The organism is Paeniglutamicibacter sulfureus, from assembly GCF_039535115.1.
In the GTDB taxonomy this organism is placed as follows: Bacteria; Actinomycetota; Actinomycetes; order Actinomycetales; family Micrococcaceae; genus Paeniglutamicibacter; species Paeniglutamicibacter sulfureus.
The window spans coordinates 288,358-344,753 of record NZ_BAAAWO010000001.1 but is presented as its reverse complement, the minus strand read 5'-3'; the positions used below and the strand labels follow the sequence as shown (position 1 = coordinate 344,753).

The following is a 56,396-nucleotide window of genomic DNA, read 5'->3' as shown; positions in this document are numbered from 1 at the left end:
CGCCTGGGCGGGGACGCCGGCGCCGCCGAGGTCATCGTGCTGCACACCTTCGGGCCCGACGCGCACGTGGACGAGTCCCTGGTCTCCGGGCTGCTGCTGCCCGACGCCCCGATCGTGGCCTGGTGGCCGCACGGGGTGCCGAAGGACGCCGCCGGCAGCCCGCTGGGAAAGATCGCGCACCGCCGCATCACCGATTCCGGCGCCGAGACGGATCCACGGGCCGCGCTCTTCTCGCTCGCCGAATCCTACCGAGCAGGCGACACCGACCTGGCCTGGACCCGGCTGACGCTCTGGCGCGCCCAGCTGGCCTCGGTCTTCGACCAGCTGGACCCGGCGCAGGTGACCGCGGCGACCGTCACCGGTGCCGTGGATTCCCCCTCCACCGTGCTGCTCGCGGCCTGGCTGCGGCTGTGCCTGAAGATCCCGGTGACCCTCGCTTCCTCCCCCGAGGGCACCGGTGTCCGCTCCGTGCGCTTTTCCCTGCCCTCCGGGGACGTCGAGTTGACCCGTCCTCCGGGGGACGTGGCCGAGTTGTACCAGCCGGGCCAGAAGGCCCAGCTGATTTCCTTGCCGCAGCGCCCCGTGGCAGACTGCCTGGCCGAGGAAATGCGTCGCCTGGACCCGGACGAGGTATTCGGCGAGGTCGTGCGCGAGGGCCTGAAGCGCACCAACCTGAGGAGCATCCGTGCCAGTGAACGCTAGGCGACACGTCGTCATCCATCCCGACCTGCCAGCCACCGCGGCGGCCGTCGCGGCCCGGCTCGTCACCGCGATCCTCGACGCGCAGGCCGCACGCGGCGAGGCGAGCATCGTGCTCACCGGCGGCACCCTGGGCATCAAGTCCCTGGAACAGGTGGCCGCCTCCCCTGCCCTCGGCGCGGTGGACTGGTCGCGGGTGAACATCTACTGGGGCGACGAGCGCTTCGTCGAATCCGGTTCCCCCGACCGCAACGCGGTGCAGGCCGAGGTGCTCCTGGGCGTGCTCGACGGCCACGGGCTGGACCGCGGCCGGGTGCACCCGATGGGCTCCCCCGACGACTTCGCCACCCCCGAACTCGCCGCCGGGGCCTACGCGCAGCTGCTGGCCGAGGAAGCCGCCACCGAGGGCACCGCGGGCGCGCTTCCCGTCTTCGACGTGCTGATGCTGGGCATGGGCCCGGATTCGCACGTCGCGTCGCTCTTCCCCGACCACGAGGGCGCCACCCGCACCGGGCTCTCCGTCATCGGTGTCCACGATTCGCCCAAGCCGCCGCCGCTGCGCGTCTCGCTGACCTTTGATGCCATCAACACCGCCCGCGCCGTGTGGCTCGTGGTGGCGGGCGCCGACAAGGCGCCGGCCGCAGGGGTCGCCCTCGGCGAGGCTCCCGTGACACGTGAACGCGTCCCTGCCTCGGGGGTCGCCGGCACGCAGGGCACCTGGTGGCTCATGGATGCCGCCGCCGCGGCACTGGTCTAGCAACAGCCGGCAAACGCAAAAGCGCGGCCCGCCCTCGTCGATTCGACGAGGGCGGGCCGCGCTTTGTGCTGCTTGGGGTGCCGGGGGCTAGGACTCCACGCTGAAGCGCATGACCAGGCCCAGCCCGATGATGACGACGGCCCAGATGATGCCCAGGACGATGGTCACCCGGTTGAGGTTGCGCTCGGCGACGCCGGAAGAACCCAGCGAGGTGGTCATGCCACCGCCGAACATGTCTGACATGCCTCCGCCGCGACCCTTGTGCAGCAGGATCAGCAGCGTAAGCAGCAGGCTCGTGATGAGCAGCAAAATCTGCAAAACCAACTTGATGACGTCCATAATTGCCCTTCAATCAGCTCGGTGGCGATTAGTCGGTCACCAGGTGGTGCTCGAACCTAACAATATTAGCAAACTCGGCGGCGTCCAAGGATGCCCCTCCGACCAACACGCCGTCGACATCGCGTTCGGCCAGGATCTGCGCCACGTTCGACGCCTTCACCGAACCGCCGTAAAGGACCCTGACCTTGGAGGCCGTCTCGTCGCCGAACAGCTGCGCGAGCTCGGTGCGGATGGCCGCGCAGAGTTCCTGCGCGTCGGCCGGTCCCGCCACCTCGCCGGTGCCAATCGCCCACACCGGTTCGTAGGCCACCACCAGGGTCTCGGCCTGCTCCGCAGTGATGCCTGCCAGCGAACCGCGCAGCTGTTCCAGCGTGTATTCAACGTGGGTGCCGGCCTGGCGGATCTGAAGTCCCTCGCCCACGCACAATACCGGGACCAGCCCGTGGCGGTACGCTGCGGCGACCTTGGTGGCCAGCAGCTCGTTGGACTCCCCGTGCAGCGCACGGCGCTCACTGTGGCCCACCAGCACGTAGGCGCAACCGAGCCGTGAGAGGAACTGCCCGGAGATTTCCCCGGTGTAGGCACCGGAGTCCTGCGCCGAGAGGTCCTGGGCGCCGTAGCGCACCGGCAGGTTGTCACCCATGGTCAGAGTCTGCACGCCGCGCAGGTCGGTGAACGGCGGGAAGACCGCCACCTCGACCCGCTCGAAGTCGTGCTCGGCGTCGGCAAGGGTCCAAGCCAGCTTCTGCAAAAGCGTGATGCCTTGGACGTGGTCCATGTTCATCTTCCAGTTGCCGGCAATCAGCGGCTTCCGGTCGAATTTTCCATTCGTGGATGTGGTCACTTACGCGCCTCCAAGGCAGTCAGGCCGGGCAGTTCCTTGCCCTCGAGGTACTCGAGGGAGGCACCGCCGCCGGTGGAAATGTGTCCGAAGTCGTCGTCGTGGAAACCCAGCGTGCGCACGGCCGCGGCGGAGTCGCCGCCGCCGACGACGCTGAATGCCTCCGAGTCGGACAGCGCACCGGCAACGGCACGGGTGCCGTTGGCGAACGCCGGGATCTCGAAGACCCCCATCGGGCCGTTCCAGAACACCGTGTTGGCACTGCGGATGTAGCTGGCGAACTTCTCCCCGGAATCCGGACCGATGTCCAGGCCCAGGCCGGTGGCGCCGAAGGCACCGCCGGTGATGTTGTCCGCGGCCAGCACCTCGTGCTCGGCATCTGCCCCGAACTTGGAGGCCACGACCACGTCGGTGGGCAGCACGATGTCGCAGCCCAGTTCCTTGGCGCGCTTGAGGTAGCCGCGGCAGGTCTCGAGCTGGTCTTCCTCCAACAGGGACCCGCCGACCTCGTGGCCCTGGGCCTTGAGGAAGGTGAAGGCCATGCCGCCGCCGATCAGAAGGTGGTCGGCGCGGCCCAGCAGGTTGTCGATGACGGCAAGCTTGTCCGAGACCTTGGACCCGCCCAGCACGACCACGTAGGGGCGCTTGGGAGCCTCGGTGAGGGTCTTGAGCACCTTCACCTCGGTGGCCACCAGGTCGCCCTGGTAGGCCGGCAGCAGTGCGGCGATGTCGAAGACCGAGGCGTGCTTGCGGTGCACAGCACCGAAGGCGTCGTTGATGTACGCGCCGTCTTCGCCGGTCAGCGCGGCGAGCTCCGCCGCGAATTCGGCGCGTGCCGAGGCTTCTTTAGAGGTCTCGCGCGCATCGAAGCGCACATTTTCCAGGACCAGGACGGCGCCGTCGGTCAGTTCCCCGGCCAGTTGGCGGGCCGAGGGGCCCACGACGTCGGTGGCCGTGCGCACGTCGAGCCCGGAGAGCTCGGCGAGCCGGGTGGACGCCGGGGCAATGGAGTACTGGGGGTCGGGTTCGCCCTTGGGGCGACCCAGGTGAGCCATGACAATGACGCGTGCGCCGGCCTCGGCCAGCTTCTGCACCACGGGTATGGAGGCGCGAATACGCCCATCGTCGGTGACGGTGAGGCCATCGAGCGGCACGTTCAGGTCACTGCGGACCAGAACGCGCCGCCCAAGGACACCATCGGCGATCAATTCGTCGAGAGTGTGGGAAGTCATTTGACTAGGCTATCGGAAGAGTCCGGGACTAACCGAGACGCGCGCCGACATAAACGGTGAGGTCAACAAGTCGGGTCGAGTAGGCCCACTCGTTGTCGTACCAGGCGACGACCTTCGCGGTGGTGCCGATGACGGAAGTCAGGCCGGCATCGAAGACCGCGGAGTGCGGGTCGTGGACGATGTCGGTGGAGACCAGCGGATCCTCGGAGTACTTCAGGAAGCCCTTGAGCGGACCCTCTTCGGCGGCCTTCTTGAAAGCCTCGTTGATCTCCTCGACGGAGGCCTCGCGGGCCAGGTTCACGGTGAGGTCGGTGGCCGAGCCGGTCGGAACCGGGACGCGCATGGCGTAGCCGTTGAGCTTGCCCTTGAGCTCCGGGAGGACCAGGCCGATGGCCTTCGCTGCACCGGTGGAGGTCGGGATCATGTTCAAGGCGGCGGCGCGGGCGCGGCGCGGATCCTTCTTGTGCGGGGAATCCTGCAGGTGCTGGTCTGCGGTGTAGGCGTGGATGGTGGTCATCAGGCCGTCGACGATGCCGAACTGGTCGTTAAGGACCTTGGCCACGGGGCCCAGGCAGTTGGTGGTGCAGGAGGCGTTCGAGATGATGTGGTGCTTGTCGGCCTCGTACTTCTCGTGGTTGACACCCATGACGATGGTGATGTCTTCCTTGGAAGCCGGCGCGGAAATGATGACCTTCTTGGCGCCTGCCTGCAGGTGCTTCTCGGCATCCGCGGCCTTCGTGAAGAAGCCGGTGGACTCGATGACGACGTCCACTCCCAGTTCGCCCCAGCCCAGGTGGGCGGGATCCTTCTGCGAGAGGACCTTGATGCGCTTCTTTCCCACAACGATGAAGGCGCCGTCGACGGTCACGTCTTCTTCCAGGCGGCCCATGATCGAGTCGTACTTGACCAGCATGGCCAGGTCGTTGATGGACCCCAGGTCGTTTACTGCAACAACTTCGATGTCTGCGCCATGAGCCAGGCTGGCTCGCAGGAAGTTGCGACCAATGCGTCCGAAACCGTTAATGCCAACACGGGTAGTCACGTGTATTTCTCCTAAACAGAGTGGTGTTGCCACTGCCGCGAAAAGAGGGCCCCGGTGTTGGGACACAGGAAACGGAGTGGCTTGGAAAAAATTGGACACTCCGTTGTGTCGTCAGCTGGGATGCTGACCGGGTTATTGCGTGTCTTGCGGAATTAACCGCAAGACACGCAAAACTCGATGTTTACATCTTACGCCATAGAGGCGATAAATGTGAGGAGGCTTACGTCTCCAAGTCCTCGGATTACTTGCCGGGGACGACAAGCTTCGGGGCACCGGCACGCGCCGCCTCGAAGCGGGCCGAAACATCGGCCCAGTTCACGATGTTCCAGAAAGCCTTCACATAATCGGCCTTCACATTCACGTAATCCAGGTAGAACGCGTGCTCCCACATGTCCAACATCAACAACGGAGTCGTCGCCACCGGCACGTTGCCCTGCTGGTCATACAACTGCTCGATGACCAACTGGCCACCCAGGCCCTCAAAGCCCAGCAACGCCCAACCCGAACCCTGCAGGCTCATCGCCGCGGCCGTGAAGTGCGCACGGAAAGCGTCAAAGGAACCAAACGCGTCGTCAATCGCCGCAGCCAACTCGCCCTCGGGCTTGTCCCCGCCCTCCGGGGAAAGGTTGTTCCAGAAGATCGAGTGGTTCGTGTGACCACCCAAGTGGAACGCCAGGTCCTTGGACAACTTCGGAACGTTCCCGAACTCGCCCTTCTCCCGCGCCTCGGCCAGCTGCTCCAACGCCGTGTTCGCACCGGCCACATAGGCAGCATGGTGCTTCGAGTGGTGCAGCTCCATGATCCGCGCCGAAATGTTCGGCTCCAAGGCCGCGTAATCGTACTGCAGCTCAGGCAAGGTATAAATAGCCAAAATGACTCCTCATTCTCTTCGGCACCCAGCGGGACGCGGGCGCACTCTTCTTCGTTACTGCATCTCCGCGCAGCTGGCGGAAAACTCGTGGTTTCAGTGCTCCAGCATATCCAAGGGAACGCTCGCCTCGGTGCCGGGTATTCCCAACTCGGAAGCTCTTTTGTCGGCCATGGCCAAGAGCCGGCGAATCCGCCCGGCGATCGCGTCCTTGGTCATGGGCGGCTCCGCCATGCGGCCAAGCTCGTCGAGGCTGGCCTGCTTGTGCGCCACGCGCAGGGCTCCGGCGTACTTGAGGTGCTCGGGGACTTCCTCGCCGAGGATTTCCAGCGCGCGGTCGACCCTGGCACCGGCGGCAACGGCCGCCTGGGCCGAGCGGCGCAGGTTGGCGTCGTCGAAGTTGGCCAGCCGGTTGGCCGTGGCACGGACTTCCTTGCGCATGCGGCGCTCCTCCCAGACCATCAACGCATCGTGGGCGCCCATGCGGGTGAGCAGCTGCGCAATGGCCTCGCCGTCGCGGATGACCACGCGGTCAACGCCGCGGACCTCGCGCGCCTTGGCCACCAGGCCCAGGCGCCGCGCGGCACCGACCAGAGCGAGCGCCGATTCGGGGCCGGGGCAGGTGATTTCCAGTGCGGAGGACCGCCCGGGTTCGGTCAGCGAGCCGTGGGAGAGGAACGCTCCGCGCCACACGGCCTCGGCGTCGGCGGTGGAACCGTTGACGATGACCGAGGGCAATCCGCGCACGGGGCGGCCGCGCCCGTCGAGCAGGCCGGTCTGGCGCGCCAGGGACTCGCCGTCGCGGACGACCCTGACCACGTAGCGGTTGCCGCGGCGCAGGCCGCCGCCGGAGACGACGATGATTTCAGAGGTGTGTCCGTAGACTTCGGCGATGGCGGCACGAAGCCGCCGGGCGGTGGAGGCGAGGTCGACCTCGGCCTCGATGACGATGCGTCCGGAGATGATGTGGAGTCCACCGCAGAATCGCAGCATGGTGGATACCTCAGCCTTGCGTTCGGAGGATCTCCGAATCTCAAGCCGGGACAGCTCGTCCTTGACGGAAGCCGTCAGTGCCATGGATTGTTTCCTAACTGCTGGGCTCGTCTGTGCTGAACGTGGTGAACACGTCGTGGTAGGCGGCGGCAAGTCTCAAGGGGTCGTGGACTGCTCGTCCGGCACCAACCCCTACTTTACCGAAAAACGTGCGGGCACCTAGCCGGGCGGCGGCCTGGGTGAAGGCCTCGTGGTCGGAAATCGTCGTCGGGTCGGCCAATACGGCGTCCAGGCGCAGCTGTGGAGCGTACCTGGAGATGACCTCGAGGTGCGCCGCCGCATCCATCCCGCCGGTCTCGGCTGTGGTCGTGGAGAGGTTCATGGTCAGCAGCCGGCGGGCAGGGGTTTGTTGCAGCGCTTCGCGCATTTCCGGCAGCAGCAGGTGGGGCAGCACCGAGGTGTACCAGGAGCCGGGGCCCAACACGACCCAGTCAGCCAGCTCGATGGCGTCAAGCGCCTCGGTGCAGGCGGCGGCGTCGGCGGGTTCCAGGCGCACATTGGAAACCAGCGCGCTCTCCCCTGCCTCGGCCAGGTTCGCCTGGCCGGAGATGCGCCTGCGCACCAGACCGGTGCCGGCATCCTCCTGCAGCACGTCCCCGGTGATGGTCAGCGGGGTGGTGCTCATGGGCAGCACCTGGCCGCGGGCGCCCAGCAGTGCACCTGCCCAGCGCAGCCCCGCCACCGGGTCCTTGAGCAATTCCCACAGGGCCACGATCAGCAGGTTGCCGACAGCGTGCTGGTCCAGCGTGGCGTTGGTGCCCGGCTTGGAGGTGAAGCGGTGCTGCATGACATCGCGCCAGGTCCTCCCCCAGTCGGTGTCGTCGCACAAGGCGGCAAGGGCCATGCGCAGGTCCCCGGGTGGCAGCACGTCGAGTTCCTCGCGCAGGCGCCCGGAGGAGCCCCCGTCGTCGGCGACCGTGACAACGGCGGTCAAGTCGGTGGTGAGCCGGCGCAACGCCGACAGCGAGGCGGAGAGACCGTGGCCGCCGCCGAGGGCGACGACGCGCACCACCTGGTTGTCCTCGGCGGAACGTGCGGGGGGCTGGATGGGGATGGGGCCGGTGAAAAACGCCATGGTGGACTACTCGCGCCCCAGGTCCCGGTGCGTGATGTTGACCCGCACGCTTGGCAGCTGGGCCAGCCGGCGCCCGATCTCCTCGGCCGTGGCCACGGAACGGTGCTTGCCGCCGGTGCAACCCACCGCGATGGTGGCGTAGTGCTTGTTTTCCCGGCGGTAGCCCTCGAAGACCGGTTCCAGGGCGCCGATGTAGCGCTCGATGAATTCCGCCGCCCCCTTGGCCGACAGCACGTAGTCGGAGACCTGCTTTTCCTTGCCGGTGTGCGGGCGAAGTTCCGGGACCCAGTGCGGGTTGGGGATGAAGCGGACATCCGCCACGTAGTTGGCATCGGTGGGCAGCCCGTACTTGAAGCCGAAGCTCATCACGTTCAGCCGCAGCACGATGGGGCCCGACTCGGAGAAGAGCTCGGTGATCGAGCGCGCCAGGTCGTGCACCGACATCTCGGTGGTGTCCACGACGATCTCCGCGGCTTCCTTCAGCTCGCGCAGCACCTCGCGTTCGCGGTTGATCCCGTCGACGATCCGTTCGTCCTCCTGCAAGGGGTGCGGGCGCCGGCCCTGTTCGAAGCGGCGCACCAGAAGGTCGTCGGCCGCGTCAAGGAAGAGCACCCGGTAGGCGATGCCGGCGCTGGTCAGCGCGTTCAGGTTCTCGCGCAGCTGCGGGAAGAGCGACTTGGAGCGCACGTCCATCACCACCGCGAGCTTGGGGATCGATCCCCCGGAGTGGGCCACGATCTCGGTGAGCATGCCCAGCAGCGTCGGGGGGAGGTTTTCCACCACGTACCATCCGTGGTCTTCCAGCGCGTGGGCGGCGGTGGTGCGGCCGGCACCCGACATGCCGGTTATCACCAGAAGTTCGGACTCGGGAGGTTTCACGGGGGCAAGCTCGGAGGTCATGACCCCTAGCCTAGTCGCCTTTGCGCGCCCAACCTGCTAGTCAAGTACCTCTCCGGTCGTCATGTTCACTGCCGGCGCACCGGTGCCGGCGGCGGCCAGCGCCTCATGCACCGTGGCGGCAAGCACCGGGCCGATGCCGGGAACGGCCGTGAGTTCCTCGACGGAGGCGGCGCGCATCTTTTTCATCGAGCCGAAGTGCTTGCGCAGGGCCTCGCGCTTGGCCGGGCCCAGGCCGTTGATGGTGTCAAGTAGTGAGGTGGTCATCGAGGCCGAGCGCTTCTGGCGGTGGAAGGTGATGGCGAAACGGTGCGCCTCGTCGCGGATCCGCTGGACCATGTACAGCGCGTGGGAGGCCCGCGGCAGGATCACCGGGAACTCGTCATCGGGCAGCCACAGTTCCTCCAGCCGCTTGGCCAGGCCGACGACGTAGATGTCGTCGATGCCCAGGTCCGCAAGCGCCCGGGAGGCGGCGGCGACCTGCGGCGGACCGCCGTCCACGATGACCAGCGAGGGCGGGTAGGCGAACTTGCGCGCCGGCAGTCGTTCGGAGGCGTCGGCGATGTCGATTTCGCCGCTGACCATCGGCACGGTGTCGGCCATTTCCGCGAGGTAGTTCCTGAAGCGGCGGGAGATCACGTCGTACATCGAGGCGGTGTCATCCCGCGCAGCGTCCCCGGTGATCGCGAACTTGCGGTAGTCGCTCTTTTTCGGCAGCCCGTCCTCGAACACCACCATGGAGGCGACCACGTTGGTGCCCTGGGTGTGGGAAGCGTCATAGCATTCGATGCGCAGCAGCGGGGTGGGAAGCCCGAGCGAGTCCTGCAGTTCCTGCAGCGAGGCCGAGCGCGTGGTCAGGTCCCCGGCGCGCCGGGACTTGTGCAGGCGCAGCGACTGCTCGGCGTTTTCCCGCACGGTTTCGGCCAACGTCGCCTTGTCCCCGCGTTGGGGAACGCGCAGCGAGACGGCCGAGCCGCGGCGCTCGTGCAGCCACGCGGCCACCTGCTCGGTGTTCTCCGGCAGCACCGGAACCAGCACCTCGCGCGGAATCCTGTCGTCCCCGGCGGCCTCGCCGTAGACCTGGGTGAGCAGGTGCTCGATGAATTCGGCAGGGGTCGAGTCCTCGACCTTTTCCACGACCCAGCCGCGCTGGCCCCGGATCCGCCCGTTGCGCACATGGAAGACCTGCACGGCTGCCTCGAGCTCGTCCTCGTGCACGGCGAAGATGTCGGCCTCGGTGTTTTCGGCCAGCACCACCGCGTTGCGTTCGAAGACCCGACGCAGCGCGGCGATGTCGTCGCGGTGGCGGGCGGCCTGCTCGTACTCGAGCTTGGAGACCGCATCGGCCATCTTGGCTTCGATCTCCTTGATGAAGCGGGTGCCTTCACCGCCCATGAACTGGCACAGGTCCGCGGCGAGCTGCTTGTGGTCCTCGGGGCTGATGCGCCCCACGCAGGGGGCCGCGCATTTGTCGATGTAGCCCAGCAGGCAGGGCCGCCCGGAGGATTCGGCGCGCTTGAACACCCCTGCCGAACAGCTGCGGACCGGGAAGACACGCAGCAGCGTGTCGAGGGTTTCGCGGATGGCCTTGGCCGGGTAGAACGGCCCGAAGTACTTGGTGTCCTTGCGCTTGTCCCCGCGCATCACCTGGGCGCGCGGGTACTTCTCCCCCATGGTCACCGCGAGGTACGGGTATGACTTGTCGTCGCGGAAGACGATGTTGAACCGCGGGTTGTACTCCTTGATCCAGGTGTATTCCAGCTGGAGGGCCTCGAGCTCGGAGCCCACGACGGTCCACTCCACGGAGACGGCGGTGTGCACCATGGCGTGCGTCTTGGGGGTGAGCCCGGCCGGGTTGGCGAAGTAGGAGTTCAGCCGGGAGCGCAGCACCTTGGCCTTGCCGACGTAGATGACCCGTCCCACTTCGTCGCGGAAGCGGTACACCCCGGGGTTGACCGGGATGTCCCCCGTCGCGGGGCGGTAGCTTCTTGGGTCTGCCACGTCTGCGCCCTTCGTTGCTAGTCGGTGATGGGTGTCTGGTTGTAGGCGTCCACGCGTTCCTGGCCCGTGAGCTCCGCGATGGCATCGACGATCGTGTCGGTGGCTGCGCGGCGCTGCGGCAGCGGGTGCTTGCGTCCCAGGTGCTCGAATTGCAGCGGCTTGCCGAAGGCCAGGGTGAAGTGGTGCGGGGTAATCCGGTTGGTTCCGGCCGGCTGCAGCTTCTCGGTGCCGATGAGTCCGACTGGCACCACCGGCGCCCCGGTGCTCAGCGCCAGCCAGCCCACGCCGGTGCGTCCGCGGTAGAGCATGCCGTCACGGGAGCGGGTGCCCTCGGGGTAGATGCCGATGCCGCCGCCGGTTTCCAGGATGTCGACCAGGGATTCCAGTGCCGCCACGGAGGCAGCCTGCTCGCCGCGCTGCACCGGGATGGAGCCCACGGACTCGAAGAAGGTCTTCATGGCCTTGCCTTTGAGGCCGGGGGTGGTGAAGTACTCGGCCTTGGCGAAGAACGCCACGTCGCGCGGGGTCAGCGCCTGGATGATGATGGAGTCCAGGAAGGAGAGGTGGTTTGAGGCGATGATGACGGGCCCGGTGCGCGGCACGTTTTCCAGGCCGGTGACGGTGGGACGGCACAGCCCCGAAAGCAGCCCGCGGATCGAGGAGCGGGTCATGGTGTACAGGCTCATTTAGGCGCTGGCTCCCTTGGTGGTGGCTGCCATGACCGATGCGCGCACGGCTTCCCCGGCGGCGTTGCCCAGCAAGAGGTCGGCAAGTTCGGCAAGGTCCGCCGCGTGGGCGCCTGCCCCGGCGGCTGCCAGTTCGCCGTCGTCGGCGAACCCCCAGCCCGCGCCGATGGACGCGATGTTGTTCTCGTGGGCAGCCTCGATGTCGTAGCGGCGGTCCCCCACCATGACGCAGCTTGCCGGGTCCAGGTCGTGTTCGCTCATCGCCGCGGCGATGATGTGGGTCTTGGAGGACGATGTGCCGTCGCCCTCGTCGTCGTTGCCGAAGATCCCGTCAAGCAGCGGGGTGATTTTCTGCACAGCAAGCAGTTGGCGGGCAATGTACGTGGGCTTGGCCGTGGCCACCAGCACCGTGGTCCCGGCGGTGCGAAGTGCTGCCAGAAGCTCCTTCACGCCCGGGTAGGGACGCGAGGCTGCCATGCCGGTTTCGGCATATTGCGCGCGGTAGGTGGCGATCAGGAAGCCGATGTCGGCGGCGGTGACGCCGTCGATGGAGGCCAGCCCGATGCTCAGCGGCGGCCCGATGAGGGAACGGAGTTTTTCTTCACCCGGGTCGGGGATCTGCGCCTGCGTCAACGCATGGCGGATACCCGAGGTGATGGCCCCGGCCGGATCCACGAGGGTTCCATCGAGGTCAAGGAGCACGGCGGAGGGAGCAATCATCACTGTTGTATTCTCGCATGGACTGGGCGCCATCGCCGTTCGTGCATGCCCGAAGCGGCATACACGAACGGCCGTGGGGCCTAGCCAAGTAGCGGCGCGAGGAACCTTCCGGTGTAGCTGTCTTCGGCCTTGGCGACCTCTTCCGGGGTGCCGACGGCAATGATCTCGCCGCCGCCGGATCCACCCTCGGGGCCCAGGTCGATGACCCAGTCGGCGGACTTGATGACATCGAGGTTGTGCTCGATCGTGATCACGGTGTTGCCCTTATCGACGAGACCCTGCAGGACCAGCAGGAGCTTGCGGATATCCTCGAAATGCAGGCCCGTGGTGGGTTCGTCGAGCACGTAGATGGAGCGGCCGTTGGAACGTTTCTGCAATTCCGCGGCGAGCTTCACGCGCTGAGCCTCGCCGCCGGAAAGCGTGGTGGAGGCCTGTCCGAGGCGGACGTAGCCGAGCCCCACGTCCACCAGCGTGCGCAGGTGGCGGGCGATCGGGGTGAAGGCGGCGAAGAATTCCGCGCCCTCCTCGATCGGCATGTTCAGCACGTCGGCAATGGATTTGCCCTTGTAGTGCACTTCCAGGGTCTCGCGATTGTAGCGCGCACCATGGCAAACCTCACACGGGACATACACGTCGGGCAGGAAGTTCATCTCGATCTTCAGCGTGCCGTCGCCCGAGCAGGATTCGCAGCGTCCTCCCTTCACGTTGAAGGAGAATCGGCCCGGCAGGTAGCCGCGGACCTTGGCCTCGTTGGTCTCTGCAAAGAGCTTGCGGATGTGGTCGAAGACCCCGGTGTAGGTCGCCGGGTTCGATCGCGGGGTGCGGCCGATGGGCGACTGGTCGACGTGGATGACCTTGTCCAGGTGCTCGAGGCCCTCGACGCGGGTGTGCCGCCCCGGGACCTGCTTGGCGCCGTTGAGCTTGTTGGCCAGCACCTTGTAGAGGACGTCGTTGACCAGGGTGGACTTCCCCGAGCCGGAGACGCCGGTGATGGCCGTCAGGACACCGAGCGGGAAGCGCGCGGTGAGATCCTCGAGGTTGTTTTCGCGGGCGCCCACGACGGTGACCTGGCGCTTCTTGTCGATCTTGCGGCGCTTGGCGGGCACCTCGATCTTCCTACGCCCGGACAGGTAATCGCCGGTGATGGAGCGGGTGTTCGCCTTCAGGTCCGCCAGTGATCCGGAGTGCACGACCTCGCCGCCGTGTTCCCCGGCGCCCGGACCGATGTCGACGATCCAGTCGGCCTCGGCAATGGTGTCCTCGTCGTGCTCGACGACGATCAGGGTGTTGCCCAGCGAACGCAGCCGGGTCAGGGTTTCGATGAGCCTGCGGTTGTCGCGCTGGTGCAGGCCGATGGAGGGCTCGTCAAGCACGTAGAGCACGCCCACCAGGCCGGAGCCGATCTGCGTGGCCAGGCGGATGCGCTGGGCCTCGCCGCCGGAGAGCGTGCCGGCGGCGCGTTCCAGGTTCAGGTACTCGAGTCCGACGTCCAGCAGGAAGCGCAGGCGGGCCTGGATCTCTTTGAGCACCTGGGTGGCAATCTGTGCCTCGCGCCCGCTCAGGACGAGGTTCTCAAGGAACTCGGAACAAGTGCGCATCGGCATGGCGGAGACCTCGGCAATGGACTTGCCGTTGATCAACACCGAGAGGGAGGCGGAGTTCAGGCGTGCGCCGTTGCATTCCGGGCACGGGATCTGCCGCATGTACTCTTCGTACTTGTCGCGGGCATTGTCCGACTCGGTTTCCAGGTGCTTGCGGTGGATGTACTGCACCACTCCCTCGAAGCCGGTGGAGTACTTCCGTTCCCGACCGAAGCGGTTCTTGTACTGCACGACGACCTTGTGGTCCTTGCCGTGCAGAATGGCCTGCCGGGCCACCGCGGGCAGCTTGTTCCAAGGGGTCTCGAGTGTGAAGTCGAGTTCGGCGCCAAGGCCCTCGAGCAGGCGGTTCCAGTATTCGCTGGTTGCTGCTCCCAACGACCATGGCGCGATGGCGCCTTGTCCCAGCGGCATCTCGACGTCGGGAATGATCAGGTCTTCGTCGACCTCAAGGCGCGTGCCGATGCCGCTGCAGGCCGGGCATGCGCCAAATGGGTTGTTGAAGGAGAACGAGCGGGGCTCGATCTCATCGATGGCCAACGGGTGTTCGTTGGGGCAGGCAAGGTTTTCGGAGAAGGCGCGTATACGACCCTCGTCTTCCGGATCGAGGTCCACGAAATCAATCAGGACCCGGCCCTCGGCGAGGTTGAGCGCGGTTTCGATGGAGTCGGTCAGGCGCTGGCGAACGGTGTCGTTGATGGCCAGACGGTCGATGACAACCTCGATGGTGTGCTTGAACTGCTTGCCGAGCTTCGGCGGATCGCTGAGCTGGATCGTTTCACCGTCGACCCGTGCGCGGGAATAGCCCTTGGAACCCAGTTCCTTGAACAGGTCGACGAATTCCCCCTTGCGGCCGCGGACTACGGGTGCCAGGACCTGGAAACGGGTTTTGGGTTCCAGCTCAAGCAGTTGGTCAACGATCTGTTGCGGGGTCTGCTTCGTGACGGCCTCGCCGCAGACAGGGCAATAGGGGCGACCCACACGGGCCCAGAGAAGGCGCATGTAGTCGTAGATTTCCGTGATGGTTCCCACGGTGGAGCGGGGGTTCTTGGAGGTCGACTTTTGGTCGATCGACACCGCCGGCGAGAGTCCCTCGATGAAGTCGACGTCGGGCTTGTCGACCTGGCCGAGGAATTGTCGGGCGTACGCAGACAGCGATTCGACATAGCGCCGCTGCCCCTCAGCAAAGATGGTGTCGAATGCGAGGGAGGACTTGCCCGAGCCGGAGAGGCCGGTAAACACGATCATCGCGTCGCGCGGCAAATCCAGGTCGACATTGCGCAGGTTGTGCTCGCGCGCGCCCTTGACCACCAAGCGGGTCAGGTCGTGCGGACGGAGGGTTTCAAGGGAGCGGGAAGTAGCCACCAGAACATGCTAATCGAAAACTGGTTCGAATTGCGCGTCCTTGTGAGGAACAAGACTTGGGTCTAGCCGACCTGGGAACTGAACGCTGCGCGAACGTAGCCGACGGCCGCTTTTTCGGAGATCCCCCAGCGTGTCGCAACGGCAGCAAATTCCGACGCGGCGTCGGCCACCGCAACCGATCCTTCATCACCGGTGGCCTGGACAATGGTGCCGTGTCGCCCGCGGGTCACGACCGCACCGCTGGCTTCCAGCTCCTTGTAGACCTTTGCCGCGGTGTTGACCGCGAGGCCCAACTGCTCGGCGAGCGCCCGAACCGAAGGCAACTTGGTTCCTGCCTTGAGGCGCCCCTTGGAGATGGCGGCCAGGATCTGCTGCCTGACTTGTTGGTAGGGAGGGGTTTTGTCGGTGCTGTCGACAGTGACAAATGCCAGTGGATTGCTGTCCATGCGAGCCTTCCTTCGTTGATGCTGGGGGCAGGGCCTTCGTTTCAGACTATCGCCTGGCCATGGCTGCGCCACGTAAGGTGAAGTCATGACAGAAATCTTCCTTGACCTCACCGACGTGAGCATACGATCCGTGAGCGTCTCCGAAATGTCCAACAACATTTACCTGGTGACTTCGAAGAGCGACGGCTCGCAACTCCTGATTGATGCCGCCGACGACGTGCCGGCCATCGACGGCCTGATCGCATCCGCTTCGTCCGACTCGGAGGTTGCCCCGAGGCTTGAGGGCATCGCGACCACTCACCAGCACTGGGACCACATCAGGGCGCTGCACGAGTACGCGAAGCGCACCGGCGCGAAAACCTATGCGGGTACTGAGGACGTACAGGGAATTGCGGAGGGTGCCGATGTGGCCATTGACGTTGCATTGAACCACGGCGACACGGTGTCGGTGGGGACAACGGTCCTGGAGTGCGTGCACCTGCGTGGCCATACCCCAGGATCCATCGCCTATGTACTTCGTGACAGCGGAGGCACCACGGTGATCTTCAGTGGCGACTCGCTGTTCCCGGGTGGCGTGGGGAACACGCAGAACGATCCGCAGCGCTTCACGACGTTGCTTGATGACGTAACCACACGACTCTTCGAGCAGTATCCCGATGAAACCCTGGTGCTTCCGGGTCACGGGGCCACGACGACGTTGGGCGCGGAGCGGCCGAGCCTGGCGGAGTGGCGCGCTAGAGGCTGGTAATCACGACACTGTCGGTCGAGCCAGGTGGAGGCGATTCGGGCGTCCCCGGCAACGGCGGCGCCATGGCTCGGTACATCTGCCCGCTGGGCGTTTTTATCAGGATCGTGTGCCGGGGACCCAGAATCACGAATTCTTCCCAACCGGACGTTTCCTTGGTCTGGTTGCAGCGAACGCATCGTCCATCGCCATTGACTTCCGTCGTCTTTCCGCCCCTGGCCACTTGGTAAACGTGGTCGTAGTGGCGAATCGGGGCGTCGCAATAGGGTGTGCGACAGAACTGATCTCGTATCGAGATCAATTCCTTCAGCTTTTGAGGAAGAATCCGAGCTTCCGAGTCCATGGCCACGAGCTGACCGCTAACCGGAGCCGTATATAGGCGTCGGACCCATGCTTCTGCTTCATTTTCACCGTCGGGACCGGTGCGGTCACCAGTGATCATCCAGCGTGCATACTCTGCGGATACGGTTCCGTAGCCTTTGATGAATGCCGGCTCGCTGTCACCTACCATTAAGCATCGGTCCGTCATCACGACCTCAACCGACAGTGGCGGTCGCGAGGCCAGTTGCTGGCCGGTGACACACTCCACCACGAAGTCGGCCATGACCTGCGCATCGGTGCGCTTGTCTTCCGCTGAGCGGCGTTTGGCAGCAGCCTTGGCCAGCGCCTCCTTAAGGGCCACGCCTTGCACAACTGGCAGCAGCCCGCTCACTCGCATCATCCCGTCCGGAGTGGGCGTCACGGATATGCGTCGCTTATTCATCGCGTCGGCATGGTTGTTCATATCCGCTTTGTTGCTGAACGCCAGAACTTCCTTCTTGGCTCGAGCCAGGAGTTGTTTGTCGCCTACGCCTTCCAACGCGCCACGCTCGCCAGCGATTTCCCGGTCAATGAGTTCACGGACGCCGGGATCCAACTTGTTGGTTTCGCGCACCAGGAGCATGGCCCGATCTTCGTTGAGTTCTCCGCGCTCCAAGGCGTTATAGGTATAGGGCATGTGCTCGATCATGGATTTCGAGTAAGAGATAAAGCTCGACCCTAGGCGTTGTGCGACCTTGCGAGCCAGCGCCACTTCGGCACCAGCACCGCGGTTCGGGTTCTCCGTGTAGATCCCCTCATCCTCATGCCGGGCGATGATGTCCTGCTCGAGCCCGTAGGCTTCCTTGGCCTGGGCCGCACAGATTGCAGCCTTGGCCCTTTCCAGTGCCGAAATCCTCGCCACTCTGACCCGTTCTCCAACATTCTGGGGCAGGAGGGTCATGGCAACGCCGACGTCGTCGATGAAATCGACGTATTCATCCCCTGGCCTTTGCGCCAACGCGCGTTCCCTGGCGGGCATTTCCATGCCTACGGGTATGTGGCGGTGGCCAAGGAGAATTTCCCCGGCAGCCTCGGCGGAGAGCGAGCTCGGGTTCGACAAGTAGCCTTCGCACTCTTCGAACATATTTACTACTATACGCCTGTTCCAGACAAATATGAAGAGCTTGATGAATTTTCAGGCTCCCAAAAATCCATGTCACCGCAGGATCGAGATACCACCTTGGGCAACGTGCGGAGGAGCACGTTCGACACCCCTGCCTACTTGAAACGCATCCCCTGCGCCTCGCAGGCGCTCTTGAAAGATTCCTCGTCCGTGATGACCGGTACTCCGGCGGCATCAGTTGACACCGCCGCGCGAATCGACTCGGTTGACGACGCGGCGCCATGTTCCGCGGCCTTGGCCATGTTGGCGCGGCCTACGCTTCCATCGTCCGTATAACCGCTGCCAAAGTGGATGCAGGCAGTGTTTCCCTGGACATCGCGCTGGCGGAATTCGTCGGCCGATGGTCCCGCACAGGCACTGAGCATAAGGGTGGCCACGGCGAGCGCGGGCAAGAGGCTTTTTCCCATGTCCCCACCCTACGAGAGGGCACGGCTCCCCGGGGCAATCTAGCGCTTGCGGCCCACCATGAAGATGCGACGGAAGGGAAAGAGCGTGACGGTCCCGCCGCCGTGGTCGTCAACGGCCGGATAGGCCTCGCTCACCAAGGCTCCGTACTGGGCCTCGAAGTCGGCGGCGTCTGTCGCGCTGAGCCGGGCCAGGACCGGGCGCAGCGCGGTTCCGCGGACCCACTCCAGCACCGGGTCCGGTCCAGAGAGGATTTGCCCATAGGTGGTCTCCCAGACATCGGGTTCAAACCCGGCATCCAGCAGGATCTTCAGGTAGTCGGAGGGTTCCCCCGACGCGTCGTCCTGCCGCAGCACGCCGGACAGTTGCGGCGCCCAGCGCTCCGATTCCGCGAGCTGCCTCATCAGCGCGTGCGACGGCGAATGGAAGTTGCCCGGGACCTGCGCGGCAAACCACGCCCCCGGCGCCAACGCCTCCAGCCAGCGGGCGATCAACTGCCGGTGTTCGGGAATCCATTGCAGCATGGCGTTGGAGACCAGTACGTCGGTATCTGGCTCTGGCGTCCACTGCGTCGCATCGGCGAATTCAAAGGAGAGGTATTCCGCATGGTGCTTGGAGCGCGCCTGATCGATCATTTCCACCGACGAGTCCAGGCCCACCACGCGGGCGTCCGGCCAGCGCTCGGCCAGGGAATGCGTCAGCGGTCCGGGACCGCACCCCATGTCCACCACCAGTTGCGGTGTCGCGGCGGTGATGCGGGCCGTCAGATCGTAAAACGGACGATCTCGGTGATCTGCGAACTGCACGTACTTGTTCGGGTCCCATTTCATAACCACAGCGTAGGCGGAAAGGTCCACGTAAACCGATAGTCTTGGACACATCATGAAACTTACCGAGTTGCTGCCCAACACTCCCCCGCGCGGTGCCACCGCCGAATCAACCTATGAAGCCTTCGTGAAGTGGGTGGAGGACCGCGGCATCGGGCTGTACCCGGCGCAGGACGAGGCCGTCATGGAGTTCGTGGCAGGCAACAACGTCATCCTGGCCACACCCACGGGTTCAGGCAAGTCCCTGGTGGCGGTCGCCGCGCACTTCCATGCACTGGCCCGCGGGGAACGCAGCTACTACACGGCGCCGATCAAGGCGCTGGTCTCGGAAAAGTTCTTTGACCTCTGCAAGATCTTCGGCGCGGAGAACGTCGGCATGGTCACCGGTGACTCCTCGGTGAACCAGGATGCACCCATCATCTGTTGCACCGCCGAAATCCTGGCGAACATTGCGCTGCGCGAAGGCAAGAACGCCGACCTGGGTCCGGTGGTCATGGACGAGTTCCACTTCTATGCCGACCCGCAGCGCGGTTGGGCCTGGCAGGTCCCGCTGCTGGAACTCCCGCAGGCTCAGTTCCTGCTGATGAGCGCGACCCTCGGCGACGTTACCCGGTTCGAGGACGAACTCACGCTGCGCACCGGGCGCGCCACCACCACCGTGGCGCACGCCGAACGCCCCATCCCCCTGCACTACTACTACTCGCAGGACCCGGTGCAGGAAGCCATCGAGGAATTGCTGGGCACCAAGCAGGTGCCGATCTACGTGGTGCACTTCAGCCAGCTGGAGGCCATCGACCGGGCCAGCGGGTTGATGAGCATCAACGTATGCACCCGCGAGGAAAAGGACCGGATCTCCGAGCTGATCGCCGGATTCCGGTTCGCCCCGGGCTTCGGCAAGACGCTGAACCGGCTGGTCCGCCACGGCATCGGCGTGCACCATGCCGGCATGCTGCCCAAGTACCGCCGGTTGGTCGAGCAGCTGGCCCAGGCCGGCCTGCTGAAGGTCATCTGCGGCACCGACACCCTGGGCGTTGGCATCAACGTGCCCATCCGCACGGTGTTGATCACCGCGCTGTCCAAGTACGACGGGGTGCGCACGCGCATCCTGAACGCCCGCGAATTCCACCAGATCGCCGGACGCGCGGGCCGCGCCGGGTTCGACACCGCCGGGACCGTCGTCGTGCAGGCCCCCGAGCACTCCATCGAGAACAAAAAGGCCATGGAGAAGGCGCTGGCGAAGTTCGGCGACGACTCCAAGAAGCTGCGCCAGGTGACCAAGAAGAAGCCGCCGCAGGGCTTCGTGACCTGGGGCGAGAAGACCTACGAACGGATCATCGTCTCCACCCCCGAGACGCTGAACTCCTCGTTCGCGGTGACCCACTCGATCCTGCTGAACCTGCTGGCGCGCGAGGGCGATTCCTTTGCCGCGGCGCGCCGGCTGCTCACGGAGAACCACGAGCCCCCGGTGCGCCAGCGCGCCCTGCAGCGCAAGGCGCTGGGCATCCTGCGCGAGCTGCTGGCCACCGGCGTCGTCGAACGCCTCGAACACCCCGACAGGCACGGCAACATGCTGGCCCTCACGGTGCACCTGCAGGAGAACTTCGCGCTGAACCAGCCGTTGTCCCCCTTCGCGCTGGCGGCCCTTGAGCTCTTCGACGCCGAGTCCCCCGGCTATGCGCTGGATGTGGTCTCGGTCATCGAGGCGACGCTGGAAAAGCCGCGCCAGGTGCTCTCGGCCCAGGAGAAGAAGGCCCGCGGCGAGGCGATCGCCGCGATGAAGGCCGAGGGCATGGAGTACAACGACCGCATGGCCGCGCTCGAGGAGGTCAGCTACCCGCAGCCGCTGGCCGAGGTGCTGGGCAACGCGTTTGAGCAGTATCGCGCCGGTGCCCCGTGGCTCGGCGACTTCGAGGTGGCCCCCAAGTCGGTGGTCAGGGACATGTACGAGCGCGCCATGAGCTTCAGCGAATACGTGCAGTTCTACTCGCTGGCCCGCTCCGAGGGCGTGTTGCTTCGCTACCTCACCGACGCCTTCAAGGCGCTGCGCCAGACCGTGCCGCAGGACGCGCTTCGGGAGGACCTGTCGGACCTCATCGAATGGCTCGGGGAACTGATCCGCCAGATCGACTCCTCGCTGCTGGACGAATGGGAGGAACTGGCCAACGGCGTGCTGCACGAGCCCGACGCCGAGATCATCCCGCCGGCCCCCGAGCGCCTGACCTCCAACGAGCGCGCCTTCCGCGTGATGGTGCGCAACGAAATGTTCCGCCGCGTGAAGCTCTTCGCCGACGAGCAGGACGGTGCCCTGGGCGAGCTGGACGGGCACAGCGGCTTCGGTGCCGATGCCTGGGCCGATGCCATGGACGCGTACTTCGAGGAACATGAGGACATCGACGACGGACCCGGTGGCCGTGGCCCCAACCTTCTGCTGATCACCCCGTCCAAGGAGTCATGGAAGGTGCGGCAGGTCTTCGCCGACCCGGCCAATCACCACGACTGGGGCATCGACGCGACGGTGAACCTGGCCGACTCCGACGAGGCCGGCTACCCGGTCATCACGGTGACAGGCGTGGGGCGCCAGGACTAGGACGGCACCTGCAAATGCGCCCGCCGGATCATTCCGGCGGGCGCATTTCCTTTGCGCTAAAAGCCCAGCAACTTGGTCAGCGGCAGCACCTGGTTGTGGGCCAACAGCACCACCGGCACCACCAGCCCGGCCAGCGCGTACGCGGAGACCGGCACGCAGAGCAGCCACTCGCGCACCGAACCGGCCCGCCCCAGCACGGGAATGGCTATGCGACCACCTGGCTTCCACACGTCCTTGAGCAGCGGAACGCGGCGGATGAAACGCGGGGAACGGATCCGCACCGGCCAGATCAGGTTGCAGCCGCCAACGGTGAGCATGTCACCTGCAATGTGCACCGCGCAGCCCACTGCCACCGCAAGCACCAGCCAATTCTGCTCGTCCGGCGAGAACACCGCCACGAAGATGCCGGCCGGCACCGAGAGGATCCACGGCAGCTTCGCCATGGTGTCGGGAATGAACTTCAACGCCTTCAACGCGAAGGACACCAGCAGCACCGCCAGCAACCCGGCACCCGGATAGACCAACCCGAAGCGGGTGGAATCCACTGTCCACATGCCCAGCACCCACGCCATGAACGTGAATGCGGCAATGCCCAGCAACGAGTGCGTGCCGTTGCGGTGGCCGCCGGACACCTCGCCGATGCCCGCGCAGATCGCGTTGGACACCGGCGGCAGCGAGTGCGCGATGGTTGCCCGGCGATGGTCCGCGTCGGGCAGCAGCGCCGCCCCGGCACAGACCATCGCCCCCGCGACCCCGGCAATCGGGGACTGCTCCAGCAGGCCGAAGCCCAGCGGGATGGCGTCGGGCAGCCAGGGAAGGTGCTCGGGGAGGCTCCCGGTGGGGAGCTTGAAATTCGTGGTCAACGCGATCCAGGCTGCTGCGCCGGTGGCCGCGTGGTGGCCGCCCATCATATTGCTTGGTGCCGTCCTTGCTTTTGTTCTTGCGTGTCGATCGCCCCCAACATTAGGGGCCCGCACCCACGCGTTGGATTCACGGCACGCAAACGCTGCCGGTAGGCTTGGTCACATGCATTTGATTCGCCCGGCACAGCCCTCCGACGCCGCCGCCATCCTGGATCTCATCCACGAATTGGCCATCTTTGAGCGCGAGCCCGACGGGGTGAAAAACACCGAGGCCGATCTCGTCGCCCACCTCTTCGGAGCCGACCCGAAGGTCCATGCGCACGTGGTCGAGGAGCACGGCACCGTCCTGGGCTTCGCCCTGTGGTACCTGACGTATTCAACGTGGGAGGGCACGCACGGGATCCACCTGGAGGACCTGTACGTGCGCGAGAGTGCCCGCGGCGCCGGACACGGCAAGGCGTTGCTGGCCACCCTGGCGCAGATCGCGGTGGAGCGCGGCTACCGCCGCGTGGAGTGGAGCGTGCTGGACTGGAATGAACCGGCCATCGGCTTCTACGACTCACTGGGCGCCGGATCGATGGAAGGCTGGACGGTGCGCCGGCTCGAGGGAGCGGCGCTGGCTGCATTGGGGAACCGGAAATGAGCACCACCCACGTCTTCCGCGGCATGCGCAGCACCGAGCACTACTTCGAGCTGCCGCTTGACCACTCCCGGCCCGAGGGCGAGACCCTCACGGTGTTCGCCCGCGAAATCACCTCCACCAAGCACGAGGACCCCTCGGCGATGCCGTGGCTGCTCTTCCTGCAGGGCGGGCCCGGCGGCAAGTCCCCGCGCCCCGCCTCGCTCACCGGCTGGATGGCGGAGGCCGCCAAGACCTTCCGGATCCTGCTGCTGGACCAGCGCGGCACCGGCCTGAGCACCCCGGCCAACCGCCAGTCCCTGCCGCTGCGCGGGGACGCGGCGGCCCGGGCCGCCTACCTCACCCACTTCCGCGCCGATGCGATCGTGCACGACGCCGAGGCGATCCGCCGCGCCCTGGGGATCTCCTCCTGGAGCACCTTCGGCCAAAGCTACGGCGGCTTCTGCACGCTGACCTACCTGTCCCTGGCCCCCACGGCCCTTGACCGCTGCCTGGTCACCGGCGGGCTGGCCTCGCTCACCGCCGACGCGGACACCGTCTACCGCGCCACGTACGCACGGATGGCCGCGCGCAACGAGGAATACTTCGGCTGGTACCCGCAAGACCGCCTGGTCCTGGACGAGGTCGTCGCGCACCTGCGCGCCACCGAGGAGCACCTGCCCAACGGGCGGGCCCTGACCGTGCCGCTGGTGCAGATGCTCGGCCAGTTCCTGGGCGGCAACACCCGGGTGCACTCCCTGCACCATGTCCTGGAGGGCGCCTTCATCGACACCCCCGGCGGCAAGCGGCTCTCGGACACCTTCCTGGCCGCCGTGGCCGAGCAGGCCGACCGCACCACGAACCCGCTCTATGCGCTGCTGCACGAGTCGATCTACGGACAGGGCGCAGCCACCAACTGGGCCGCCGAACGCGTGCTCGGGGAATTCCCGGCCTTCTCCCCCGACGCGGCGTCCCCGCTGCTGACCGGAGAAATGGTGTACAGCTGGTACTTCGACTCCGACCCGGTGCTGCGCCCGCTGGAGGAAACCGCGCGGATCCTGGCCGAACACGAGGACTGGGGCCGACTCTACGACCCGGAGGTCTTGGCTGCCAACACCGTGCCGGTCGCTGCCGCCGTCTACACGCACGACGTGTACGTGGACAGGGACCTGTCGATGGAGACCGCCGCCGCGGTGGGCAACATGCGCGTGTGGGAAACCGACGAATTCCACCACGACGGAATCGGCGACGACGGCTCGATGATCTTCGCGAAGCTGCTGGAAATGAGCAACGCGGATTCCTAGGCCCGCGCAACCTCGCGCACGCAGAAGACGGCAACCAGCAGGATGAAGCCCAGGCACAGGTAGCCGAGCCCGGCGTAGCCCAGCCACGCCAGCAACAATCCGGAACCGGCGGCGCCCAATGCCCCGGCGGCACCCATGAGGGTGTCGGAAACACCCTGGACCAGCACGCGGCGTCCGCGCTCCACCCGCGAGGCCAGGAACGCGGAGCCGGAAACGGTGCACATGGACCAGCCCAGGCCCAGCAGCACCAGGCCGGTGGTGACCGCTGCCCGCGAGTCGGCACCCAGCCCGGCGACCAGCACCGCCGCCACCAGCACGCCCTGGCCCGCCAGCATCATCCGCGGCTGCCCGATCCTATCGGCCAGTGAGCCGACGAGCGGGGAGAGCGCATACATGCCGGCGATGTGGAGCGAGATCACGAACCCGATGACCACCAGGATGTCGGCGGTGCCCCCGTGCATTTCGTGCCCCGGGATGGCGGCAAGATCCTTGAGGTGCACCGGGGTCATCGACATGACGCCCACCATCACCAGGTGCGCCACCACGATGGTGGAGATGCCCAGGGCCGCCCCCGGCGATTCCCGCACCGCCACCAGCCCGGTGGCCAGCGATCCGCGTCGGCGGCCCACCGCCGGCGGGTGCGGGGCAATGCCGTCGGCGGCCTCCCAGGCGCGGGCCAGGTCGATGGGGTCCGGGCGCAGCCCGATGTTCAGCACCAGGATGGCCAGGACCATTCCGGCAAGCGAGAAGAGGAACGGCCCGCTCATCGGCGGCAGCCCCAGGCCCTGGCCCAGCACTGCTCCCGGTCCAATGAGGTTCGGGCCGGCAACCGCTCCGATCGTGATGGCCCAGACCACCAGACCCAGATCGCGACCGCGGGTGGCGTCTTCGGCAAGGTCGGTGGCGGCAAAGCGGGCCTGCAGGTTTGCCGCGGACCCCACGCCCAGCAGCGCAGCCCCGAGCATCAGCACAGCGAAGCTCTCCAGCACCGGGGCCAGCATCATGCCGACGGCGCCCAGCCCGGCCAGGAAGTAGCCGAAGGACAGCGCCACGCGGCGGCCGCGCTTCACCGCGAGGGCCGCCAGCGGCAGGGCGCTGAGCGCGCCCGCGACAGAGATCGCGGTGGTGGCCGCACCGGCGAAGGCGTTGGACCCGGTCAGCTCCACGGCCATGAGCGACCCGATGGCCAGCCCCGCGCCGTTTCCCACGCCGGACAGCAGCTGGGAGGCGGAAAGCGTGAAGACCACGCGGCGCTGCGCCCTGGTGCGCGTTGACTCGGGGATGAGCAGGGTTTTCCGGGATACAGTCACCTCGGCAGTCTAGCAACGTACGCGGGGGTTAAAGAGCTGCGGGGCCCGCTTCCCGAAGGAAACAGACCCCGCCTGCGCCTGGCGACTACTTGGAGTCGTTGTTGGCGTCCTCTATTGCCTGTTCTGCCTTTGCTGCCTTGTGCTCCTCGGCGGCGCGGCGGCCGGCCGGGGAAAGCAGCGAGGCAACCGTGGCAATCACGATGGTGCCCAGGATGACCACCAGCGAGACGGTGATCGAGATATCCGGCACCCACTCGATGTGACGGCCACCGTTGATGAAGGAGAGCTCGTTGACGTGCATCGCGTGGAAGACCAGCTTGACGCCGATGAAGGCCAGGATGATCGACAGCGCGTGCTTGAGGTAGATCAAGCGGTCCATCAGGCCACCGAGCAGGAAGTACAGCTGGCGCAGGCCCATCAGCGCGAACAGGTTCGCGGTGAAGACGATGAACGGCGACTGGGTCAGGCCGAAGATGGCCGGGATCGAGTCCACGGCGAAGAGCAGGTCGGTCATGCCGATCGTCACGAAGACCATGACCATCGGGGTGAACATCTTCTTGCCGTCGACGACGGTGCGCAGCTTGTTGCCGTCGTATTCCTTGGAGATCGGCAGGTTCTTGGTCATCTTGTAGACCAGGCCGTTGTTGGCGCCCTCGGACTCGTCCTCGCCCTTGTCGGTGGCCTGCTTCCAGGCTGTCCAGAGCAGGAACGCACCGAAGATGTAGAAGACCCACGAGTAGTTTTCGATGACAGCTGCACCGAGAATGATGAAGATGCCGCGCAGGATCAGGGCGATGATGATGCCGAACATCAACACTTCCTGCTGGTATTTACGCGGAACCGAGAAGCGGGCCATGATGATGATGAACACGAAGAGGTTGTCGATGCTCAGCGAGTATTCGGTGACCCAGCCGGCAATGAATTGCTGGCCGATGTCCGGGCCCGCCTGCCACCAGACAACGGCGCCGAAGATCAGGGCCAGGGTGACATAGAAACCGACCCACAGGCCGGATTCCTTCATCGAGGGTTCGTGTGGTTTCTTGACCACATAAAGCAGGTCAAGCAGAAGAATGATGCACAATGCGGAAAGAGAAATAATCTCAAACTGCAGTGACAAGCCGTGGTTTCCCAATGTGGGGCCTTTCAAAACGGGGTACGTGGAACTACCGCAAGTCTCTCCGCCGCCCGTTCAGATTGGGTCGGCCGCTGCGCCCGGCGGGGCATCATTGCCCCGCGTGTTGACGATCACAGCACAATTGGGATACTCCCCTACGCTTGGACCAGTCTAACGCAAACAAGTTTCAGGCACGTGAATGACCAGGCCAAAGAGGCAGTAAAGGCTGCCCATGAGGAAGCGACAACGCATCCGGCCCATATCGTCATACATGCCCTCGACGGGCACGCGTACCGCGAGTATGACCTGGCCTGAAATTATTGATCCGCGCGGCATTGCCGCCGGAAGGATCGGCTGGCTGACCTACGCGTGGCCCGCGTTCTTCATCTGGCGCAATTCCTTCTTCAGTTCGGAGACCTCGTCGCGCAGCCGGGCGGCGACCTCGAAGTGCAGCTCCGCGGCGGCCGCGTGCATTTGCTCGGTCATTTGCTCGATCATGTCCACCAGGTTCTCCGCCGGCGCCGCAGCCAGCCCGTCGGCCCGCACCGTCTCGTGGGCCTTATTGGTGCCGGCACTGGAGCGCTTGGCGGTCTTGGCCAGGCGCTGGTTGTTCAGCAGTTCCTGGGTGTCGGCGTCCTCTCGGGCCAACGAATCGGTGATGTCGGCGATCTTCTTGCGCAGCGGCTGCGGGTCCACGCCATGGTCCTTGTTGTACTTCTGCTGCACCTCGCGGCGCCGGTTGGTCTCCTCGATGGCCTGGGCCATGGCGTCGGTGATCTTGTCCGCATACATGTGCACCTGGCCGTCGACGTTTCGCGCGGCGCGCCCGATGGTCTGGATCAGCGAGGTGGCCGAGCGCAGGAAGCCCTGCTTGTCGGCATCCAGGATCGCCACGAGCGAAACCTCTGGCAGGTCAAGACCCTCGCGCAGCAGGTTGATGCCGACCAGCACGTCGAACAGGCCCATGCGCAGCTCGCGCAGCAACTCCACGCGGCGCAGCGTGTCCACGTCCGAGTGCAGGTACTGGACCCGCACCCCGTGCTCGGTGAAGTAGTCGGTGAGGTCCTCGGCCATCCGCTTGGTCAGCGTGGTGACCAGGATGCGCTCGTTGCGTTCGACCCGGGCGCGGATCTCGTCGAGCAGGTCGTCGATCTGGCCCTTGGTGGGCTTGACGATGATTTCGGGGTCGATCAGGCCCGTGGGCCGGATGATCTGCTGGACCACGCCGTCTGCCTTGCCGAGCTCGTACTTGCCCGGGGTCGCCGAGAGGTAGACGGTCTGCCCGATGCGCTCGAGGAACTCGTCCCACTTCAGCGGCCGGTTGTCCATGGCCGATGGAAGGCGGAAGCCGTGCTCCACCAGGGTGCGCTTGCGCGACATGTCGCCCTCGTACATGGCACCGATCTGCGGGACGGTGACGTGGGATTCGTCGATGACCAGCAGAAAGTCGTCGGGGAAGTAGTCGATCAAGCAGTGCGGGGCGGTGCCCGGGGCACGGTTGTCGATGTGCCGGGAGTAATTCTCGATGCCGTTGCAGAAGCCCATCTGCTCCATCATCTCCAGGTCGTAGGTGGTGCGCATGCGCAGTCGCTGGGCCTCCACCAACTTGTTCTGGTTCTCCAGGGTCGACAGGCGCTGCTGCAGCTCGTCCTCGATGTCCTTGACGGCCCGGCTCATCCTCTCGGCGCCGGCGACATAGTGGCTGGCGGGGAACACGTACATCTCGTTTTCCTCGCGGATCACCTCGCCGGTGACCGGGTGCAGCGTGTGGATCGACTCGATCTCGTCGCCGAAGAACTCGATGCGCAGCGCCTGCTCCTCGTACATCGGGATGATCTCCACGGTGTCCCCGCGCACCCGGAAGGTGCCGCGGTGGAAGTCCATGTCGTTGCGGGCGTATTGCATGGAGACGAACCTGCGCAGCAGCGTATCGCGGTTCAGTTCCATGCCCTTTTTCAGGGTGACCATGCCGGCGACGTATTCCTCCGGGGTGCCCAGTCCGTAGATGCAGGAGACCGTGGCGACCACGATGACGTCGCGCCGGGTCAGCAGCGCGTTGGTGGCCGAGTGGCGCAGCCGCTCGACCTCCTCGTTGATCGAGGAGTCCTTCTCGATGAAGGTGTCGGTCTGCGGGACGTAGGCCTCGGGCTGGTAGTAGTCGTAGTAGGAGACGAAGTACTCCACGGCGTTGTTGGGCAGCAGCTCGCGGAACTCGTTGGCCAGCTGCGCGGCGAGGGTCTTGTTCTGCACCATCACCAGCGTGGGCCGCTGCACCTGCTCGATGAGCCAGGCGGTGGTCGCGGACTTGCCGGTGCCGGTGGCACCCAGCAGGACCACGTCCTTTTCCCCGGCGTTGATGCGGGTGGACAGCTCCTTGATGGCGGTTGGCTGGTCTCCGGCGGGCTTGAACTCGCTGATGACCTCGAAGGGGGCGACGACGCGGTTGATCTGCTGCGCAAGACTCATGCATCTAGGCTACGCCCTGGCACCCCCGCTTTGCCCGCGCGCTCGCCTCAGGCTGAAAGGCCGGCAGCGGCGACCCTTGTACGCAGCCGGCCGATGCGGGCGATCGGCGCGTCCTGCGCGCCGGAGGCGAATCCGAAGTAGTCGGCCGCCCCGCCCAGGATGCCCTCGACCAGCTCGCCGGCATCCACGATGTGGCGCACCTTCCCGACGGTGAACTTGGCGATGCTCCCGGTTCCCGTCAGGAGGATGTTCGCATCGATGGACGGGTAGGGAACCTCCGAGCTCCCGTCGGCCAGATAGCCCTCGACGGCTTCCAGCAGGGCATGCCAGATCCCGGGCAGGTCGTCGACAAGGTCGACGGGGACCAGCTGCAGCGAGTGGTAGCGCAGCTGGACCGATCCGATGGTGCCTTCCAGCGTCGCTGCGCGTTCGGGGTCACGCTGGATGCTGAGAAGCTGCGGGGCCGAGCCGTCGGCAGGTGCGTGCCTCAGGAAGGATTCGGCGACCATCGAGGTCCTCACTTGCGGGCCTGCCGCTCCACGATGTTGCCCAGCGCGCCGCGCATCAACCGGATCATGAACACGATGGTGGCTCCGGTGGCGGAGAGGAGCCCGGCAAGGGCCAGCCAGGCCGGGAGCAGCACCTGCGCGTCGTAGCCGGAGTCCCGGGAGACGAACTGCTCGCGCCCGCCGAAGAAGAGCCAGAGCACCAAGGCACCGGCCAGGGCGATGAACGCCAAGGCCCAGAGTCCGCGGACGACGCGCATTTCGGTGCGGGCCTTGGCGGATTCGGCGGCCAGCAGCGCCGCAAGTTCCGCCCGGGCCCGCGAGTTCCCGTCGTTCCCGGGGTCCGCAGGGTGCTCAGCGGGCACGGCTGGTGGATGGGGCAATGTTCTTCTCCCAGATCTCTGTGACTTGTTGGCGCAGCTGCGCAAGCGTGCCGGAGTTGTTGATGACGATGTCGGCGACGGCCGCGCGCTGCGCGTCGGTGGCCTGCGCGTCAATCCGGGCGCGGGCATCTGCCTCGTCCATTCCGCGGTCCTCGACCATGCGGCGCAGGCGTTCGTCCAACGGCGCTGCGACCACGATGACCAGATCGAAGTCGCTCCCCTGCCCGGTTTCCACCAGCAGCGGGATGTCTTGGACGATGACCGCGTCCGCCGGCGCCGCGGCGCGTTGCCGGGCGGCCTCGGCCCGCACGCGCGGGTGGACGATGGAGTTCAGTTTTTCCCTGGCGGTCGCGTCGGCAAAGATCAGCGCCCCCAATGCCGGGCGGTTCAGCTCGCCGGCTTCCGTGAGCATTCCGGGGCCGAAGGCCTCGGCGACCTCCGCCAGGCCCGGGCTTCCGGGGTTCACCACGGAGCGGGCGATGGCGTCGGCGTCGATGAGCACGGCGCCGAGTTCGGCGAGCTGCCGGGCGACTGCCGATTTTCCGGCGGCTATCCCGCCGGTGAGTCCCACATTGAGCATGTGTCCCAGCATACCGAGGCGCGGCGGGCACGCGGAGGCGCAAAACACTAGACTGATCAGGTAATGGACAATGATTCGGTGGCGACGGCCTACACGACGGTGGACGGCGACTTCGCCGCCGAGCTGGAGATCAAGCGCTCGCGCTTCATCACCTACCTGCGCCGGGTCGATTCCGAGGCAGCTGCCCGCGCCCTGGTCGCCGAGTTGCGCAAGAAGCACTTCGACGCACGCCACCATTGCAGCGCCTTCATCCTGGGCCCGGACCGCACCGCGATGCGCAGCAACGACGACGGCGAGCCATCGGGCACCGCCGGCATCCCGATGCTCGACGCGCTGGCCAAGCGGGAGACCGCGCCCGGGACCACCGACCTCTCCGACATTGCCGCAGTGGTGGTGCGCTACTTCGGCGGGATCCTGCTGGGCGCCGGAGGTTTGGTGCGCGCCTATTCCGAGTCGGTGTCCACGGCGCTGGACGCTGCCCCGCTGCTGCGCCGCGAACGCCTGCGGATCCTGGGCGTCGATGCGGACTACGCCGCTGCAGGCCGGCTGGAAAACGACCTGCGCGCCGCCGGCATCCAGGTCCTGGGCACCGAGTACGGGCCACGGCTTGCCACGCTGCGGGTGGCGCTCAATGACCAGGCACCGGTCCTCGCGGCATTCGCCGACCGGTTGGCCAGCCTCAGTGCCGGGGCCAGCACCGCAACAAACCTTGGAACCGAATGGGTGGATGTCCGATGAGCCTTGACTTCGAGAAGTTGCGCCGCTGGCCCGACGTGGAGGCGGAGAACCTGCTGGCCGTCGATGCAGCGGACAGGCTGCTGCTGGATCTGGCGGCCGAGGCCGGATGGCCGGGCGAGCCAGGCCGGGTGGTGGTCCTGAACGACCACTACGGCGCGCTGGTCCTCGGGGCGCTGGAGGCCGGGGTGCGCGGGCTGCGCGGGCACCAGGACGCACTCACCGGCGTCCGCGCCATCGACGCCAATGCCCACACCCTGCTGCCGGAACTCACCGGTGAATACCGGCACCTGCCCCTGGGCCGCGAGCTGCTTGAAGGCGCCGCCCTGGTGTTGGTGGCATTGCCCCGGTCGCTGGACGCGCTGGAGGAAATGCTGGCGTTCGTCGCAGAACACGCCGGGCCCGACGTCACGGTGATGGCCGCCGGGCGCATCAAGCACATGAGCCTGTCGATGAACGAGGTGCTGGGCCGCTACTTCGCCTCGGTCACCGCCTCGCTGGGACGCCAGAAATCCCGGGTGCTCACCGCCACCGCCGTCCGCCCGGTGGCCCAGCGCCCCGCAGCGCGCTTTCCGCTGCGGGCCGGCCACGACCTGGGGTTGCCCGAACCGCTGCAAGTGCGCGCCTACGCGCAGACCTTTGGCGGAGCCAAGCTGGATCCCGGGACCCGCTTCCTGCTCGAGCACCTGTCGCTACCGGGCGACGCGCAGCATGCCGTGGACCTGGGCTGCGGCAACGGGACCATTGCCGCGTTTTTGGCCTTGGGGCATCCGGGCCTCACGGTGCGTGCCTCCGACCACTCGGCCTCGGCCGTGGCCTCCACGCGCGCCACCGCGGCCGCCAACGACCTCGCCCACCGGATCACCGCGGTGCAGGACGACGCCTTGGCCTCGCTGCCAGACGCCTCCGAGTCCTTCGTGGTCCTGAACCCGCCTTTCCACATGGGCAACACCGTGCATGCGGGGATCGCCCTGAAGCTGATTGCCGATGCCGGACGGGTGCTGGCACCCGGCGGGGAGCTGTGGTGCGTCTGGAATTCGCACCTGGGCTACCGCGGGCAACTGGAAAAGCTGGTGGGACCCACCCGCCAAGTCGCGCGGAACCCGAAGTTCACCGTGACGGCGTCGACGAAGAGGTAGCGCTCCGTCCGGGCCGCGAACGCGGGGGGTTCAGAGCCCCTGGAAGAGGTCCGTGAGCAGAGGTTCGCCGGCGGCGCGGCTCGGCCAGGCCATGACCGAGGGCTCGCGCGAAACCACGCGCTGCCACCGGCCGACTGTCACTCCCGGGTCCATCAGCACGTCCCGCTGGCTGCGGTGTTCCAGCAGCCCGGCGACCACGCGCCAGGACACCGTGGAGGTGTCGACCTCGATGTCGATGGACTCGTCCGGGACCGGGCGCAGGTGGTATTCGATCGTCGGATCCCACACCACGGCACCGGTGCGCCGGCGCACCGTGTTCCACCGTTCAAAGACCGAGGCGCGGATGGCGCCATGGACCAGGCGCCGCAGTCCGGGCCCCGGAACCTCGCGGGCACGCCTGAACGCCTCGTCGGTGGCGGCCCCGATGGCGATGTGGTCGCGATGCCCGGTGATCCCGTCCGGACCGAAGGTCGCCACCACCTGCGGCCGTTCCTGCAACAGGATCGTGCGGACCCGCGCAACCAGTTCCTCGAAGTCGACCTCCGCCAGACGCCCGTCGTCGTAGCCCAGCCATTCATGGCGCACCGGGATGGTGCCGTGGGCACGCCACGCGTTGGCACTTTCCTCCCGCCGCCAGGCGCCGAGGGTTCCCGGGGTCACCGGCACGCCGGCCGAGATTTGGCCGGCAGCCCCGTCGGTCGCCAGCACCAGCACAAACCGGAATCCGGGGTCGTGTTCGTGCATGGCAATGGAACCCGCGCAACCATACGCATCGTCGTCGGGATGGGCAACGACGACCGCGATGGTATGCGGCTCGTTCATGGGGCAAATTCTAGTCCCGGCCGACACCGCGCAACAGTGCGGCGGGCACGGCCCTTCCGCGGGCGCGCCGTCACCCGCGTCCGCCAGGGGGTGCAATACTGCTTCCATGGACGAGTCACTTGAAGGAACGAAAACCGCACTGGTCATCATCAACATGCAAAACGGCGTGATGGAATACTGCGTGCACCCCAAGAAGGTCATCTCGCGCATCCAGGACCTCCTGGCCCGGGCCCGCGACACCGGCACCCCCGTGTACTGGGTGCAGGATGAACGCGAATTCGAGCGCCACTCGACGCCCTGGCGGATGGTCGCCGCACTGGAGCCGCTGGACGGGGAGCACCGGATCCACAAGTCGTACCGCGATGCCTTCACCGGCACCGGGCTGCACGCCTCCCTGATCGCCGGGGACGTGGGGCGACTGGTGGTCTGCGGCGCGCAGTCGGATTATTCCCTGCGCACCACGGCCGGACGCGCGGCGGCCATGGGCTACGACGTCACGGTGGTGCGCGATGCCCACACGACGGGGGCGTCGACCTTCGAGGGCCAGAGCCTGACAGGGGACCAGATCATCGCACACACCAACGCCTACTTTGCCTCGCTGGACTACCCCAACCAGGATTTCTCGCTGGAACGCTCAGAGGAGGTCGGGTTCCGCCCCGTGGTGTTGAACGACTGAACCGTTCGCCCTACCCAAGGCCCCCTTCCGGGCTGTAGGGTGCTAGAAACTTGTCACGCAGGAGATCCAACCCAGGGTTGTCGTGACGGCCACCGCCGGACGGCAACGCACCCCGCATAGAGGAGCAAGCCTTGTTCATTTCCGACGAATCCCCCACAGCCAACGCCGCCACTCCCGTCCCCGGACGGTACGTGGTCGTCTTTGCCGACCCCCACCCCTCCGCCGGGGAGAGGTTCGGCGCCCGCACGCTCCAGGAGGAGGTGCCGACCATGCTGGAACGGGAGGGCTTCTCGCTGGACACCTACTTCCCGCGCCTCGGGGTGGCTGTCGTGGGCGGGGAATCAGCCCAGCTCGGTGAACTGCAGGCCCGCTGTGATTCGCGGAACATGCCGCTGAGGATCGTCCCGGAACTGATGTACCACATCCTCTCGAGCCCGGCCCCGGAGCCGGGCATTGCTGCGGGACCGCCCTTCGCAGACAACGACGAGCTGACCTGGGGCCTGCAGGCGGTACGTGCCCGGGAGTCCGGCTACACCGGGCGGGGGATTCGCGTTGCGGTGCTGGACACCGGTTTTGACGCCGCGCACCCGGATTTCGCCGGACGCGACGTCACCACCATGTCCTTCATCGAGGGCGAGGATTCCCACGACGGGCACGGCCACGGCACCCACTGCATCGGCACGGCCTGCGGACCGCGCCCGTTGCCGGGAGCCAGGGCCTACGGCGTGGCCCCGGAGGCCTCCATCTTCGCCGGCAAGGTGCTCAGCAACGAGGGTTCGGGTTCCGATACCGGGATCCTCGCCGGCATCGACTGGGCCCTGCAAAACGACTGCCACATCATCTCCATGTCGCTGGGTGCCGACGTGCGGGAGGTCCACCCGCCCTATGTCGCCGCCGGCCACCGTGCCCTGGAGCGCGGGACCCTCATCGTCGCCGCGGCCGGCAACAACGCCCGTCGGTCGGCGGGCAACCCGGGATTCGTCGGCGCACCGGCCAACAGCCCCTATATCCTGTCCGTCGCCGCACTTGACGAAAACCTGCTCGTCGCCGACTTCTCCGCCCGCACGTTGCCGGGCCGAGGGGGCCAGGTCGATGTCTCCGGCCCCGGAGTGAAGGTCTATTCCTCCTGGCCCGGTGCCCAGCGCTACAACACCATCAGCGGCACGTCGATGGCTACCCCGCATGTTGCCGGCGTTGCGGCGCTCCTGTCCGAGGCCACCGGTTACCGGGGCAGGGAACTCTGGGCGGAACTCGTCCAAGAGTCCGAACGGCTCGAACAATTCTCCGTCGACGTCGGGGCGGGCCTGGCGCAAGCTCCGCCACCGATCCGGGAGCAGGCATCTGCGCCGGTGCCCGAACCGGTGTCCGAACCGGTGTCCAGTGAACCTTCGGAGGATGACGCATCTGAAAGCTTTTACGGCCATGGGTGATGACCCGGGGCAACAGCCCGCGGAAACCGTCGGCTACATCGTCACCGTGCAGAGCCAGTACCTGGGCCGGGTGGAGGAAGTCACCGGGCAGCTCGAATCGGCAGGCATGACGGTCGAGAGGGTGCTCGGCACCCTCGGCCAGATTATCGGCCGGGCCGAGGAAGCCAAGCGCACGACGCTGGCCGGGGTGGAAGGCGTTCAATCCGTCGACCCGGAACGGCGGTTCCGCATCAACCCGCCGGATAGCGACATCCAGTAGCGCAGGAGGGCTTGGAGACGCCCCGGGCGAATCCGCGACCTCCGGGGCCACACCGCCCACGCCACCGAAAAATTGCAAGAACCCCCGCTCCATTGCTGGAGCGGGGGTTCTTGTCGTCTACTTCAGGTGGATCAGTGATCCATCAAAAGTTCGTTCCTTAGGAACCGGCAAGCTTCTCGCGCAGTGCGGCGAGGGCCTCGTCGGAAGCCAGGGTACCTGCCTCGGTTGCCGGAGCATCCGAGGAGTAGGACGAGGAAGCGGACTCGGCCGGAGCCGATTCTGCTGCAGCGTCGTCGGCAAGGTGCTGTGCAACCTGCTTCTTGTGGGCTTCCCAGCGGGTCTGGGCGTCAGCGTACTGCTGCTCCCAAGCCGAACGCTGGGTCTCGAAGCCTTCGAGCCACTCGTTGGTCTCCGGATCGAAGCCCTCCGGGTACTTGTAGTTGCCCTCTTCGTCGTACTCTGCGGCCATGCCGTAGAGAGCCGGATCGAATTCGGCACCTTCCGGATCGACGCCCTCGTTGGCCTGCTTGAGGGACAGCGAGATGCGGCGACGCTCGAGATCGATGTCGATGACCTTGACGAACAGTTCGTCGCCAACGGAGACGACCTGCTCTGCAAGCTCCACGTGGCGCACGGCCAGCTCGGAGATGTGCACGAGGCCTTCGATTCCGTCTTCGACGCGCACGAATGCACCGAACGGAACAAGCTTGGTGACCTTACCCGGAACAACCTGCCCGAGGGCGTGGGTGCGGGCGAAGGTCTGCCACGGATCTTCCTGGGTGGCCTTGAGCGAGAGCGAAACACGCTCGCGGTCCAGGTCGACCTCGAGAACCTCGACGGTGACTTCCTGGCCAACTTCGACAACCTCGGACGGGTGGTCGATGTGCTTCCAGGACAGCTCGGAAACGTGGACGAGGCCGTCTACGCCGCCAAGGTCCACGAATGCACCGAAGTTGACGATGGAGGAAACGACGCCGGGACGAACCTGGCCCTTTTCCAGCTTGTTGAGGAACGTGGAGCGAACCTCGGACTGGGTCTGCTCGAGCCAGGCACGGCGGGAAAGAACAACGTTGTTGCGGTTCTTGTCCAGCTCGATGATCTTGGCTTCGATTTCCTGGCCGATGTACGGAGCCAGATCGCGCACACGGCGCATTTCGACGAGCGATGCCGGCAGGAAGCCGCGCAGGCCGATGTCGAGGATAAGGCCGCCCTTGACCACCTCGATGACGGTGCCGGTAACGACGCCGTCTTCTTCCTTGATCTTTTCGATATCGCCCCAGGCACGCTCGTACTGAGCACGCTTCTTGGACAGGATCAAACGACCTTCCTTGTCCTCCTTGGTGAGGACGAGGGCCTCGACGTTGTCACCGACGGCGACAACGTCGCCCGGGTCAACATCGTGCTTGATGGAAAGTTCGCGGGAAGGAATGACACCTTCGGTCTTGTAACCGATGTCGAGCAGAACTTCGTCGCGGTCAACCTTGACGACGATGCCTTCGACGAGGTCGCCATCGTTGAAGTACTTGATGGTGGCGTCGACGGCAGCGAGGAAGTCTTCAGCAGAGCCAATGTCGTTGATTGCAACGACCGGGGCACTGGTCTTCTCGTTGGAGGTGATGGTCATGTAGTAGGGACTCCGATGTGGATAGTCTGGGTGAGTCGGTCAGCCGGAAGTCCCGGCATATTCCGAATTTAGAATGGGTGCGGGCACGGCAGTAGCCGAAACACGCCCCCTCAGTCTATTCCCCCGGACCCGCAGGGTCAAAACGGGAACCGACGTTCTTGTCAAGTCGTCCCGGTCCCGTGTCAGGCGAAGGCCTCGGAAAGCTTCATGAGGCGCAATTTCCTGGATTCCAGGGAATCCAGTAGGCGCGGAAGGGCCTTGGCAACGCCCGCCGCAGTACCGGAGGACGGGCGGTTGAAATGGCCGATCCCCACGTCACGGGCTCCCAACAAGGCAGTTTGCGCCGCGACGCCGGAAGCGGGGAACGTTGCGCCGGCATCCAGATTGACGGTGAAGTTCATCGGGACAAGGCTCAGTTCCCTGCACATGGCGGCACCCAAGACGTCCATGTGGGCGGTGCCGGAACGGAAGAACCTGGCCTGGATCCCGAAGGTGTCGGCCAGATAGTGCTGATTGCCCATGACCTCGTCGTATGCTTCGGCGATGGAGGCGGTACCGCGGATTCCGTATGCGGCCTGGCCCCTGCTGCCCAGAGGCGCGTGCGAGGTGCCGTGGTTGGCTATCTCAAAGAGTGGGTCCGCAGCGAGTTCGCGCATCAGCGATATGTTGGCTGCGGCCCACCGGCGATTGACGAAAAGCGTGGCGGGAGTGCGATGCGCACGCAGCTCCTTGATCAGCCTGGCGTCGTAGCCTTCGCCATGGAGTCCCCCGCAAGCGTCGAAGGTGAGGGCAGCGCCGCGCGCCGCAGCGGGAAGATCAAGTTGGATGCCCTGGGCCTCCAGCCCGAACGAGCCCGCCGGTTTCCCCGCAAAGGCGGAAACCATCGCTCTCCGGCTGGGCACGGCCATGGGAGCGCTCGGCGCCGGGGTCGGGGCCGGTCCGGGCGCCGAAGCGGAGGGGGAAGCAGTAGGCGCGGGGCCGGTTCCGGGCAGGGACTCCGGGTCAACGGCGCATGAGGCCAGCATGGAAGTGCCCATCCCGACAAGGGCGGCGAGCATGGTGCGGCGACCCACTTGGGGGTCGTTGGAAGCCAGGTTGGTCATATATCTAGAAATCCGCCTGGCAGTAGGGAATCGTGGAGGTGGCGAACAGGGAATCGAGGGTCCGGACGGCACCGGGAACATGGATCTTGAGCACACCGGCCTGGGCCAGGTGCGCAGCGCTGAACCCGCCGAGGTAAAGCGAGGCAAGGTCGCGGACATCCACGCTCACATCCGGTTCACCGTCGTCCGGGAGCCGGCGCACGTCGGCCGTCAATTCCTCGACGCGCAGTTCCCAGGTTCCATCGGCCATGCCCAGGGAATCGTGCACGCGCAGCCGGATGTGCCCGTCGCCGGCGTAGGTGCGCGCCTCCAGCGCGGTCTCCAGGTCCAGGATCCGCAGCCACAGGTGGTCCCCGAGCGCGGTGGCCTTGTAGGCACGCGCGTTTTCCAGCGCTGTCGGCAACACGTCATCGACGGGTCCGCGCCCGGCGATCTTTTCCACCAGGTCGTGGGCGCCGAGGTAGGCAACCAGCTCACGGCGGGCGGCACCCGATGCGGTGCACATCTGGCCGATTTCCATGGTGGGCGGGTCGACCTTCCACCCGGAAAACTGGTAGCTCATGAATCCGTCGGGCTTGCCTTCCGCGTCCAGGTGCAGGGCTGCGCGCAGGTTCTTGACCGGCTTGAGCGAGTCGTAGTCCTCCCACTGGCCAGCGGCCTGGCCCACGTCGAACTGGGTGGCGCTGATGGAACCAAGGGTGTGGGCGTGTGCCGCGGCAAAGATGGCAGGGGCGTACTTCTTCAGCTCCTCCGGGGCAACGGCAACGACGCTGCCTTCAGGCTCGACGCGCAGCGACGCGCCCTGCCGGGTCTTGAGCGTGTAGCGGGCACGCTGGGTGGCGCGGCCGAAGCCGAAGCGGCCGTAGATGGTGGCTTCGGAGGCGGTCAGCGCCGCAAACACCGCGCCCTGCTCGCGGGCCGTGGACAGGTCAAGGGTGATCATCCGGCGCAACAGGCCACGGCGACGGTGCGTGGGACTGACGGTGACCGAGGTGATCTGGTGCACCGGCATCAGGTTTCCCCCGCCGATGTTCAGCGTTCCGGGAAAGGCAGCGTAGGTGGCGACGGGAGCCGCTGCGTGCAGCGAGGGCTGCACCGCAGAGTCGTCGTAGACGGCGGTGAACGTGGTGTTGTCGGCGATTTCCAGCCCCGCCAGGATCTTCAACTCGTCGGCATCCAATTGGGATTCATGGAATCCGCGGCTGACCGCCTTCAGGAATTCGACGGTCGCAGCGGACGGTGCACCGTCGACAAGCTCGGGCTCGAATCTTTCAATGCGAATCGCGGCATCTTCACTCATGATCGTGGCGTTTGCTTCCTGGTGTCGGGGGCAGGGCAGGCGTTGGCGTGGAGCTAGAAACCGTTGATGGCGTGGGGTACGCCCGGCAGGTCCAGCAGTTCGGACAATGCGGCAGGTTCTGCCGGCAGGGCGCGTTCGGCGGGTTCCAGCAGACCGGCGGAGACCAGGTCCCCGATCCCGCAGGCGCCGAGCAGCAGCGGGCCCAGGGCAACTGCACCGCAGGAGAAGTCGGCCGGTCCGTCCTCGTCCAGTTCGGTGACCTTCGCCCGCCCGTCGCGGATCGCAAAGGCGTAGGACCCGGCAACCAGGCCCTGCGGGTCGGCGACGCGCAACGTGAAGGTCCCGGATCCGCGGTACTCCCGCGCGGCGAAAGCCGCGGGGACATCCAGCACCCGCACCCACAGGCAGTGTTCGCGTCCGGTGTAGCTGACCCGCGAGGGGTCCTCCAGCGCCCAGCCCAGCGGGTCGTCTGCGGCGGCGAATGGATGGCTGATGCGCTCGATCAAATCGACGCTGGACAGGAAACGGAAGATCTCGCGCCGGGCCACCTCGGTGGTGGCCACCAGGTCACGGACGTTCAGCGTCAAAGGCTTGGAATCCCAGCCGGCAAACACATACGTCACGTATCCCTGGATCTCCCCCGCCGGATCCAGGTACACGGCGGCACGCAGCTTCGGATCCGGGTCCGGCCCCTCCTGGCCCCAGCGTGCAGTGGCATGGCGGAGATAGGCTTCCTGGCGTCCGACCGAGCCGCGGCGGGATGCGTGGAACGCCTCGAAGACGGGCCCGGCAACCGTGCCCAGCACATGCGGCGGAACCTGCAGCACCGATCCGCTGGCCGCTGCGTGGAAGCGCACGTCCCCGCGCACATCCAGGTGCAGGGTTTGCTGCTCGGTGACCCGGCCGAAGCCGAACCTGCCGTAGATCGTCGCCTCGGACGCGGTCAGCGCGGCCACGGGGTAACCCGCGGCCTTGGCCCGGGCGAGGTCCCCGGTCATCAGTTCACGCAGGATGCCGCGGCGGCGGTGCGTGGGACGCACCGTGACCATGGTGACCAGGTGCGCGGGGACCAGGGACGCCCCGACGTTCAGCGTCTTGGCGAAACTGGCGTAGGTGGCCACCGGCACCAGCGGGTCCACCCAATCGGCGGGCAGGGAATCGTCGTAGACCCCGGTGAGCACCCGCGCATCGACCTCGTGGGCTTGGAACATCTGTTCCACCTGGTCCGCGGTGGCGGGCTGCTGGTGGAACCCCTCCCGGCCCGTGTTCAGCCAGGCGGCATACCCGCCGGACGCGGCGCCGGTGTGGGCGTCGCGGGCCAGCGGGACCTCCTCGATGCGCAGCTGCCGGGTGAGCATCAGTGCCCGGCGTCCTGCCAGGACGTGCCGATGCCCACGTGCACATCCAGGGGCACCTTGAGCTCCGCGGCGGCGCCCATCCTTTCCCGCACGATCTTTTCGACTTTTTCCAGTTCGCCGGCGGCGACCTCGAGGACGAGTTCGTCATGGACCTGCAGCAGCATGCGGGATTTCAGGCCGGCTTCGGCCAGGCCTTCCTCGACGCCGAGCATCGCACGCTTGATGATGTCGGCGGCCGAGCCCTGGATCGGGGCGTTCAGCGCCGCGCGCTCGGCGATGTCGCGCAGCTGGCGGTTGTCGCTGGCCAGCTCCGGCAGGTAGCGGCGGCGCCCGAAGATGGTCTCGGTGTAGCCGTCCTTGCGGGCCTGGTCCACCACGGCGCGCAGGTAGTCGCGCACCGCGCCGAAGCGCGAGAAATAGTCCTTCATCAGCGTGCGCGCCTCGTCGACGGAGATCTTCAGCTGCTTGGACAGCCCGAAGGAGCTCAAGCCGTAGGCCAAGCCGTAGCTCATGGCCTTGACCTTGGAGCGCATTTCGTTGGTGACATCGGCAGGTTCGACGTTGAAGACGTGCGAGCCGACGAAGCGGTGCAGGTCCTCGCCGTCCTGGTAGGCCTGGATCAGGCCCTCGTCCTCGGAGAGGTGCGCCATGATGCGCATTTCGATCTGCGAGTAGTCGGCAGTCAGCAGCGTCTCGTAGCCCTCGCCCACCACGAAGACCTCGCGGATGCGCCGGCCCTCCTCGGAGCGGACCGGGATATTCTGCAGGTTCGGGTTCAGCGATGACAGGCGCCCGGTGGCAGCGACGGTCTGTGCGTAAGTGGTGTGGATGCGGCCGTCGGAAGCAACGGCCTTGCGCAGGCCCTCGACGGTCTGGCGCAGCTTGGTCGCGTCGCGGTAGGCCATCAACGCGACAAGGAACGGGTGCCCGGTCTTGACCAGGAGGTCCTGCAGGGACTCGGCGTCGGTGGTGAAGCCGGTCTTGATCTTCTTGGTCTTGGGAAGGTCGAGTTCCTCGAAGAGGACAACTTGCAGCTGCTTGGGGCTGGAGAGGTTGACCTCGTGGCCGATGGCCCCGTAGGCCTCTTCGGTGGCCCGGTTGATGGTCACGGTGAAGTCTTCGTAGAGCCCGTCGAGCTTGGCGGTGTCGATGGCGATGCCGGACATTTCCATGCGTGCCAGGATCAACGACAGCGGCATCTCCAGCTCCTTGAGCAGGGCATCTCCCCCGCGCTCCACGAGCATGCCGGCCAGGTGCTGGCTCAACTCGCGCACCGCGTGGGCGGCGCGGACCGCCGGGGTGGCAAGATCCGGGCCCTCGAAGTCCAAGGCCAGCTGGCCGCTGGCCGGTGCCTTGGAATCGTCCAGCGAGATGCGCAGGTGCTGCTGGGCGATGTCCGGCAGGTCGTGGCTACGGCGGTCGGGCTGGATCAGGTAGGCGGTGATCATGGTGTCGTCGGTGACTCCCGCCAGCTCAAGGCCGCGGTTCTTGAGCATCTTGTAGGTGCCCTTGAAGTCGTGCACGGCCTTGGAGTGGCTGACCGAGGACAGCACCTTGGCCAGTGCCTGCTCTGTTTCCCCGTCAATTTCCTCGAGGGAGACGTAGGCGGTGGCGTCCTTGGAGGCGAACGCCAGCCCGACCACGTCGGTGCCGCCGACGCCCCCGACGGTGGCCGCGTGCACGCCCAGCAGCTGCGCGCCGTGAGCGGCGAACCATGCCTCGAGCGCGGCTGCGCCGCCGAGCATCTCGTGGGCGGGGATCTCGGCTTCCTCGGCGGCATCCTGCGGATCATCACCGAAAAGGTCGAAGAGGCGCTTGCGCAGGGTGTTGAACTGCAGCGCGTCAAAAAGTTCTTCGACGGCCTCGCGGTTGGGTCGATCCAGGATCATGGCCTCGAGGGCAACCGGCAGCTCGAGGTCGCGCAGCAGGTGGTTCAGGCGGCGGTTGCGGGTGACGTTTTCCACGTGTTCGCGCAGCGAGTCGCCGACCTTGCCCTTGATGGCATCGATGTTTTCCAGGATGCCCGGCAGCCCGCCGTAAAGATTGATCCACTTGGCGGCGGTCTTCGGTCCCACCCCGGGCACCCCCGGGAGGTTGTCGGCGGTTTCGCCGACCAGGGCCGCGAGGTCCGAATACTGTTCGGGACGTACGAAGTACTTCGCCTCGACGGCGTCCCCGTCCATCGGCGGGATGTCGGAGATCCCCTTCTTGGGGTAAAGCACCAGGGTCTTTTCGGTGATCAGCTGGAAGGCGTCACGGTCACCGGAGACCACCAGCACGTCCAGGCCGGCGGCTTCGCCCTGTGCGGCGAGGGTGGCGATGATGTCATCGGCCTCGTAGCCGTCCATGGTGATGGTGGGGATGTTCATGGCTTCCATGACCTTTTGGATCAGGTCGATCTGCCCGTGGAATTCTTCGGGCGTCTTGTTGCGCCCGCCCTTGTATTCGGTGTACTCCAGTGAGCGGAATGTGGGGGTGTCCAAGTCGAACGCCACGGCCACGTGGGTGGGCTTCTGCTGGCGGATCATCGTCAGCAGCATCGACACGAAGCCATGCACCGCGTTGGTGTGCTGCCCGGTGTCGGTGGAAAAGTTTTCGGCCGGCAGGGCGTAGAAGGCACGGAAGGCCATGGAGTGCCCGTCAATGACGAGCAGGCGCTGGGGTTCGGTTGCCACAAGTTTGGTTGATTCGCTCACAGGTGCCAGCCTAGTTGGCATGGGCAATAAATTCACTCAAGACAACGCAGCGGCCATCGAGACATCTGGCACCTTTGCCGCCAACGGGGCGCACCCGGTCAATCCCTTTGCCCGTCAGCTCTTCGAACACGGGGTACCCGAGGCGATGTGGCCGATGCTTGCCAGCCACGGCGTGGGGACCCTGGTGGAGAAGCTGGGCATCCATTTTACGGAGATCACTCGCGACCGCGTGGTTGCCACCATGCCGGTGGAAGGCAACCAGCAGGTCGCAGGCATCCTTCACGGAGGCGCCTCGGTGGCCTTGGCCGAGACCCTTGGTTCCTTCGCCGCGGCGGTACACGGCAAGGGCGAAAAGAAACCGGTCGGTGTGGATATTTCCGCCACCCACCACAGGGCAGGGGTCACCGGCCTGGTGACCGGGGTCTGCACACCGATCCACCTGGGGCGCACGCTGACCACCCATGAAATCATCATCAGCGATGATGCGGGAAGGCGGCTGTGCACCTCCCGCATCACCAACATGCTGCTTGATGGCTGATCAAGCGGGGGGCCAGGCTCCGCAACGCATTCTCTGCCACGGAGCCACCGGAAGCGGCAAAACCACGCTCGCCCGGGACCTTGGACGCATCCTGCGGATGCCGGTGCATTACGTGGATGACGAGTTCGGGTGGCTGCCGGGCTGGGTGCAGCGAGACCAGTCGGAGCAGAAGGCTCTCGCGCTGAAGGCTGCCAACGCCCCGCAGTGGATCTTCGATTCGGCATACGGGCCTTATCGCCAGGACATCATCGGCCGCTCCGACCTCGTCGTATGCCTCGATTATCCCCGCGCCCTGTCGCTGTATCGGCTTCTGGTGCGAACAGTGAAGCGGATCAAGCACCGGGAATCGGTGTGCAACGGGAACGTTGAGACCTGGAGAAGGATGCTAGACCGGGACTCCATCGTGCTTTGGCACCTCAAGAGCTTCGGTCCGAAGCGCCGGCAGATGCGCGAGTTGGAAACCGCGCTGGGCGCCGAACGCGTCAAACGATTCTCCCGTCCCCGGGAGACCATGCGGTGGCTGGCCGAGCTGGAGGCACGCGCGAGTGGGTTGCGGTCCTAGTATTCGCGGTCCTGGCCCGGGGTTTTTTTCACCATGAACCTGGTCTCGCGAATCCCGCCCGGATACTCACGCGTGTACGTGGGATCGAGCTTGGCGGTGCCACGCATGGCAAAGAGCGGGCGCCCGCCACCGAGCAGGACGGGCATGGAGTAGAGCAATATCTCGTCGAGGAGCCCCTCGTCAACGAATTGCCCGGCCAGCGAGCCGCCGCCCACCACCCAGACGTCCTTCCCGTTGGCACTGCGTGCGATGTCCCCGGCCCATTCGGTCACGTCCCCGCGCACAAAGGTCAGGTCCGCGCCCGGGAACGCAGCCAGTTCCCGGTGAGCGAAGACCCACACCGGAAGCCCCTGGTAGGGCCACTTGTCGCGCACTTCGTTGAGCATCCAGGAATAGGTGTCCGCCCCCATGGCGATTGCGCCGATCTCCTGCATGAATGCATCGTAGCTTTCGGCTTGCCCGGCGAATCCGTCAAAGTCCATGAGCCAGTCGAGTCGTTCGTTTTCATCGGCGATGTAGCCATCCGTCGAGGCCGCCACGAAATACCTAAATTGCGTCATGGTGCCCATCCTAACCACGCCACGGCCCGCCGCAGAAGGAATCCGCACCGGGTCGGCGTGGTCCGGAAGCCGAGTCAGGTGGCTTAAACGGCTTTCGCCCTCTCGGATCATTGGTTCCGGGAGGGCGAAAGTGCGATGCGGCTTTGCCTAGGCGCCGAGGATCCTTGCGCTGAGCGAGGGCACGATGAGAACGATGCCGAAGATGACGACCAGGCCGCACAGCGCAAAGCAGCCGTAGGCCGCAAGCCTGGCCGGCATGGCGGAGCGTTGGGCGTCCTCGCCCACGGCGAGCATGCGCACGCCCAACGAGTAGGCGCCGACGATGAAAAGCGCAGAGGCCCACGTGATGACCGCGACGATCAGGAATGCATCCCACTGAATTGCCACTACTTGACCTCCTGCTTGATCTTGGCGCGCTCCATCTTGCGACGCTCCTTCTTGGTGGGGATGTTCACTGCCGCGCCGGAGACATCCACATCGCTGATCGCGTTGTGGTGGCCCACGAGTTCACGGCGCGAAAGGACCCAGATCACCAACAGGGAGCCAACTCCCAAAACGGTCACAATGACCAGTCCGCCGGTGCCGAAGTGGGCAAGCCCGGCAGCAGCGGCGCCGATGATCCCGGCCGCGGGGAGTGTGAAGAGCCAGCCCACCGCGATGCGTCCAGCTGTTCCCCAACGGACTTCCGCTCCCTTGCGGCCCAGCCCGGAACCGATCACGGATCCGGAGGCGACCTGCGTCGTCGACAGGGCGAAGCCCAGGTGCGAGGAAGTCAGGATGGCTGCGGCGGTGGAGGTCTCGGCGGCAAACCCCTGGGCTGGCTTGACGTCGGTCAGGCCCGAACCCATGGTGCGGATAATGCGCCAGCCGCCCATGTAGGTGCCCAGAGCGATGGCCAGTGCACAGGTCGCGATGACCCAGAAGTGCGGGCCGGTGCCCGCATCCTGCAGGCCCGAGGCCACCAGGGTCAGGGTGATGACACCCATGGTCTTCTGGGCGTCGTTGGTGCCGTGTGCCAATGCCACGAGCGAGGAGGAGAAGATCTGTCCGTAGCGGAATCCGCCGCGCTTGGGGGACGCCAGGCCGGATTGGCGCTTGGTCACCGAGTAGGCAAGCTTGGTGCACAGATACGCCGAGGTTCCCGCGATCACGGGGGCGACCAGTGCCGGGAGCAAAACCTTGGACATCAGCACGTTGTAGTCAATGGCACCGAAGCCGGCACCGACGATCGCTGCACCGATCAGTCCGCCAAAGAGTGCGTGGGAGGAGCTGGACGGGAGACCCAGCAGCCAGGTGACCATGTTCCAGACGACGGCGCCCATCAGGCCGGCGAAGATCATGGCCGGCATGATTTGCACGCCGGTCTCCCCGCCTTCCTTGATGATGCCACCGGAGATGGTCTTGGCGACTTCTGTTGAAAGGAAAGCACCAACAAGGTTGAGGACCGCGGCCAGCGCGACCGCGGCCTTGGGCTTGATTGCACCGGTTGCGATCGGCGTGGCCATCGCATTCGCGGTGTCGTGGAAGCCGTTGGTGAAATCAAAGAACAGGGCAAGTGCAATGACCAGGACGACGATAAGCGTCAGATCCATGTATAAACCAATCGTGGGATTGCGGGCGAGGGCCGAGTCGCGCTGGCTACTCCGAAGTCCCGCATTGTTTACCCAATGTTGGGGTTCCGTTCACCTAAGTCGCAGATTCATCATATGGCCTGCTCCGATCTAGTCAATTTCCCGGGGAGGGGCTCGGCACACCTCAGCCGCCCGTGGTTAGGCACTGCGCGGGGGCACCGCCGCTTCAACGTGAGCGACTTCACGGACAGCCCGTCCCGGCCAGGTAGGCACGGAGACTTCGGGCCCACACTTGCAATGGAGGAGAGCGATGGAGATGGTTCAGGTGTTTTGGTGCGCGAATCGGCGCGGAGCCGTAAGCTCGTTCAATGGCCAGATTCTTTGACGTACACCCCGATAACCCGCAGCCACGTGCGATTGCGCAGGCCGTGGACCTGATACGCGATGGCGGGCTGATCGCCTACCCGACCGATTCCTGCTATGCATTGGGTGCCCAGATCGGCAACCACGCGGCGCTGGACCGGATCCGGATGATTCGCCAGGTCGGCGACAAGCACCACTTCACGCTGGTCTGCAAGGACTTTGCCCAGCTGGGCCAGTACGTGGAGGTAAACAACCAGGTGTTCCGCAACATCAAGGCGGTCACCCCGGGCAGCTACACATTCATCCTCCCGGCGACCAAGGAGGTGCCGCGGCGCCTCATGCATGCCAAGAAAAAAACGATTGGCGTGCGCATCCCCGATAATCCGGTGGTGCGCGCCTTGCTGGAGGAACTCGGCGAGCCAATTCTCTCCAGCACGCTGTTGCTTCCGGGCGATGAGGATCCGATGACGCAGGGATGGGAAATCAAGGAAGCGCTGGACCATGTGGTCGAAGGCGTCATTGATTCGGGGGAATGCGGCATCGAGCCGACCACCGTGGTCGACTACTCCAGCGGCGAGGCCGTCATTGCCCGCGTGGGACTGGGCGATCCCTCTCGCTTCGAATAACGAGGAGTCCGGGCGTCGCTAGACGGCATTCCCGTGCACATCGGTGAGATTGCAAACCAACTGCCAGAGGTGGCCGTCGGGATCGGCAAAGGTGCCAACATACTGCATCCGGCCATTGACGTGCTTAATCTCATGGGGAGCGAATGCCTTCCCGGCCGATCCGGCAACGGCGGCAAGGATGTCGTCGACCTCTGCCACGGTGCTGATGGCACAGCTAAGGAAGGCGTCGGTGGCAGGAACGGGAAGCAACGGCGTGCGCATGGCTTCACGCGAGTACTTCGTGAACGCCTCGGTCTCGGCCAAAAAGATCGTCATCCCCGGCATTTCCAGGCAAACCATGCCCATGGCCGGCTTCGCGCCCTCAATACCCACAACGTCGCGGTAAAAGGCCAGCGAACGCCCGGCATCCGTCACGGCTAGGCTCAGGACTACACCTTGGGTTTTCATCAGGTTTCGGTTTCCTTCCACGCGGTTTAACTGTTCTCGAGTCCATTATTCATCGGAAGGACTGCGGGGACCTGTGCACAATCCCCCACGAGGCTTCCCAGGTCTCGCCCGGAGCCAGCCAGCGCAGGCCCATCCCGTTGTTGAAGGCATTTGCCGGCGCGGTCATCGGCCCCAGGGCGACGGCACGCACCGGTCCCCCGGTACCCGGGAACGCCGGGGCGGTGAACACCTGGATGAACTTGAAATTCGCGTCCATGTGCAGTTCCACCCGGCTCCCGTCGGGTGACTGCAGGCCGTGCTTGCTGCTTCCGTCGGCTTCGAAGCGCAGCCCGGTCCACGGGTGTGGGTGACCTGGAGTCCGGTTGCCAGCAACTCTTAGTGCACCGACGTGGCCAGTTCGAAGGGGTACCCCGGCGCAGGCGAAATATCCGCCGCCAGCAGCACGCTGCCTATGGTGCGTTCGATCTGACGATAGCTGCGATGCCGCAATAGGCCATGAATGGCGTTGCCGCGGGCTGGCTCCGCGATCGCAAGCTGCTCATCATGGACCCGGTAGGACCATGCACCCCCGGCCACCCGGTGGGGCCAAGGAACCAGCGCAATGCCGGCAGCCGAGGGGCCGCGATTTCCTGCGGATAGCCCTGGACGAGTTCAACCCCGTTGACGACCAGCCTGCGCAGCGACGCACCAACCTGGTTCACCGCGGCCCGCTGGCTGTTGCCGTCAATGGCGCCGGAGAGTTCGAATCGTTCACCCATCGGCGAATCCGGGTTTGGCACGGTCGCCCTTTCATCGTGACAGCTTGCTGCCATTGCCTCTGGGGTGCGGCCGATCGATGCAACCTGATTTCGGCGTCCAGGGGGGGTGGAACGAAGACGGGGCCGCGGGAACCATCAAGTGGTTCCCGCGGCCCCGTATGGTGCGTCTCTTGGGTACGGCTACTTGACCTGGTCGATGACGGTCTCTGCTACTTCACGCATGGACAGGCGGCGATCCATCGAGGTTTTCTGGATCCAGCGGAATGCCTCCGGCTCGGTCAGACCCATCTTGGTCGTCAGCAGGCTCTTGGCGCGTTCGACCAGCTTGCGGGTCGCGAACTGCTCGGTGAGGTCTCCGACTTCCTTTTCAAGGGCGCGTATTTCCTCGTGGCGGGAAATCGCGATCTCGATGGCGGGGACCAGGTCGGCCGGGGTGAACGGCTTGACGACGTAGGCCATGGCACCTGCCTCGCGGGCACGTTCCACCAGCTCCTTTTGGCTGAAGGCGGTCAACAGCACCACCGGGGCAATGCGTTCCTTGACGATGGTCTCGGCAGCGGTGATGCCATCCATGACCGGCATCTTGACGTCCATCAGCACCAGGTCCGGCTTGTGCTCCCGAGCCAGCTCGATGGCCTTTTCGCCGTTGTCAGCCTCGGCAACCACCTCATATCCCTCTCCGCGCAGGATCTCGACAATGTCCAAGCGGATCAGGGTCTCGTCCTCGGCTACGATGACGCGGCGGGGCGCGCCGGTGTTGGGCTCGGCCGCAATTCGGGTAACTTCGGGCAGGTCGCTCATCGTGCTCCTTCAATCCCGGCGTGACCGGGGGCATCATCAGTACTCGGTTTCGTCGTTAAGCCTATCTGCATGTACAGTGGATAACCGCAAGGACGCGAGGATTTCAGCGCAAAGCAATTATCGGTTACGCTTATTCTCGCTGCTTCGAATTGTGCCCGCCCGAGTGGCGGAATGGTAGACGCGCTGCACTCAAAATGCAGTATCGAAAGGTGTGTGGGTTCGAGTCCCACCTCGGGCACAAAACGACCCCGATCCCTTATTTCATAAGGGATCGGGGTCTTTTTCTTTTGTCCGGGCCCGGCACCCCCAACGCCCCCGTTCCTGCCGGGAGTTCAGGAAAAATGCAATCCCAAAAGCATTTTCCCCTTTCGCCGCATGGCTCCGGAGCCATGCGTGAACACGTCGCCCAAGGTGTCCGTCACGGCGGTGCTCCTCGGGACGCATGTGGAGCCTGCTGGAGACGTGTCCTGCGACCGCAGATCGAAACCTGCCGCGGCCAGGAGCGCTCGAGGCCAAACGACGCATCGAGGATCAGGCTGTCACGGCGAAACACCCAATGGTTAGGCTTGAATCGTTCACGCCCAATTCGCCCCCACACACAGATAGGACCGCGATGCCCAGCGCAGTCACCTTGATTCGCTCCCAGCAGCTCAGCAATGTTGCGCAATATGCCTACGCCTCGACGGCGCCGGCCAATGCACGACTGATTTTCCTGGCAGGTTCTTGCCCGCTCAATCAGGATGGAAGCACCGCCGGAATCGGGGACTACGCGGCCCAGGCGGCCAAATGCATCGAGAACTTGAAAATCGCCTTGGAAGCGGCCGGAGCAGGCCTGCCCGATGTCATCTCCACGCGCGTGCTGGTTGCCTCATCAACGCAAAAGGACCTCGTGGCGGCTTGGGAGGTCGTTCGTGCCGCATTTGGAAACCACGACGTTCCCAGCACCCTGATGGGCACCACCGTCCTCGGATACGACCACCAGCTCGTGGAAATCGAGGCGGTCGCCGCCGTGCTGGACTGATACGGGCGCAAAGCACGAAGGCCGGACTCCCACCTCGATCCCCCAACGGGAACCGCGATGAAAATCCGGCCTTGGCTTGCCAGGACTAGATGGAGATGGCTTCGGGGCCCGCTACGTTCTCGGAGTCCCACGGCCCGACCTTCTCGCGTGCCGGCATCGGCTTGCCGTCACCGAGCTGGCCTGCATCTGCGAGGTCGCCGACCTTGTGGATGCGCAGCGAGTTGGTGGAGCCCGCCTGGCCTGGAGGGGAACCGGCCGCGATGCAGACAATGTCGTTGATCTCGGCAAGCCCTTCGGCCAGCAGTGCGCGGTCGACCTGTGCGGTCATCTTGTCGGTGTGGTCCGCGTACTCGACCAGACGCGGCTGGATGCCCCACATCAGGGTCATGATGTTGTAGGTCTGTGGCAGCGGCGTAAACGCCAGCACCGGGCGCTTGGGGCGCAACCGGGACAGGCGTCGGGCCGAGTCGCCGGACTGGGTGAACGCCACGATGTACTTGGCATCCAGCTGGTCGGCGATCTCCACGGCGGCGCGGGTGATCGCACCGCCGCGCGTCTTGGGCTTTGAGCCCAGGCGCGGGATGCGGTCCAGACCGTGCGTTTCCGTGGAGGAAATGATCCGCGCCATGGTCTCGACGGTTTCGATGGGGTATTCGCCCACGCTGGTCTCCCCCGAAAGCATGACCGCATCGGCGCCGTCGAGGACGGCGTTGGCGCAGTCGGAGGCCTCGGCGCGGGTGGGCGTCGGGGACTCGATCATGGATTCGAGCACCTGGGTGGCAACGATGACCGGCTTGGCCCAGCGGCGGGCCAGTTCAATGGCTCGCTTCTGCACCAGCGGGACCTCCTCGAGGGGAAGCTCCACACCCAGGTCGCCACGGGCAACCATGATCGCATCGAAGGCGTCGATGATTTCCTCGATCGCGTCGACAGCCTGCGGCTTCTCGACCTTCGCGATCACCGGAAGGCGACGGCCTTCCTCGTCCATGATCTCGTGCACGCGCTGGATGTCCGAGGCGTTGCGCACGAAGGACAGGGCGACCATGTCGACGCCGGCCCGGATGGCCCAGCGCAGGTCGTCCTCGTCCTTCTCGCTCAAGGCGGGAACGTTGACAGCGACCCCGGGGAGGTTGATGCCCTTGTTGTTTGACACCTCCCCTCCCACGACGACCTCGGTGACGACCTTCTCGTCATCGACGGCGGTGGCGCGCAGGGCGACCTTGCCGTCGTTGATCAGGAGGATGTCGCCGACGTTGACGTCCTCGGGCAGGCCCTTGAACGTCGTGGAGCAGAAGGTTCCGTCGCCCAGCACGTCGGCGATCACGATGGTGAAGGTGTCCCCCACGTGCAGCATGTGCTTGGCGTCGCCCACGAATCGGCCCAGCCGGATCTTGGGGCCCTGGAGGTCGGCAAAGATGCCGACCGGCCGGCCGAGCTCCTCAGCCGCTGCCCGCACGTTGCCGAGGTTCTCGGCATGCATCGAGTGGTCGCCGTGGCTCATGTTCAAGCGTGCGACGTCAACACCCGCCTTGAGCACTGCCAATGTCTTGTCGTAGGTGCCGATCGCCGGGCCCCAAGTGGCCACAATCTTTGCGCGTCTCATACGGTTAGCCTATCTGCCTTTCCATTCCTCAGGTCGGGAAAACACCGCATAAGAGGTGCATCCGTCTCACAACATGCTGATAGCCCGATCCGTTGGTGCAACGGGGGCTGGAAGGCGGGTTTCGCCCATCAGGTATTTGTCCACCGCCGCGGCACAGGATCGTCCCTCGGCAATGGCCCACACAATCAGGGATTGTCCGCGTCCGGCGTCGCCAGCCACGAACACCCCGGGGGTGTTGGTCATGTAGTAACCATCGCGGGCGACGCTGCCCCGGTCATCAAACTCGGTGTTGGCCTGTTCCATGAGACCGGCAGTCTCGGGTCCGGTGAACCCGAGTGCCAGGAAGACGAGGTCGGCGGGTATGACCCGCTCCGTGCCCGGCTTCGGAAGGCGCTGACCGTCAATAAATTCGGTCTCTGCCACTGTAACACCCATCACGCTTCCGTGCTCTCCCGTGAAGTTGACCGTGGCGGCCAAGTATGACCGCTCACCGCCTTCCTCGTGCGCCGACTGGACCTCGAACAGGGTCGGAGACATGGGCCAGGGCTGGTGCCCCGGGCGCTCGGTCGAGGGCTGGGCCCCGATGGCAAGGGTGGTCACGGAAGCGGCGCCCTGGCGTATGGCGGTGCCCAGGCAGTCCGCCCCGGTGTCGCCGCCGCCGAGGATGACCACGTGCTTGCCCTTGGCGTCGATGCGCAGGGTATCGCGTTCGCCCGCAACCACCTCGTTGGAATCCACGAGGTAGTCCATGGCGAAGTGGACCCCCGAAAGCTCGCGTCCCGGAACCGGAAGGTCCCGCGGAACGGTTGCACCGGTGGCCACGATGACCGCGTCGTAGAGCCGGTTCAGCTGCTCGAACTCAATGTCCGTGCCCACGGAAACCCCGGTGCGGAACACCGTTCCCTCGGCCTCCATCTGGGCCAGGCGGGTCTCCAGGACGTCCTTGCCCATCTTGAAGTCGGGGATGCCGTAGCGCAGCAGTCCCCCGATCTTCGTATCACGCTCGTACACCGCGACGGTGTGCCCGGCGCGGGTCAGCTGTTGGGCAGCTGCCAGGCCGGCGGGGCCGGAACCGACCACGGCAATGCGCATGTCGGTGTGGCGCACGGCAAGGACCGGGTCCAGTCCGCCCGAGGCAATCAGGGTGTCGGCGATTTCGACCTCGACCTGCTTGATTGTTACGGCCGGCTGGTTGATTCCCAGCACGCAGGAGGACTCGCAGGGTGCCGGGCACAGCCGCCCGGTGAATTCCGGGAAGTTGTTGGTGGCGTGCAGGCGCTCGGCCGCATCGTCCATCCGGCCCTGGTGGACCAGGGAGTTCCATTCCGGGATGAGGTTGCCCAGCGGGCAGCCGTTGTGGCAGAACGCGATGCCGCAATCCATGCACCGTCCGGCCTGCGCGGTAAGCACCGTGGCGTTTTGCCGCTCGGTGACTTCCTTGTAGTCCATGATGCGCACGGACACGGGGCGCTTGGGCGGGGTTGTCCGTTCGCGTACCTCTAAGAATCCACGTGGATTAGCCACGGGTCACCTCCAGAATCCGGTTCCAGACAGTTGCTGAATCCGGGTCGAATCCTTCATTGGCGGCATCGTTGCGTGCCTGTGAGACGGCTGCGTAATCGCGCGGCAGCACCTTGGTGATGCGGGCGGCGGCCACCGGCCAGTCGGCCAGCAGGCTGGCTGCCAGCGCCGAACCGGTGTACTCCACCTGCTGCGTCAGCAGGTCCTTGATCAACGCCAGATCGGCTTCGTCCGGACCGGACAGGAGCAGGTCGTCGTTGGCTACGGCGAGCGGGTTCAGCGCCGCCACGTCCAGGTCCAGGACGTAGGCCACGCCGCCGGACATGCCGGCGGCGAAGTTGCGCCCGGTGGCGCCAAGGATCAGCGCGGTTCCACCGGTCATGTACTCGCAGCCGTGGTCGCCGATGCCCTCGACCACCGCGGTGGCGCCGGAGTTGCGCACGCAGAAGCGTTCGCCCACCATGCCGCCGATGAACAGCTCGCCGCTGGTGGCGCCGTAGCCGATGACGTTTCCGGCAATGACTTGCTCCGCGGGGTTGAATGCGCTGCGCGCATCCGCCTGGACGGTGATCCGTCCGCCGGAAAGGCCCTTGCCGACGTAGTCGTTGGAGTCGCCGACCAGGTGCAGTTCCACGCCGGCGGGCAGGAAGGCGCCCAGCGACTGGCCGGCATGCCCGCGCAGCGTCACCTTGATGGTGCCCGGTGCCAGCTCGTCGATCCCGAAGGTGCGGGTGACGTGGTGGCCCAGCATGGTGCCCACCGAGCGGTCGGTGTTCTTGATTGGGAGGTCAAGAACAACGTGCTCGCGGCGCTCCAGGGCAGGGGCGGCCGCGGCGATGAGCTGGTTGTCGAAGTGCTTGTCCAGGCCGTGGTCCTGGGACCCGGTGCGCCTGCGCGGCGCACCTTCCTTGGAACCGGCGGTGTCGAAGATCCGCTCCAGGTGCAGGCCCTGGGTCTTCCAGTGGCCCACGGCGGCGCGGGTGTCCAGCAGCTCGGCCTGGCCGATGGCTTCCTCGAGGCTCGCGAAACCGAGTTCCGCCAGCAGCTCGCGGACTTCCTGGGCGAGGAACTCGAAGAAGTTCACCACGTGGTCGGCCTGGCCGGTGAAGCGCTGGCGCAGTTCCGGGTTCTGCGTGGCAACGCCCACCGGGCAGGTGTCCAGGTGGCAGACGCGCATCATGATGCAGCCGGCAACCACCAGCGGTGCGGTGGCAAAGCCGAATTCCTCTGCTCCCAGCAGGGCGGCGATGACGACGTCCCGGCCGGTTTTCAGCTGGCCGTCGACCTGGACGGTCACACGTTCGCGCAACCCGTTGAGCATCAGCGTCTGCTGGGTCTCGGCCAGGCCGAGCTCCCAGGGCACGCCCGCATGCTTCAGCGAGTTCAGCGGGGAGGCACCGGTGCCGCCGTCGTGGCCGGAAACCAGCACCACGTCGGCCTTGGCCTTGGTGACGCCGGCCGCGACGGTGCCGATGCCGACCTCGGAGACCAGCTTCACGTGGACGCGGGCACCCGGGTTGGAGCACTTCGCGTCGTGGATCAGCTGGGCCAGGTCCTCGATCGAATAGATGTCGTGGTGCGGCGGCGGGGAAATCAGCCCGACGCCCGGGGTCGAGTGACGCGTGCGGGCCACCCAGGGGTAGACCTTCTGCGCCATGAGCTGGCCGCCCTCGCCGGGCTTGGCACCCTGCGCCATCTTGATCTGCAGGTCATCGGCATGCGTGAGGTACATGCTGGTCACGCCGAAGCGGCCGGAGGCGATCTGCTTGACAGCGCTGCGGCGCTCGGGGTCCAGCAGCCGATCCACGTCCTCGCCGCCCTCGCCGGTGTTGGACTTTCCGCCCAGGCGGTTCATCGCAATGGCCAGTGTCTCGTGCGCCTCGGCGGAAATCGAGCCGTAGCTCATCGCACCGGTCGCGAAACGCTTGACGATCTCGGAGACGGGCTCCACGGCATCGATGTCGATGGGCGTGCGATCGTCCAGCTTGAAGTCCAGCAGCCCGCGCAGCGTCATCAGGCCCTTGGCCTGGTCGTCGACGCCCTGGGTGTACTTCTTGAAGATGTCGTAGCGG

Annotated in this window: 54 protein-coding genes and 1 tRNA gene (2 of these 55 only partly in view); 16 read left to right on the top strand and 39 right to left on the bottom strand. The window is 65.8% G+C overall.

All coding sequences use genetic code 11. From position 1 onward, the window contains the following. Nucleotides 1–702: the 3' portion of a glucose-6-phosphate dehydrogenase assembly protein OpcA gene (locus ABD687_RS01530; protein WP_264269131.1), read on the top strand. The gene continues 240 nt to the left of window position 1, outside the view; the window shows 702 of its 942 coding nt (coding positions 241–942); its start codon lies beyond the left edge, outside the window; the stop codon is at nt 700–702. Then, nucleotides 692–1,456, top strand: a complete 765-nt coding sequence (gene pgl / locus ABD687_RS01525; protein WP_377700417.1) for a 6-phosphogluconolactonase — start codon at nt 692–694, stop codon at nt 1,454–1,456. The genes ABD687_RS01530 and pgl overlap by 11 nt, the downstream gene beginning before the upstream one ends. Before the next feature lie 87 nt (nt 1,457–1,543). Here the strand turns inward: pgl and secG are convergent, their stop codons facing one another. The 13 genes from secG to ABD687_RS01460 form a co-directional block, all read right to left on the bottom strand. Beyond that, a complete protein-coding gene (gene secG, locus ABD687_RS01520; RefSeq protein ID WP_264269133.1) occupies nt 1,544–1,795 on the bottom strand; it encodes a preprotein translocase subunit SecG in 252 nt (83 codons plus the stop codon). Between the two features lie 28 nt (nt 1,796–1,823). Beyond that, complete coding sequence (gene tpiA, locus ABD687_RS01515) at nt 1,824–2,639, bottom strand: triose-phosphate isomerase (RefSeq protein ID WP_310287871.1); 816 nt, start codon at nt 2,637–2,639, stop codon at nt 1,824–1,826. Beyond that, nucleotides 2,636–3,868: a phosphoglycerate kinase gene (locus ABD687_RS01510; protein WP_310287873.1), complete on the bottom strand. Its 1,233-nt coding sequence runs from the start codon at nt 3,866–3,868 to the stop codon at nt 2,636–2,638. The genes tpiA and ABD687_RS01510 overlap by 4 nt, the downstream gene beginning before the upstream one ends. A 28-nt stretch (nt 3,869–3,896) precedes the next feature. Next, entirely contained in the window at nt 3,897–4,910 is a 1,014-nt protein-coding gene (gap, locus tag ABD687_RS01505; protein ID WP_264269136.1) for a type I glyceraldehyde-3-phosphate dehydrogenase, read from the bottom strand. 241 nt (nt 4,911–5,151) lie between these two features. Continuing rightward, a complete protein-coding gene (locus ABD687_RS01500; protein ID WP_264269137.1) occupies nt 5,152–5,781 on the bottom strand; it encodes a superoxide dismutase in 630 nt (209 codons plus the stop codon). Nucleotides 5,782–5,874: 93 nt separating this feature from the next. Continuing rightward, complete coding sequence (whiA, locus tag ABD687_RS01495; protein ID WP_264269138.1) at nt 5,875–6,855, bottom strand: DNA-binding protein WhiA; 981 nt, start codon at nt 6,853–6,855, stop codon at nt 5,875–5,877. Nucleotides 6,856–6,865: 10 nt separating this feature from the next. Next, nucleotides 6,866–7,906 (bottom strand): gluconeogenesis factor YvcK family protein, encoded by a 1,041-nt coding sequence (locus tag ABD687_RS01490; protein ID WP_264269139.1) that lies wholly within the window; start codon nt 7,904–7,906, stop codon nt 6,866–6,868. 6 nt (nt 7,907–7,912) lie between these two features. Continuing rightward, nucleotides 7,913–8,806 (bottom strand): RNase adapter RapZ, encoded by an 894-nt coding sequence (gene rapZ, locus ABD687_RS01485; protein WP_264269140.1) that lies wholly within the window; start codon nt 8,804–8,806, stop codon nt 7,913–7,915. 36 nt (nt 8,807–8,842) lie between these two features. Beyond that, nucleotides 8,843–10,804: an excinuclease ABC subunit UvrC gene (gene uvrC, locus ABD687_RS01480; protein ID WP_310287875.1), complete on the bottom strand. Its 1,962-nt coding sequence runs from the start codon at nt 10,802–10,804 to the stop codon at nt 8,843–8,845. A gap of 17 nt (nt 10,805–10,821) precedes the next feature. Continuing rightward, a complete protein-coding gene (locus ABD687_RS01475; protein WP_264269142.1) occupies nt 10,822–11,490 on the bottom strand; it encodes a lysophospholipid acyltransferase family protein in 669 nt (222 codons plus the stop codon). Next, nucleotides 11,491–12,210: an HAD hydrolase-like protein gene (locus ABD687_RS01470; protein ID WP_310293338.1), complete on the bottom strand. Its 720-nt coding sequence runs from the start codon at nt 12,208–12,210 to the stop codon at nt 11,491–11,493. 80 nt (nt 12,211–12,290) lie between these two features. After that, a complete protein-coding gene (uvrA, locus tag ABD687_RS01465) occupies nt 12,291–15,173 on the bottom strand; it encodes an excinuclease ABC subunit UvrA (protein ID WP_310287877.1) in 2,883 nt (960 codons plus the stop codon). A gap of 62 nt (nt 15,174–15,235) precedes the next feature. Continuing rightward, nucleotides 15,236–15,619, bottom strand: a complete 384-nt coding sequence (locus ABD687_RS01460) for a GntR family transcriptional regulator (protein ID WP_264269144.1) — start codon at nt 15,617–15,619, stop codon at nt 15,236–15,238. 85 nt (nt 15,620–15,704) lie between these two features. Here ABD687_RS01460 and ABD687_RS01455 point away from each other — a divergent pair, with 85 nt between their 5' ends. Continuing rightward, nucleotides 15,705–16,367 (top strand): MBL fold metallo-hydrolase, encoded by a 663-nt coding sequence (locus ABD687_RS01455; protein WP_310287878.1) that lies wholly within the window; start codon nt 15,705–15,707, stop codon nt 16,365–16,367. Here the strand turns inward: ABD687_RS01455 and ABD687_RS01450 are convergent. From ABD687_RS01450 to ABD687_RS01440, 3 genes are all read right to left on the bottom strand, one after another. After that, on the bottom strand, nt 16,354–17,808 hold the full coding sequence (locus ABD687_RS01450) for an HNH endonuclease (protein WP_310287880.1): 1,455 nt from the start codon (nt 17,806–17,808) through the stop codon (nt 16,354–16,356). The two genes, ABD687_RS01455 and ABD687_RS01450, sit on opposite strands and share 14 nt — an antisense overlap. Before the next feature lie 134 nt (nt 17,809–17,942). After that, nucleotides 17,943–18,254: a hypothetical protein gene (locus tag ABD687_RS01445; RefSeq protein ID WP_302266265.1), complete on the bottom strand. Its 312-nt coding sequence runs from the start codon at nt 18,252–18,254 to the stop codon at nt 17,943–17,945. A gap of 39 nt (nt 18,255–18,293) precedes the next feature. Continuing rightward, nucleotides 18,294–19,082 (bottom strand): trans-aconitate 2-methyltransferase, encoded by a 789-nt coding sequence (locus tag ABD687_RS01440; protein ID WP_377700383.1) that lies wholly within the window; start codon nt 19,080–19,082, stop codon nt 18,294–18,296. Between the two features lie 52 nt (nt 19,083–19,134). Here ABD687_RS01440 and ABD687_RS01435 point away from each other — a divergent pair, with 52 nt between their 5' ends. Further along, nucleotides 19,135–21,666 (top strand): DEAD/DEAH box helicase, encoded by a 2,532-nt coding sequence (locus ABD687_RS01435; RefSeq protein WP_310287886.1) that lies wholly within the window; start codon nt 19,135–19,137, stop codon nt 21,664–21,666. 56 nt (nt 21,667–21,722) lie between these two features. On the opposite strand, the gene ABD687_RS01430 is transcribed toward ABD687_RS01435, so the two are convergent. Further along, the gene (locus ABD687_RS01430) at nt 21,723–22,577 is read right to left on the bottom strand and encodes a metal-dependent hydrolase (RefSeq protein WP_310287891.1); all 855 of its coding nucleotides are present in this window, start codon (nt 22,575–22,577) and stop codon (nt 21,723–21,725) included. A 115-nt stretch (nt 22,578–22,692) separates the two neighbouring features. Between ABD687_RS01430 and ABD687_RS01425 the strand changes: the two genes are divergently transcribed. After that, a complete protein-coding gene (locus ABD687_RS01425) occupies nt 22,693–23,172 on the top strand; it encodes a GNAT family N-acetyltransferase (protein ID WP_310287893.1) in 480 nt (159 codons plus the stop codon). Further along, complete coding sequence (locus ABD687_RS01420) at nt 23,169–24,452, top strand: alpha/beta fold hydrolase (protein ID WP_302266259.1); 1,284 nt, start codon at nt 23,169–23,171, stop codon at nt 24,450–24,452. Before ABD687_RS01425 ends, ABD687_RS01420 begins: the two co-directional genes overlap by 4 nt. Here ABD687_RS01420 and ABD687_RS01415 read toward each other — a convergent pair. From ABD687_RS01415 to coaE, 6 genes are all read right to left on the bottom strand, one after another. Further along, complete coding sequence (locus tag ABD687_RS01415) at nt 24,449–25,762, bottom strand: MFS transporter (RefSeq protein ID WP_302266258.1); 1,314 nt, start codon at nt 25,760–25,762, stop codon at nt 24,449–24,451. The two genes, ABD687_RS01420 and ABD687_RS01415, sit on opposite strands and share 4 nt — an antisense overlap. An 85-nt stretch (nt 25,763–25,847) precedes the next feature. Continuing rightward, nucleotides 25,848–26,879 carry a TerC family protein gene (locus ABD687_RS01410; protein WP_377700379.1) on the bottom strand — a complete coding sequence of 344 codons (1,032 nt, stop codon included), beginning with the start codon at nt 26,877–26,879 and terminating at the stop codon, nt 25,848–25,850. Between the two features lie 360 nt (nt 26,880–27,239). Next, nucleotides 27,240–29,342 carry an excinuclease ABC subunit UvrB gene (gene uvrB, locus ABD687_RS01405; protein WP_310287899.1) on the bottom strand — a complete coding sequence of 701 codons (2,103 nt, stop codon included), beginning with the start codon at nt 29,340–29,342 and terminating at the stop codon, nt 27,240–27,242. A gap of 47 nt (nt 29,343–29,389) precedes the next feature. Next, nucleotides 29,390–29,851, bottom strand: coding sequence for a hypothetical protein (locus ABD687_RS01400; RefSeq protein ID WP_310287901.1), 462 nt, complete (start codon nt 29,849–29,851; stop codon nt 29,390–29,392). An 8-nt stretch (nt 29,852–29,859) separates the two neighbouring features. Then, on the bottom strand, nt 29,860–30,231 hold the full coding sequence (locus ABD687_RS01395; RefSeq protein WP_302266253.1) for a hypothetical protein: 372 nt from the start codon (nt 30,229–30,231) through the stop codon (nt 29,860–29,862). Beyond that, nucleotides 30,203–30,811, bottom strand: a complete 609-nt coding sequence (gene coaE / locus ABD687_RS01390; protein ID WP_302266252.1) for a dephospho-CoA kinase — start codon at nt 30,809–30,811, stop codon at nt 30,203–30,205. The genes ABD687_RS01395 and coaE overlap by 29 nt, the downstream gene beginning before the upstream one ends. 63 nt (nt 30,812–30,874) lie before the next feature. Here coaE and ABD687_RS01385 point away from each other — a divergent pair, with 63 nt between their 5' ends. Both ABD687_RS01385 and ABD687_RS01380 read left to right on the top strand, forming a co-directional pair. After that, a complete protein-coding gene (locus ABD687_RS01385) occupies nt 30,875–31,549 on the top strand; it encodes a YigZ family protein (protein WP_302266250.1) in 675 nt (224 codons plus the stop codon). Further along, nucleotides 31,546–32,685, top strand: coding sequence for a class I SAM-dependent methyltransferase (locus ABD687_RS01380; RefSeq protein ID WP_302266249.1), 1,140 nt, complete (start codon nt 31,546–31,548; stop codon nt 32,683–32,685). Before ABD687_RS01385 ends, ABD687_RS01380 begins: the two co-directional genes overlap by 4 nt. A gap of 30 nt (nt 32,686–32,715) precedes the next feature. Here ABD687_RS01380 and ABD687_RS01375 read toward each other — a convergent pair whose 3' ends face one another. Continuing rightward, a complete protein-coding gene (locus ABD687_RS01375; protein WP_302266248.1) occupies nt 32,716–33,507 on the bottom strand; it encodes a PIG-L deacetylase family protein in 792 nt (263 codons plus the stop codon). 106 nt (nt 33,508–33,613) lie between these two features. Here ABD687_RS01375 and ABD687_RS01370 point away from each other — a divergent pair, with 106 nt between their 5' ends. The 3 genes from ABD687_RS01370 (at nt 33,614) to ABD687_RS01360 (ending at nt 35,872) form a co-directional block, all read left to right on the top strand. After that, nucleotides 33,614–34,183, top strand: coding sequence for an isochorismatase family protein (locus ABD687_RS01370; RefSeq protein ID WP_264269161.1), 570 nt, complete (start codon nt 33,614–33,616; stop codon nt 34,181–34,183). Nucleotides 34,184–34,314: 131 nt separating this feature from the next. Next, nucleotides 34,315–35,613, top strand: a complete 1,299-nt coding sequence (locus ABD687_RS01365) for a S8 family peptidase (RefSeq protein WP_302266246.1) — start codon at nt 34,315–34,317, stop codon at nt 35,611–35,613. Next, a complete protein-coding gene (locus tag ABD687_RS01360; RefSeq protein ID WP_302266245.1) occupies nt 35,606–35,872 on the top strand; it encodes a hypothetical protein in 267 nt (88 codons plus the stop codon). Before ABD687_RS01365 ends, ABD687_RS01360 begins: the two co-directional genes overlap by 8 nt. A gap of 157 nt (nt 35,873–36,029) precedes the next feature. Here ABD687_RS01360 and rpsA read toward each other — a convergent pair whose 3' ends face one another. From rpsA to polA, 5 genes are all read right to left on the bottom strand, one after another. Beyond that, nucleotides 36,030–37,496 (bottom strand): 30S ribosomal protein S1, encoded by a 1,467-nt coding sequence (gene rpsA / locus ABD687_RS01355; protein WP_264269164.1) that lies wholly within the window; start codon nt 37,494–37,496, stop codon nt 36,030–36,032. Nucleotides 37,497–37,678: 182 nt separating this feature from the next. Continuing rightward, nucleotides 37,679–38,599 carry a polysaccharide deacetylase family protein gene (locus ABD687_RS01350; protein WP_310287909.1) on the bottom strand — a complete coding sequence of 307 codons (921 nt, stop codon included), beginning with the start codon at nt 38,597–38,599 and terminating at the stop codon, nt 37,679–37,681. Between the two features lie 4 nt (nt 38,600–38,603). Continuing rightward, nucleotides 38,604–39,899, bottom strand: a complete 1,296-nt coding sequence (locus tag ABD687_RS01345) for a GNAT family N-acetyltransferase (protein WP_302266243.1) — start codon at nt 39,897–39,899, stop codon at nt 38,604–38,606. A 53-nt stretch (nt 39,900–39,952) separates the two neighbouring features. After that, complete coding sequence (locus tag ABD687_RS01340) at nt 39,953–41,257, bottom strand: GNAT family N-acetyltransferase (protein WP_302266241.1); 1,305 nt, start codon at nt 41,255–41,257, stop codon at nt 39,953–39,955. Next, nucleotides 41,257–43,887, bottom strand: a complete 2,631-nt coding sequence (gene polA, locus ABD687_RS01335) for a DNA polymerase I (protein ID WP_302266468.1) — start codon at nt 43,885–43,887, stop codon at nt 41,257–41,259. The genes ABD687_RS01340 and polA overlap by 1 nt, the downstream gene beginning before the upstream one ends. Before the next feature lie 85 nt (nt 43,888–43,972). Between polA and ABD687_RS01330 the strand changes: the two genes are divergently transcribed. Together ABD687_RS01330 and ABD687_RS01325 are read left to right on the top strand one after the other, a co-directional pair. Next, complete coding sequence (locus ABD687_RS01330; RefSeq protein ID WP_264269168.1) at nt 43,973–44,491, top strand: hotdog fold thioesterase; 519 nt, start codon at nt 43,973–43,975, stop codon at nt 44,489–44,491. After that, nucleotides 44,484–45,053 (top strand): P-loop NTPase family protein, encoded by a 570-nt coding sequence (locus ABD687_RS01325; protein ID WP_302266240.1) that lies wholly within the window; start codon nt 44,484–44,486, stop codon nt 45,051–45,053. The genes ABD687_RS01330 and ABD687_RS01325 overlap by 8 nt, the downstream gene beginning before the upstream one ends. Here the strand turns inward: ABD687_RS01325 and ABD687_RS01320 are convergent. The 3 genes from ABD687_RS01320 to ABD687_RS01310 form a co-directional block, all read right to left on the bottom strand. Continuing rightward, nucleotides 45,050–45,613 (bottom strand): dihydrofolate reductase family protein, encoded by a 564-nt coding sequence (locus ABD687_RS01320; protein WP_264269170.1) that lies wholly within the window; start codon nt 45,611–45,613, stop codon nt 45,050–45,052. The genes ABD687_RS01325 and ABD687_RS01320 overlap by 4 nt on opposite strands. A 147-nt stretch (nt 45,614–45,760) precedes the next feature. Further along, nucleotides 45,761–46,000 (bottom strand): hypothetical protein, encoded by a 240-nt coding sequence (locus tag ABD687_RS01315; RefSeq protein WP_264269171.1) that lies wholly within the window; start codon nt 45,998–46,000, stop codon nt 45,761–45,763. Next, nucleotides 46,000–47,205, bottom strand: coding sequence for an inorganic phosphate transporter (locus ABD687_RS01310; RefSeq protein ID WP_302266238.1), 1,206 nt, complete (start codon nt 47,203–47,205; stop codon nt 46,000–46,002). Before ABD687_RS01310 ends, ABD687_RS01315 begins: the two co-directional genes overlap by 1 nt. A 347-nt stretch (nt 47,206–47,552) precedes the next feature. On the opposite strand from ABD687_RS01310, the gene ABD687_RS01305 reads away from it, so the two are divergent. Then, complete coding sequence (locus ABD687_RS01305) at nt 47,553–48,173, top strand: L-threonylcarbamoyladenylate synthase (RefSeq protein ID WP_302266237.1); 621 nt, start codon at nt 47,553–47,555, stop codon at nt 48,171–48,173. 18 nt (nt 48,174–48,191) lie between these two features. Here ABD687_RS01305 and ABD687_RS01300 read toward each other — a convergent pair whose 3' ends face one another. The 4 genes from ABD687_RS01300 to ABD687_RS01285 all read right to left on the bottom strand — a co-directional run bounded on the left by ABD687_RS01300 (nt 48,192) and on the right by ABD687_RS01285 (nt 50,179). Beyond that, nucleotides 48,192–48,620 (bottom strand): VOC family protein, encoded by a 429-nt coding sequence (locus ABD687_RS01300; RefSeq protein ID WP_264269174.1) that lies wholly within the window; start codon nt 48,618–48,620, stop codon nt 48,192–48,194. Between the two features lie 49 nt (nt 48,621–48,669). Then, complete coding sequence (locus tag ABD687_RS01295) at nt 48,670–48,876, bottom strand: aldose epimerase family protein (RefSeq protein ID WP_302266236.1); 207 nt, start codon at nt 48,874–48,876, stop codon at nt 48,670–48,672. A gap of 193 nt (nt 48,877–49,069) precedes the next feature. After that, nucleotides 49,070–49,378, bottom strand: a complete 309-nt coding sequence (locus tag ABD687_RS01290) for a hypothetical protein (protein ID WP_310287915.1) — start codon at nt 49,376–49,378, stop codon at nt 49,070–49,072. 180 nt (nt 49,379–49,558) lie between these two features. Then, entirely contained in the window at nt 49,559–50,179 is a 621-nt protein-coding gene (locus ABD687_RS01285) for an ANTAR domain-containing response regulator (RefSeq protein WP_264269177.1), read from the bottom strand. A gap of 157 nt (nt 50,180–50,336) precedes the next feature. Here ABD687_RS01285 and ABD687_RS01280 point away from each other — a divergent pair. Together ABD687_RS01280 and ABD687_RS01275 are read left to right on the top strand one after the other, a co-directional pair. Beyond that, nucleotides 50,337–50,417 (top strand) — tRNA-Leu (locus tag ABD687_RS01280). A gap of 375 nt (nt 50,418–50,792) precedes the next feature. Beyond that, a complete protein-coding gene (locus ABD687_RS01275) occupies nt 50,793–51,200 on the top strand; it encodes a RidA family protein (protein ID WP_302266234.1) in 408 nt (135 codons plus the stop codon). Nucleotides 51,201–51,285: 85 nt separating this feature from the next. Here ABD687_RS01275 and pyk read toward each other — a convergent pair whose 3' ends face one another. From pyk to gltB, 3 genes are all read right to left on the bottom strand, one after another. After that, nucleotides 51,286–52,803: a pyruvate kinase gene (gene pyk / locus ABD687_RS01270; RefSeq protein WP_264269179.1), complete on the bottom strand. Its 1,518-nt coding sequence runs from the start codon at nt 52,801–52,803 to the stop codon at nt 51,286–51,288. Between the two features lie 66 nt (nt 52,804–52,869). Further along, nucleotides 52,870–54,327 (bottom strand): glutamate synthase subunit beta, encoded by a 1,458-nt coding sequence (locus tag ABD687_RS01265; protein ID WP_264269180.1) that lies wholly within the window; start codon nt 54,325–54,327, stop codon nt 52,870–52,872. Continuing rightward, nucleotides 54,320–56,396 carry the end of a glutamate synthase large subunit gene (gene gltB, locus ABD687_RS01260; RefSeq protein WP_310287921.1) on the bottom strand. Its footprint extends 2,528 nt past the window's final position, so the window shows 2,077 of its 4,605 coding nt (coding positions 2,529–4,605); the start codon falls outside the window, past its right edge; the stop codon is at nt 54,320–54,322. Before gltB ends, ABD687_RS01265 begins: the two co-directional genes overlap by 8 nt.

Coding starts and splice junctions, on each gene's coding strand:
- secG (WP_264269133.1), bottom strand. CDS start 1,795: ATGGACGTCATCAAGTTGGTTTTGCAGATTTTGCTGCTCATCACGAGC.
- ABD687_RS01510 (WP_310287873.1), bottom strand. CDS start 3,868: ATGACTTCCCACACTCTCGACGAATTGATCGCCGATGGTGTCCTTGGG.
- whiA (WP_264269138.1), bottom strand. CDS start 6,855: ATGGCACTGACGGCTTCCGTCAAGGACGAGCTGTCCCGGCTTGAGATT.
- ABD687_RS01490 (WP_264269139.1), bottom strand. CDS start 7,906: ATGGCGTTTTTCACCGGCCCCATCCCCATCCAGCCCCCCGCACGTTCC.
- rapZ (WP_264269140.1), bottom strand. CDS start 8,806: ATGACCTCCGAGCTTGCCCCCGTGAAACCTCCCGAGTCCGAACTTCTG.
- ABD687_RS01475 (WP_264269142.1), bottom strand. CDS start 11,490: ATGAGCCTGTACACCATGACCCGCTCCTCGATCCGCGGGCTGCTTTCG.
- ABD687_RS01470 (WP_310293338.1), bottom strand. CDS start 12,210: ATGATTGCTCCCTCCGCCGTGCTCCTTGACCTCGATGGAACCCTCGTG.
- ABD687_RS01460 (WP_264269144.1), bottom strand. CDS start 15,619: ATGGACAGCAATCCACTGGCATTTGTCACTGTCGACAGCACCGACAAA.
- ABD687_RS01455 (WP_310287878.1), top strand. CDS start 15,705: ATGACAGAAATCTTCCTTGACCTCACCGACGTGAGCATACGATCCGTG.
- ABD687_RS01450 (WP_310287880.1), bottom strand. CDS start 17,808: ATGTTCGAAGAGTGCGAAGGCTACTTGTCGAACCCGAGCTCGCTCTCC.
- ABD687_RS01445 (WP_302266265.1), bottom strand. CDS start 18,254: ATGGGAAAAAGCCTCTTGCCCGCGCTCGCCGTGGCCACCCTTATGCTC.
- ABD687_RS01440 (WP_377700383.1), bottom strand. CDS start 19,082: ATGAAATGGGACCCGAACAAGTACGTGCAGTTCGCAGATCACCGAGAT.
- ABD687_RS01435 (WP_310287886.1), top strand. CDS start 19,135: ATGAAACTTACCGAGTTGCTGCCCAACACTCCCCCGCGCGGTGCCACC.
- ABD687_RS01430 (WP_310287891.1), bottom strand. CDS start 22,577: ATGATGGGCGGCCACCACGCGGCCACCGGCGCAGCAGCCTGGATCGCG.
- ABD687_RS01425 (WP_310287893.1), top strand. CDS start 22,693: ATGCATTTGATTCGCCCGGCACAGCCCTCCGACGCCGCCGCCATCCTG.
- ABD687_RS01420 (WP_302266259.1), top strand. CDS start 23,169: ATGAGCACCACCCACGTCTTCCGCGGCATGCGCAGCACCGAGCACTAC.
- uvrB (WP_310287899.1), bottom strand. CDS start 29,342: ATGAGTCTTGCGCAGCAGATCAACCGCGTCGTCGCCCCCTTCGAGGTC.
- ABD687_RS01400 (WP_310287901.1), bottom strand. CDS start 29,851: ATGGTCGCCGAATCCTTCCTGAGGCACGCACCTGCCGACGGCTCGGCC.
- coaE (WP_302266252.1), bottom strand. CDS start 30,811: ATGCTCAATGTGGGACTCACCGGCGGGATAGCCGCCGGAAAATCGGCA.
- ABD687_RS01385 (WP_302266250.1), top strand. CDS start 30,875: ATGGACAATGATTCGGTGGCGACGGCCTACACGACGGTGGACGGCGAC.
- ABD687_RS01380 (WP_302266249.1), top strand. CDS start 31,546: ATGAGCCTTGACTTCGAGAAGTTGCGCCGCTGGCCCGACGTGGAGGCG.
- ABD687_RS01375 (WP_302266248.1), bottom strand. CDS start 33,507: ATGAACGAGCCGCATACCATCGCGGTCGTCGTTGCCCATCCCGACGAC.
- ABD687_RS01370 (WP_264269161.1), top strand. CDS start 33,614: ATGGACGAGTCACTTGAAGGAACGAAAACCGCACTGGTCATCATCAAC.
- ABD687_RS01360 (WP_302266245.1), top strand. CDS start 35,606: ATGGGTGATGACCCGGGGCAACAGCCCGCGGAAACCGTCGGCTACATC.
- rpsA (WP_264269164.1), bottom strand. CDS start 37,496: ATGACCATCACCTCCAACGAGAAGACCAGTGCCCCGGTCGTTGCAATC.
- ABD687_RS01350 (WP_310287909.1), bottom strand. CDS start 38,599: ATGACCAACCTGGCTTCCAACGACCCCCAAGTGGGTCGCCGCACCATG.
- ABD687_RS01345 (WP_302266243.1), bottom strand. CDS start 39,899: ATGAGTGAAGATGCCGCGATTCGCATTGAAAGATTCGAGCCCGAGCTT.
- ABD687_RS01340 (WP_302266241.1), bottom strand. CDS start 41,257: ATGCTCACCCGGCAGCTGCGCATCGAGGAGGTCCCGCTGGCCCGCGAC.
- polA (WP_302266468.1), bottom strand. CDS start 43,887: ATGGCCTTCCGTGCCTTCTACGCCCTGCCGGCCGAAAACTTTTCCACC.
- ABD687_RS01330 (WP_264269168.1), top strand. CDS start 43,973: ATGGGCAATAAATTCACTCAAGACAACGCAGCGGCCATCGAGACATCT.
- ABD687_RS01325 (WP_302266240.1), top strand. CDS start 44,484: ATGGCTGATCAAGCGGGGGGCCAGGCTCCGCAACGCATTCTCTGCCAC.
- ABD687_RS01320 (WP_264269170.1), bottom strand. CDS start 45,613: ATGACGCAATTTAGGTATTTCGTGGCGGCCTCGACGGATGGCTACATC.
- ABD687_RS01310 (WP_302266238.1), bottom strand. CDS start 47,205: ATGGATCTGACGCTTATCGTCGTCCTGGTCATTGCACTTGCCCTGTTC.
- ABD687_RS01305 (WP_302266237.1), top strand. CDS start 47,553: ATGGCCAGATTCTTTGACGTACACCCCGATAACCCGCAGCCACGTGCG.
- ABD687_RS01300 (WP_264269174.1), bottom strand. CDS start 48,620: ATGAAAACCCAAGGTGTAGTCCTGAGCCTAGCCGTGACGGATGCCGGG.
- ABD687_RS01295 (WP_302266236.1), bottom strand. CDS start 48,876: ATGGACGCGAATTTCAAGTTCATCCAGGTGTTCACCGCCCCGGCGTTC.
- ABD687_RS01290 (WP_310287915.1), bottom strand. CDS start 49,378: ATGGGTGAACGATTCGAACTCTCCGGCGCCATTGACGGCAACAGCCAG.
- ABD687_RS01285 (WP_264269177.1), bottom strand. CDS start 50,179: ATGAGCGACCTGCCCGAAGTTACCCGAATTGCGGCCGAGCCCAACACC.
- ABD687_RS01275 (WP_302266234.1), top strand. CDS start 50,793: ATGCCCAGCGCAGTCACCTTGATTCGCTCCCAGCAGCTCAGCAATGTT.
- pyk (WP_264269179.1), bottom strand. CDS start 52,803: ATGAGACGCGCAAAGATTGTGGCCACTTGGGGCCCGGCGATCGGCACC.